Origin of the sequence: Acidovorax sp., from assembly GCF_047607405.1 — a bacterium.
Lineage (GTDB): Bacteria > Pseudomonadota > Gammaproteobacteria > Burkholderiales > Burkholderiaceae_C > Acidovorax.
Genome location: NZ_JASGDA010000005.1, coordinates 1 through 43,361, shown reverse-complemented (window position 1 = coordinate 43,361; position 43,361 = coordinate 1). Strand labels below are relative to the sequence as shown.

The 43,361-nt window shown below is 68.6% G+C and carries 40 protein-coding genes and 1 pseudogene; 20 read left to right on the top strand and 21 right to left on the bottom strand.

The window, feature by feature from the left end:
• Positions 1 to 200: 200 nt before the first annotated feature.
• Positions 201 to 1,112 (bottom strand): LysR family transcriptional regulator, encoded by a 912-nt coding sequence (locus QM569_RS01150; RefSeq protein WP_414985379.1) that lies wholly within the window; start codon positions 1,110 to 1,112, stop codon positions 201 to 203.
• A gap of 189 nt (positions 1,113 to 1,301) precedes the next feature.
• On the opposite strand from QM569_RS01150, the gene QM569_RS01145 reads away from it, so the two are divergent.
• Genes QM569_RS01145 through QM569_RS01135 form a run of 3 tightly spaced genes read left to right on the top strand, consistent with a single transcriptional unit; the run spans position 1,302 to position 3,611 of the window.
• Positions 1,302 to 1,853 carry a cupin domain-containing protein gene (locus tag QM569_RS01145; protein ID WP_414985378.1) on the top strand — a complete coding sequence of 184 codons (552 nt, stop codon included), beginning with the start codon at positions 1,302 to 1,304 and terminating at the stop codon, positions 1,851 to 1,853.
• On the top strand, positions 1,850 to 2,851 hold the full coding sequence (locus QM569_RS01140) for a Bug family tripartite tricarboxylate transporter substrate binding protein (RefSeq protein ID WP_414985377.1): 1,002 nt from the start codon (positions 1,850 to 1,852) through the stop codon (positions 2,849 to 2,851). Before QM569_RS01145 ends, QM569_RS01140 begins: the two co-directional genes overlap by 4 nt.
• Before the next feature lie 34 nt (positions 2,852 to 2,885).
• Positions 2,886 to 3,611 (top strand): alpha/beta hydrolase, encoded by a 726-nt coding sequence (locus QM569_RS01135; protein ID WP_414985376.1) that lies wholly within the window; start codon positions 2,886 to 2,888, stop codon positions 3,609 to 3,611.
• A 331-nt stretch (positions 3,612 to 3,942) separates the two neighbouring features.
• On the opposite strand, the pseudogene QM569_RS01130 reads toward QM569_RS01135, so the two are convergent.
• The 3 genes and pseudogenes from QM569_RS01130 to QM569_RS01120 form a co-directional block, all read right to left on the bottom strand.
• A pseudogene (locus tag QM569_RS01130) lies at positions 3,943 to 4,581 on the bottom strand (GntG family PLP-dependent aldolase); the annotation flags it as partial.
• A gap of 17 nt (positions 4,582 to 4,598) precedes the next feature.
• A complete protein-coding gene (locus QM569_RS01125) occupies positions 4,599 to 5,855 on the bottom strand; it encodes a branched-chain amino acid ABC transporter substrate-binding protein (RefSeq protein ID WP_414985375.1) in 1,257 nt (418 codons plus the stop codon).
• On the bottom strand, positions 5,852 to 6,526 hold the full coding sequence (locus QM569_RS01120; protein ID WP_414985374.1) for a TetR/AcrR family transcriptional regulator: 675 nt from the start codon (positions 6,524 to 6,526) through the stop codon (positions 5,852 to 5,854). Before QM569_RS01120 ends, QM569_RS01125 begins: the two co-directional genes overlap by 4 nt.
• A 99-nt stretch (positions 6,527 to 6,625) precedes the next feature.
• Here QM569_RS01120 and QM569_RS01115 point away from each other — a divergent pair, with 99 nt between their 5' ends.
• The 3 genes from QM569_RS01115 to QM569_RS01105 are packed head-to-tail and all read left to right on the top strand — an operon-like array spanning position 6,626 to position 12,168.
• Entirely contained in the window at positions 6,626 to 8,248 is a 1,623-nt protein-coding gene (locus tag QM569_RS01115; RefSeq protein ID WP_414985373.1) for an AMP-binding protein, read from the top strand.
• Positions 8,249 to 8,250: 2 nt separating this feature from the next.
• Entirely contained in the window at positions 8,251 to 11,523 is a 3,273-nt protein-coding gene (locus QM569_RS01110; RefSeq protein ID WP_414985372.1) for a carboxyl transferase domain-containing protein, read from the top strand.
• A gap of 9 nt (positions 11,524 to 11,532) precedes the next feature.
• The gene (locus QM569_RS01105) at positions 11,533 to 12,168 is read left to right on the top strand and encodes a hypothetical protein (protein ID WP_414985371.1); all 636 of its coding nucleotides are present in this window, start codon (positions 11,533 to 11,535) and stop codon (positions 12,166 to 12,168) included.
• On the opposite strand, the gene QM569_RS01100 is transcribed toward QM569_RS01105, so the two are convergent.
• Together QM569_RS01100 and QM569_RS01095 are read right to left on the bottom strand one after the other, a co-directional pair.
• Positions 12,165 to 12,776 carry a LysE family translocator gene (locus QM569_RS01100; RefSeq protein WP_414985370.1) on the bottom strand — a complete coding sequence of 204 codons (612 nt, stop codon included), beginning with the start codon at positions 12,774 to 12,776 and terminating at the stop codon, positions 12,165 to 12,167. The genes QM569_RS01105 and QM569_RS01100 overlap by 4 nt on opposite strands.
• Positions 12,777 to 12,797: 21 nt before the next feature.
• On the bottom strand, positions 12,798 to 13,619 hold the full coding sequence (locus QM569_RS01095) for an AraC family transcriptional regulator (protein ID WP_414985369.1): 822 nt from the start codon (positions 13,617 to 13,619) through the stop codon (positions 12,798 to 12,800).
• A 59-nt stretch (positions 13,620 to 13,678) separates the two neighbouring features.
• Between QM569_RS01095 and QM569_RS01090 the strand changes: the two genes are divergently transcribed.
• Entirely contained in the window at positions 13,679 to 14,818 is a 1,140-nt protein-coding gene (locus tag QM569_RS01090) for an aminotransferase class V-fold PLP-dependent enzyme (RefSeq protein ID WP_414985368.1), read from the top strand.
• The gene (locus QM569_RS01085; protein WP_414985367.1) at positions 14,815 to 15,633 is read left to right on the top strand and encodes a BglII/BstYI family type II restriction endonuclease; all 819 of its coding nucleotides are present in this window, start codon (positions 14,815 to 14,817) and stop codon (positions 15,631 to 15,633) included. Before QM569_RS01090 ends, QM569_RS01085 begins: the two co-directional genes overlap by 4 nt.
• Here the strand turns inward: QM569_RS01085 and QM569_RS01080 are convergent.
• Both QM569_RS01080 and QM569_RS01075 read right to left on the bottom strand, forming a co-directional pair.
• The gene (locus QM569_RS01080) at positions 15,630 to 16,283 is read right to left on the bottom strand and encodes an MT-A70 family methyltransferase (protein ID WP_414985366.1); all 654 of its coding nucleotides are present in this window, start codon (positions 16,281 to 16,283) and stop codon (positions 15,630 to 15,632) included. The genes QM569_RS01085 and QM569_RS01080 overlap by 4 nt on opposite strands.
• Positions 16,284 to 16,472: 189 nt before the next feature.
• Positions 16,473 to 16,898: an XRE family transcriptional regulator gene (locus QM569_RS01075; protein WP_414985365.1), complete on the bottom strand. Its 426-nt coding sequence runs from the start codon at positions 16,896 to 16,898 to the stop codon at positions 16,473 to 16,475.
• A gap of 117 nt (positions 16,899 to 17,015) precedes the next feature.
• Here QM569_RS01075 and QM569_RS01070 point away from each other — a divergent pair, with 117 nt between their 5' ends.
• Positions 17,016 to 17,174 (top strand): hypothetical protein, encoded by a 159-nt coding sequence (locus QM569_RS01070; protein WP_414985364.1) that lies wholly within the window; start codon positions 17,016 to 17,018, stop codon positions 17,172 to 17,174.
• A gap of 1 nt (position 17,175) precedes the next feature.
• Here QM569_RS01070 and QM569_RS01065 read toward each other — a convergent pair whose 3' ends face one another.
• Both QM569_RS01065 and purU read right to left on the bottom strand, forming a co-directional pair.
• Positions 17,176 to 18,651, bottom strand: a complete 1,476-nt coding sequence (locus QM569_RS01065; protein WP_414985363.1) for an FAD-linked oxidase C-terminal domain-containing protein — start codon at positions 18,649 to 18,651, stop codon at positions 17,176 to 17,178.
• Between the two features lie 56 nt (positions 18,652 to 18,707).
• Entirely contained in the window at positions 18,708 to 19,559 is an 852-nt protein-coding gene (gene purU / locus QM569_RS01060) for a formyltetrahydrofolate deformylase (protein WP_414985362.1), read from the bottom strand.
• Positions 19,560 to 19,715: 156 nt separating this feature from the next.
• Here purU and QM569_RS01055 point away from each other — a divergent pair, with 156 nt between their 5' ends.
• The 4 genes from QM569_RS01055 to QM569_RS01040 are packed head-to-tail and all read left to right on the top strand — an operon-like array spanning position 19,716 to position 24,728.
• A complete protein-coding gene (locus tag QM569_RS01055) occupies positions 19,716 to 21,281 on the top strand; it encodes an acyl-CoA synthetase (protein ID WP_414985361.1) in 1,566 nt (521 codons plus the stop codon).
• A gap of 52 nt (positions 21,282 to 21,333) precedes the next feature.
• The gene (locus QM569_RS01050; protein ID WP_414985360.1) at positions 21,334 to 22,473 is read left to right on the top strand and encodes a MaoC family dehydratase N-terminal domain-containing protein; all 1,140 of its coding nucleotides are present in this window, start codon (positions 21,334 to 21,336) and stop codon (positions 22,471 to 22,473) included.
• Between the two features lie 5 nt (positions 22,474 to 22,478).
• A complete protein-coding gene (locus QM569_RS01045) occupies positions 22,479 to 23,684 on the top strand; it encodes a CaiB/BaiF CoA transferase family protein (RefSeq protein WP_414985359.1) in 1,206 nt (401 codons plus the stop codon).
• A gap of 60 nt (positions 23,685 to 23,744) precedes the next feature.
• Positions 23,745 to 24,728: a Bug family tripartite tricarboxylate transporter substrate binding protein gene (locus QM569_RS01040; protein ID WP_414985358.1), complete on the top strand. Its 984-nt coding sequence runs from the start codon at positions 23,745 to 23,747 to the stop codon at positions 24,726 to 24,728.
• 65 nt (positions 24,729 to 24,793) lie between these two features.
• Here QM569_RS01040 and QM569_RS01035 read toward each other — a convergent pair whose 3' ends face one another.
• The 5 genes from QM569_RS01035 to QM569_RS01015 form a co-directional block, all read right to left on the bottom strand.
• Positions 24,794 to 25,666, bottom strand: coding sequence for an IclR family transcriptional regulator (locus QM569_RS01035; protein ID WP_414985382.1), 873 nt, complete (start codon positions 25,664 to 25,666; stop codon positions 24,794 to 24,796).
• 106 nt (positions 25,667 to 25,772) lie between these two features.
• Positions 25,773 to 26,210, bottom strand: a complete 438-nt coding sequence (locus QM569_RS01030) for a PaaI family thioesterase (RefSeq protein WP_414985357.1) — start codon at positions 26,208 to 26,210, stop codon at positions 25,773 to 25,775.
• Positions 26,211 to 26,401: 191 nt separating this feature from the next.
• Entirely contained in the window at positions 26,402 to 27,643 is a 1,242-nt protein-coding gene (locus tag QM569_RS01025; RefSeq protein WP_414985381.1) for an MFS transporter, read from the bottom strand.
• Positions 27,631 to 28,380: a sulfite exporter TauE/SafE family protein gene (locus QM569_RS01020; protein ID WP_414985356.1), complete on the bottom strand. Its 750-nt coding sequence runs from the start codon at positions 28,378 to 28,380 to the stop codon at positions 27,631 to 27,633. Before QM569_RS01020 ends, QM569_RS01025 begins: the two co-directional genes overlap by 13 nt.
• The gene (locus QM569_RS01015; RefSeq protein WP_414985355.1) at positions 28,381 to 28,773 is read right to left on the bottom strand and encodes a MerR family transcriptional regulator; all 393 of its coding nucleotides are present in this window, start codon (positions 28,771 to 28,773) and stop codon (positions 28,381 to 28,383) included.
• Between the two features lie 72 nt (positions 28,774 to 28,845).
• Here QM569_RS01015 and QM569_RS01010 point away from each other — a divergent pair, with 72 nt between their 5' ends.
• On the top strand, positions 28,846 to 29,319 hold the full coding sequence (locus QM569_RS01010) for a DUF3237 domain-containing protein (RefSeq protein ID WP_414985354.1): 474 nt from the start codon (positions 28,846 to 28,848) through the stop codon (positions 29,317 to 29,319).
• A 14-nt stretch (positions 29,320 to 29,333) separates the two neighbouring features.
• Here the strand turns inward: QM569_RS01010 and ybeY are convergent, their stop codons facing one another.
• Together ybeY and QM569_RS01000 are read right to left on the bottom strand one after the other, a co-directional pair.
• Positions 29,334 to 29,786: an rRNA maturation RNase YbeY gene (gene ybeY, locus QM569_RS01005; RefSeq protein WP_414985353.1), complete on the bottom strand. Its 453-nt coding sequence runs from the start codon at positions 29,784 to 29,786 to the stop codon at positions 29,334 to 29,336.
• 44 nt (positions 29,787 to 29,830) lie between these two features.
• The gene (locus QM569_RS01000) at positions 29,831 to 30,778 is read right to left on the bottom strand and encodes a PhoH family protein (RefSeq protein WP_414985380.1); all 948 of its coding nucleotides are present in this window, start codon (positions 30,776 to 30,778) and stop codon (positions 29,831 to 29,833) included.
• A 38-nt stretch (positions 30,779 to 30,816) separates the two neighbouring features.
• On the opposite strand from QM569_RS01000, the gene ruvA reads away from it, so the two are divergent.
• The 4 genes from ruvA to ruvB all read left to right on the top strand — a co-directional run bounded on the left by ruvA (position 30,817) and on the right by ruvB (position 35,133).
• A complete protein-coding gene (gene ruvA / locus QM569_RS00995; protein ID WP_414985352.1) occupies positions 30,817 to 31,389 on the top strand; it encodes a Holliday junction branch migration protein RuvA in 573 nt (190 codons plus the stop codon).
• A gap of 14 nt (positions 31,390 to 31,403) precedes the next feature.
• Entirely contained in the window at positions 31,404 to 32,924 is a 1,521-nt protein-coding gene (locus QM569_RS00990) for a trypsin-like serine peptidase (RefSeq protein ID WP_414985351.1), read from the top strand.
• Positions 32,925 to 33,063: 139 nt separating this feature from the next.
• Positions 33,064 to 34,038, top strand: a complete 975-nt coding sequence (locus tag QM569_RS00985) for a 3-hydroxyacyl-CoA dehydrogenase NAD-binding domain-containing protein (RefSeq protein WP_414985350.1) — start codon at positions 33,064 to 33,066, stop codon at positions 34,036 to 34,038.
• Positions 34,039 to 34,071: 33 nt separating this feature from the next.
• A complete protein-coding gene (ruvB, locus tag QM569_RS00980; RefSeq protein WP_414985349.1) occupies positions 34,072 to 35,133 on the top strand; it encodes a Holliday junction branch migration DNA helicase RuvB in 1,062 nt (353 codons plus the stop codon).
• Here the strand turns inward: ruvB and QM569_RS00975 are convergent.
• From QM569_RS00975 to QM569_RS00960, 4 genes are all read right to left on the bottom strand, one after another.
• On the bottom strand, positions 35,090 to 36,889 hold the full coding sequence (locus QM569_RS00975) for a lysoplasmalogenase family protein (protein WP_414985348.1): 1,800 nt from the start codon (positions 36,887 to 36,889) through the stop codon (positions 35,090 to 35,092). The two genes, ruvB and QM569_RS00975, sit on opposite strands and share 44 nt — an antisense overlap.
• 85 nt (positions 36,890 to 36,974) lie before the next feature.
• On the bottom strand, positions 36,975 to 39,152 hold the full coding sequence (gene priA / locus QM569_RS00970) for a primosomal protein N' (RefSeq protein ID WP_414985347.1): 2,178 nt from the start codon (positions 39,150 to 39,152) through the stop codon (positions 36,975 to 36,977).
• A 512-nt stretch (positions 39,153 to 39,664) separates the two neighbouring features.
• The gene (gene hemE / locus QM569_RS00965; protein ID WP_414985346.1) at positions 39,665 to 40,783 is read right to left on the bottom strand and encodes a uroporphyrinogen decarboxylase; all 1,119 of its coding nucleotides are present in this window, start codon (positions 40,781 to 40,783) and stop codon (positions 39,665 to 39,667) included.
• 19 nt (positions 40,784 to 40,802) lie between these two features.
• The gene (locus QM569_RS00960; RefSeq protein ID WP_414985345.1) at positions 40,803 to 42,398 is read right to left on the bottom strand and encodes an MFS transporter; all 1,596 of its coding nucleotides are present in this window, start codon (positions 42,396 to 42,398) and stop codon (positions 40,803 to 40,805) included.
• Positions 42,399 to 42,568: 170 nt separating this feature from the next.
• Here QM569_RS00960 and QM569_RS00955 point away from each other — a divergent pair, with 170 nt between their 5' ends.
• Positions 42,569 to 43,096 (top strand): sigma-70 family RNA polymerase sigma factor, encoded by a 528-nt coding sequence (locus QM569_RS00955; protein ID WP_414985344.1) that lies wholly within the window; start codon positions 42,569 to 42,571, stop codon positions 43,094 to 43,096.
• A partial coding sequence (locus tag QM569_RS00950) for a DUF4880 domain-containing protein (protein WP_414985343.1) occupies positions 43,093 to 43,361 on the top strand: 269 nt, incomplete at its 3' end. The genes QM569_RS00955 and QM569_RS00950, both read left to right, overlap by 4 nt.

Below are 43,361 nucleotides of genomic sequence, written 5' to 3'. Positions count from 1 at the left end.
GCCGCCCCAGGATGACCCTGGGTTGGCGCAAGCCCATTGAGGTCTATGCCGAGCACTTGGCTCGATTGAGCCAGCAGCCAGACCCTGTGCATTGAATATTTGTTGCGCTTGGACTTGAAACCGCCCCCTTCCAGTAATCCCTGGCAGCTATCAAAGTAGGAGTTATTCAGTCCCCCGGCAAGGCAAAACCAACTCCATCGTCACAGGTGCTGATGCACGCAATCGAAGATCAGTTCCCTGAACCACTTGTGCGGCGGGGAATTCTGCGTGCGGGGGTGCCAGAGCATGCACACGTCGAAGCGCGGCAGCTCGATGGGAACGTCGAACGCCTTCACGGCCGCCATGCGCTCCATGCGCCGGGCCAGGCGCGCGGGCACGCAGGTGACGAGGTCGGACGTTTCCAGCACGAAGGGAACCGACAGGAACGTGGGCTTGACCATCTGGATGCGCCGACGGCAGTTGAAGGGCTCCAGCGCGGTGTCGATCTGGACGTTGTAGATCTGCGTGCCCTGCGGCTCGATGGTGATGTGCGGCAGCGCGCAGAACTCCCGCGCGTCCAGCGGCTTTTCATGCACCGGATTCGTCTGCGCGGCCAGCCCGAGGAACCGGTCGGAAAACAGCCGTCGGCTGAGCAGGTAGTTCGGTGGGTCGGGGTAGTAGGACAGGGTCAGGTCCAACTCCCCGGCCGACATCATCTCGCCGAAGTGATGGGGGTTGGTCTGCAGCACGTGCAGCGCGATATCGGGTGCGTGTTCGCGCAGCCGCTTCATGATGATCGGGATCAGGATCATGTCGATGTAGTCGATCGCGATCACCCGGAACGTGAAGCTCGCCGTTTTTGGATCGAAGTCGGTGGGCTCATTGACGCGGTCCAGCGCCTCGATGGCGGCCTGCACGCGCGGCCAGATCGACAGCGCGACCTCGGTGGCGCTCCACGTGGTTCCGCTGCGCACGAGCAACTCGTCGTCGAACGCCGCGCGCAGCTTGGCCAGCAGTGCGCTCATCGATGGCTGGCTCAGCTCCAGCAGGTCGGCCGCGCGGGTGACGTGGCGCTCGCGCATCAGGGCGTCGAACGCGCGCAGCATCTGTTCATCGATCGCGTTTTTCTTCATGGTCTGGCTCACTGGCGGCAATCGGTGCCGCACCCGTCTCAATAGCACAACAAGGGCCGTTTGCGTCAGAGGAAATTCCCAAGCCCATCGGACGCTCCAATGGCATGCATCAGGTACGCCGATTGCGGCCTGCCGGGGTGCCTCCTAAGCTCCCGCTCCTCATTACACAGCAGCCAGGAGACCTTCCCCATGCCACTTCCCACCCTTCACCTCACCCGCGAGCAGATGCGCAAGCGCGTCGCTTTCTTCAAGGACATCAAGGGCTTCGACGGCGGACTGCCCGACGCCCACTACCCGGGCTGCGAGCGCCTGCTCTACAACGCCATCGGCTTCCAGCCGCCCAAGGGCAAGGGCGGGGCGGACGTCCTGTCGCCTGTGGGCGCGGAAGCGGCCGCGAATTCCGCTATTCCCATCAGCGAAGGCTTCAACCTGGGCTTTTGCGAAGCCAAGCCCGGCAACGGGCCGCTGATGCACAACCACGACACCAACGAGACCTTCATTCCCCTGACTGGCACCTGGCGCTGCTCGTGGGAAGTGGACGGCCGGGTGGAGTACTTCGATTGCGGCCCCTGGGACGTCTGCTCGTTCCCGCCCGGCGTGAACCGCCGCTTCGAGAACGTCACCTTCAGCGAACCGGACAAGAGCCATTTCATCATGTTCGTCATCGGCGGCGACGCGCCCGAGGCGGACTTCTCCGACGAGGCGAAGACCGCCCTGCGCAAGGAAGGGATGATGAAATGAACCCCGCGCATCGCAGCATGACCCCGCTGAGCCGCCGCCAGCTCGTGGCCCGCATGGCCGCAGCCGCGCTCCTGCCGGTCGCGAGCCTGCCCGGCCGCGCCCAGTCCGTCTGGCCGTCGCGCCCCATCCGCATCGTGGTGCCCTTCGCTGCCGGCTCTTCGGTCGACATCGTGGCCCGCGTGGTGAGCGATCCCCTGGCCCGTGTCCTGGGCCAGCCGGTCATAGTGGACAACCGCGCGGGTGCCTCCGGCATCATCGGCGCCGACTCGGCCGCCAAGAGCCCTGCGGACGGCTACACCCTGCTGCTGTCCGTCAACTCCATCATGTGCATCAACCCGCACGTCTATCAGAAGCTCCCTTACGACGCCTTCAAGGACTTCTCTGCGGTGACCCAGGCCGTGCGCGTGCCCTACGTGCTGATCGCTGGCCCGCAGCAGCCCTTCCGCACGGTCTCCGATCTGTTGGAGCAGGCGCGCAGGAAGCCGGGCGCGGTGGACTATGCGTCGCTGGGCGTTGGTACTGCGGCGCATGTCGTGATGGAGATGATGTGCAACATGGCCAATGTGCGGATGAACAACGTCCCCTACAAGGGCAGCCCGCTGACCGACCTGATTGCCGGGCAGGTTGCCGTCACGCTGGAGCCAGTGACCACGGCGATCCCTATGGTCAAGTCGGGCAAGGTCCGCGCGCTGGCCGTCACCAGCAAGGCGCGCCTGCCCAGCCTGCCCGACGTGCCCACCACCGCGGAAACGCTGCCAGGCTTCGATGGCGATGGCTGGCAAGGCTTCTATCTGCCCGCTGCCACGCCCAAGGACATCACGAAGCGCTTGAATGAAGAAATCGTGAAGGCGCTGAGGCTGCCCGAGGCAAGCACCCGCCTGGGCGAACTGGGCCTGCAGCCGGTAGGCGACTCCGTTGACGAGTTCGCGCGCGTGACGCGCAGCGACTACGACAAGTGGGGCCGCATCGTCAAGGCGAACAACATCCGCATCGAGTGATGCCTGCCCGCCAGGAAGCGCCGTGATTCGATGGATGCATGAATCACTCGCCGCCCCCGGGGTGCGGCAGCGGACGTTCCGACCCGCCGCGGATCCGCTGCTGGACGCGGCGGCGTTCTACGATGGTGGGGACGGCACCGATCCGACCTCGCCCATCGTCTGCATGCAGCACGGCGGCAGCAGTTCCAAGAGCGGTGCCGACGTGCTGGACGCTGCACGTGTGTTCGTCGCGCGGGGCTGCCGCGTGCTGGCGCTGGACGGCCCTGTCCACGGTGCCCGGGGCCAGGATGGGGAAACGGACCTGGTCACACGCGAACGCTTCCTGAACCTGTGGCGACAAGCGCCCGGGCACATCGAAAGCCACGTCAATCGGTGGATCGACCTGCTCCGCGAGACCCACGAGGCATGGCCGGACGCCCACCTCCTGTGGTACGGCGTTTCCATGGGCACCGCCTACGGCCTGCCCGTGCTGGCGCAGGCGCCCCGCATCCGGCGCGCGGCCCTCGGCATGTGGGGCGCGTGCTTCCCCCAATCGCAGCGACTGCTCGGCGACGCGGGCCGCGTGGGCTGCCCTGTGCTGTTCCAGCAAAAATGGGACGACGAGCTCTTCACCCGCCAGGGTCAACTGGATCTTTTCGACGCGCTGGGCACGCGCGACAAGCGCTTGGTCATCTACCCCGGCACGCACACCCGCGTGGTCGGCGAGCAGTTGGACGATCTCGTGCGCTTCCTGTGCAACGAACCCGGGCCAGGCGGATGAATTCAGGGCAATCGCATCTAAACCATGAACCCCAATAGGCGCCAAGCAAGAGCGTGTTCATGATCTTTTCACGGAGCCCGCAAAGTCGCCCACAAGCGCAATTGCCAGGACCGATTGCAGATCGTGGCGGTGCGTGCGCTCAATACGGGAATCGGGGATGCTTTGCAGGCGAGTCGGCAGATTCATTGGAACAGCGACTGGGAAGGACTCAAGCGCTTAGTTTGCAGACTCAGATGTGATTGCCCTGAGCACCAGGGAAGGCCCGCACGCACGCCAGTGCCGCCGTCACGTCGTCCGCACCCACGTCCAGGTGCGTCACCCAGCGCAGCCGCGTGCCCACGGGCGCGCCCAGGCCTTTGCTCAGGCACAGCGACACCGAATCGAAATGGCCGCACAGCGCCCGCGCCTCGTCATACACATCGGTGCCGTGGCGCGCCGCGTTGGCGGTGGCGGCATTGAACAGCCGCGCGCCGTCCAGGTGCAGCGCTAGGCCGCGCCGCTGTGCCAGTTGCGCCACCTCGGCCACGTAGGCGGGTGGCAGCACCTGGCCGCCGGTGGTGTTCTCCAGCACGATGAGGCGGGTGCGCGCGAAGTGCGGGTCGTCGGGCTTGATGGCGGCGGCGATGTCCGCCAGCCGCAGCGTGCCGTCGGGCTGCGTTTCCACCGGCTGGGGCTGGATGGAGCCCAGCACGGCCATGCCGCCCGCCTCCCAGCGGTAGGTGTGCCAGCTCTGGCCCACGATGGCCTCGTCGCCGCGCTGGCAGTGGCCCCACAGCGCGATCAGGTTGGTCTGCGTGCCCGAGGGTGCGAACAGCGCGGCCTCGAAGCCCAGCAGTTGCGCCGCGTGGTCCTGCAGCGCGTTCACCGAGGGGTCGTCGGCGAACACGTCGTCGCCCAGCGGGGCTTGGAACATGGCCTCGCGCATGGCGGGCGTGGGCTGGGTGACGGTGTCGCTGCGGAAGTCGGGCATGCGGCAATAAGAGGGTTTCAGGGGCGCGCCATCTTGCACTCCGTGCCCTGGGCCAGTTCGTTGCCCGAGTAGGACGCATCGGTGCGGAAGCCGTAGTTCGTGCCTTCCCAGCCCGTCTTCACCGCCTTGCCGTCCACCGGCGCGATGGTGTTGACCACCTGGGGCAGCAGCAACTGGTGGTCCTCGCCGCGCATGCGCACGGGGCCGACCACCGTGTCCAGCGTCAGGTCTTCCAGCGCGCGGGCCACCTTTACCGTGTCGGTGGACTGGGCCTTCTGGATGGCGGCGGCCAGAAAGCGCGGCGTGAACTCGATGCGCGGGCCCAGGAAGTCCTTGCCCGTCTTGGCCTTGTAGGCTTTGGCGAGCGCGTCCACCTTGGGCCGGTCGGCCTGGCCCGGGTGCCATTCGGCCACCCAGGTGAGCTGGCCGCGCTTGGCCTGCGACACCGCCAGCACCGTGCCGGGCACCGAGCCCGCGCTGTGGTTGAAGTAGCGCAGGTCGTAGCCCGCATCGCCCGCGGACTTGAGCAGCAGCGCCATGTCCTGGCCCCAGTTGCCGGTGATGACCGAATCGGCCTCGCTGCTCTTGATCTTGGCGAGGTAGGGCGCGAAGTCCTTCACGCGGCCGATGGGGTGCAGCGCCTCGCCCACGAACTGGATGTCGGGCCGCGCCAGGCCCACCAACTCGCGGCCATAGTGCGCCCACTGCTTGCCGTGCGCGTAGTCCTGGTTGAGCAGGTACACCTTCTTGATGCCGGGCTGCGTCTTGATGTAGTTGGCGATGGCCTTCATCTTCATCGCCGTGTTCGCGTCGAACTGGAAGTGCCAGAAGTTGCACGCCTTGCCCGTCAGCTCGGGGTCGATGGACGAGTGGTTGAGCACCATCACTTCCTTGCCCGGGTTGCGCTGGTTGTGGCGCGCCGCCGACTGCACCAGCGCCGTGACCACCGACGAGCCCGAGCCGCCGGTGATGATGGCGCGCGCGCCCTGGTCGATGGCCGCCTGCAGCGCGCTCTGGCTCTCCTGCGCCGACAGCTTGCTGTCGAACTGCAGCAGCTGCAGCTTGGTGCCCTTGAGCACGCCGCCCTTGGCGTTGATGTCCTCGATGGCGTACTGGATGTGCGTGAGCATGAGCTCGCCCACGTTGGCGAAGGGGCCCGACAGCGGGTCGATGTAGGCGACCTTGAAGGTCTCCTGCGCATGGGCGGCGCCCGCGCCCAGCGCGAGGGCCAGGGCGGTGAGCGTGGCGGGGTGCGGCGTCTTCGTTGTCTTCATGGCGTGTCTCCGGTCGTTGTGGTGGTGGATGGGGGGCATGCGCGCAGGCCCAGCACGCGGCAGGCCAGCGCAGTCAGCTCGCGGGCCACCGCGTCGGGCGGCAGGCGGCCGCCGGGGCGGTACCAGTTGTAGAGAAAGCCCGGCAGGCTGCAGGCGGCCAGCGCGGTGATCTTGGTGTCGCCGAACTCGAACATGCCGTCCGCCCGGCCTTCATCGAGCAGGGTACACAGCCGGTCGTAGAAGTGGTTCGCCAGCTTCTTCTGCGCGGCCAGGTACTCGGGGCGAAACACCTGCGGCTCGCGGTACGGGAAGAACGCCGCCGGGTGGTGCGCGAGCGTGGCGCGCACCAGCCGGGCGATGCCGTCGGCCACCTTCTCGTGCGCGGGGCGCGCGTCGTCCTCGGCGAAATCCATGGCGGTGAAGCACGCCACGGCGGGCGTCCAGCACAGCGTCTCGAAGATCTCCTGCTTGTTGCGGAAGTAGTAATAGACGAAGGGCTTGGTCACGCCCAGCGCCTGCACCATCTGCTCGATGGTGGTGTTGGCGTAGCCCTGCGCGTCGAACAGCGCCTCGGCGGCGGCCAGGATGCGCTCGCGCTTCTCGTCCGACCTCGCCGTGGCGGCCTTTTGCCGACCGGTTGGCGACAGTGAGTTTCTACCCATGGGTAGCATTTTTCTACCCGGCGGCATATATTGGCAAGACGCTGGCGGGCCGCAGTGCCTATCGCAAACCCTGAAGACCAGCGATTCCAGGCACCTTGGAGACACGCCATGCCGCAAACCCATCCCCCGCAGCAACCCTTGCACGAACACCTGCGCCGCCACGCGCGCGAAACGCCGGGCCGCGCCGCCTACGTCTGGTACGGCCAGCCCCTCACCTGGGCCGAGCTGGACGCCGCCAGCGACGCCTTCGCCGCGCGGCTGCAGGCGCTGGGCGTGCAAAAGGGCGAGCCCGTGGCGCTGTTCATGAACAACTGCCCGCAGTACGTGATGGCGCACTACGGCATCCAGAAGATCGGCGCCATCGTCTGCCCCTGCGGCCCGCTGAACAAGGCGCACGAGCTGGGCTACCAACTGGGCGACCTGGGCGCGCGCGTCATCGTCGCGGCCGACGTGCTGCTGCCCGTGGTGGCGCAGGTGCGGGGCGATACCAGGCTGGAGCACGTCTTCACCGTGCGCTACGCCGACCTGCTGGGCGGCGACAGCCCCATCGACGTGCCCGCCGAACTGACCGCCATGCGCGCCCAGCCCGCGCCCGTGCCCGATGCGCTGGCCGCGTGCTGCGAGGACTTCCTGGCCGCCACGCGCTCGGGCGCGAAACCGCGCCCCGTGGAGATCGGCCTGGACGACGTGGCGCTGATGACCTACACCTCGGGCAGCACCGGCCTGCCCAAGGGCGCCATGCTCAGTTACGGCAACGCGCTGTTCAAGACCGACGCGTCGGCGCAGAGCAGCAGCCTGGGCGCGCAGGACGTGCTGCTCGCCATCGCGCCGCTGTACCACATCGCGGGCATGCTCATGGGCGTGAACGTGCCCGTGTACACGGGCGCCACCTGCGTGCTGATGTACCGCTTCGACGCGGCGGCCACGGCCCAGGCGCTGGCGCGCCACCGCGTGACCTGGTGGTACAGCATCGCGCCCATGAACGTGGCCGTGATGCAGGTGCCAGGCGCGCGCGACATGGACTTCAGCGCGCTGCGGCACAACGCCGTCACCAGCTTCGGCATCACGTTCACCGAGGCGCTGGCGAACCAGTGGAAGGAGTTTGCGCCCAACGCCGTGGCGAGCGAAGCGGCCTACGGCCTGTCGGAAACGCACACCTGCGACACCGCCATGCCCGTGGACGCCGTGCGCTGGGGCACGCAGGGCAAGCCCGTGGCGGGCAACCGCATCCGCATCATCGACCCCGACACGGGCGAGGACATGCCCGTGGGCGCGCAGGGCGAAATCATCATCCACGGCCCCGGCAACTTCCGTGGCTACTGGAACAAGCCCGAGGCCACGGCCAAGACGCTCAAGGACGGCTGGGTACACACCGGCGACATGGGCAGGCTGGACGCCGACGGCTACCTCACCTTCCTGGGCCGGTTCAAGGAGATGATCAAGGTCTCGGGCTACAGCGTGTTCCCCGAAGAGGTGGAGACCATCCTCATCAAGCACCCCGCCATCGCCCAGGCCGCCGTGCTGGGCGTGCCTGATGCGCAAAAGGGCGAGGTGGTGCGCGCCTTCATCGTGCAGAAGCCCGGCGCCGCGCTTGACGCCGACGCGCTCGTCGCCTGGTGCCGCGAGAACATGGCCGCGTACAAGGTGCCGCGCGAGGTGCGCTTCATCGACGCGCTGCCTGCCACCGGCGCGGGCAAGGTGCTGCGCCGTTTATTGAGAGACATCGAGTGAATATGTTCCAGAAGGTTTTGATCGCCAATCGCGGCGAAATCGCCCTGCGCACCGTGCGCGCCCTGCACGACCTGGGCATCGCCAGCCTCGCCGTGCATGCCGACGACGATGCCGCCAGCCCGCACGTGCAGGCAGCCGACAGCGCCGTCGCGCTGAACGCCACCGGCCCCGCCGCCTACCTCGACGGCGCGCGCCTCATCGCCATCGCCCGCGGGCATGGCTGCGACGCCGTCCACCCCGGCTACGGCTTCTTGAGCGAGCGCGCCGACTTCGCGCAGGCTTGCGCCGATGCGGGCCTGCGCTTCATCGGCCCCACGTCCGAGCAGCTTGCGCTGTTCGGCGACAAGGCCCGGGCGCGCGCGCTGGCGCAGCAGCAGGGCGTGCCGCTGATGCCCGGCACGCAGGCGGCTGTGACGCTCGAAGAAGCGCAAACTTTTTTCGCGCAGCAGAACGGCGCGGGCATCGTCATCAAGGCCATCGGCGGCGGCGGCGGGCGCGGCATGCGCGCCGTGCAGTCTGCTGCCGATGTGCCCGCCGCCTACGCGCGCTGCCGCAGCGAGGCCCAGGCCGCGTTCGGTGTCGATGGCGTGTACGTGGAACGCCTCATGCCCAACGCCCGCCACATCGAGGTGCAGGTGCTGGGCGACGGGCGCGAGGCCATCGCCCTGGGCGAGCGCGAATGCACGCTGCAGCGGCGCTTTCAAAAGCTGGTGGAGATCGCGCCCAGCCCCAGCCTGCCGCAAGCGCTGCGCGAACGCATCACCGCCGCAGCCCTCGCCATGGCGCGCGCCGTGGCCTACGAGGGCCTGGGCACCTTCGAGTTTTTGGTGGACCTGGCGTGCGCCGAGCTGCCCTTCGTCTTCATCGAATGCAACCCGCGCCTGCAGGTGGAGCACACGATCACCGAGGAGGTGACGGGCGTGGACATCGTGCAGGCGCAGATCGCGCTGGCCGCGGGCCGCAGCCTGCGCGACATCGGCCTGGACCCCGCCGCGCCGCCCGCGCCGCGCGGCCATGCCGTGCAGTGGCGCATCAACGCCGAGACGCTGGATGCGCAAGGCGGCGCCGTGCCCGGCAGCGGCACGCTCACGCGCTTCGACCTGCCCGCGGGCCCCGGCGTGCGCGTGGACACGCACGGCGTGGCGGGTGGCACGCCCTCGCCGCACTACGACACGCTGCTGGCCAAGCTCATCGTGTACAGCCCCAGCCCGCGCTTTGCCGACGCGCTGCGCCGCTCGCAGCGCGCGCTGGCCGAATGCCGCATCGACGGCGTGGCGACCAACCTCGCGCTGCTGCGCGCGCTGGCTGAGCGGCCCGAGATGGAGACCCAGCAGGTCCACACGCGCTGGTTTGAATCGGTGCTGCCTGCCTTGCTGGATGCTTCTAAAACAATAGCTACAAGTGCATATCCCATAAGCACTGGAGGCCAAAAAGACAATAAACCCCTGGAGGAAGGTGCGATAGCCGCCCCCATGCCCGCGCGGCTGGTGCAGCTCAGCGTGGCCGAGGGCGACGTGGTGGCCGCCGGGGCCGAGCTGGCCGTGCTCGAAGCCATGAAGATGGAACACGTGCTGCTGGCCCCGCACGCGGGCCGCGTGCGCGCGCTGCTGGCCGCGCCGGGCGCGTACCTGGCGCAGGGCCAGGCCCTGCTCGCGCTCGACGCCGCGCCCGACGACGCCACGGCCCAGGGCGCGCAGGCCAGCGCGCTCGACCCCGCCGCCATCCGCCCCGACCTGCAGCGCGTGCTGGACCGGCACGCCGTCACCCTCGACGCCGCCCGCTCCGAGGCCGTCGCCAAGCGCCACGCCCAGGGCGGCCGCACCGCGCGCGAGAACATCGCCGACCTGTGCGACGAGGGCAGCTTCATCGAATACGGCCAGCTTGCCATCGCCGCGCAGACGCGCCGCCGCAGCGTGGAAGACCTCATCGCCAACACGCCCGCCGACGGCATGGTGACGGGCATCGGCGGCATCAACGGCGCGCTGTTCGGCACCGAGGCATCGCGCGCGGTGGTCATGGCCTACGACGCCACCGTGCTCGCGGGCACGCAGGGCGCGCGCAACCACGCCAAGACCGACCGCATGCTGGGCATCGCCCTGGCGCAGAAGCTGCCCGTGGTGCTGTTCGCCGAAGGCGGCGGCGGGCGGCCCGGCGATACCGACATGCCCGTGGTCGCCGGCCTGCACATCACCACCTTCGCCGCCTACGCCGCGCTGTCGGGCCAGGTGCCCGTGGTCGGCGTGGTGCACGGCCGCTGCTTTGCGGGCAACGCGGCGCTGCTGGGCTGCAGCGACGTGATCATCGCCACGCGCGCCAGCAACATCGGCATGGGCGGCCCCGCCATGATCGAAGGCGGCGGGCTGGGCGTGTTCAAGCCCGAGCAGGTCGGCCCCAGCGGCGTGCAGCACGCCAACGGCGTGATCGACGTGCTGGTTCATGATGAGGCCCAGGCCGTGCGCGCCGCGCGCCAGTACCTGGGCTACTTCCAGGGCCGCACGGCAGACTGGAGCGCGCCCGACCAGCGCCTGCTGCGCGCCGTGGTGCCCGAGAACCGCCTGCGCGTCTATGACACCCGGGCCGCCATGGCGGGCCTGGTGGACGAAGGCAGCCTGCTGCCGCTGCGCACCGGCTTCGGCGCGGGCATCCACACCGCGCTGGCGCGCATCGAGGGCCGCCCCGTGGGCCTGCTCGCCAACAACCCGCAGCACCTGGGCGGCGCCATCGACGCGGCTGCCGCCGACAAGGCCGCGCGCTTCATGCAGCTGTGCAACGCGCACGGCCTGCCCATCGTCAGCCTGGTGGACACGCCGGGCTTCATGGTCGGCCCCGAGGTGGAGCAGACCGCACAGGTGCGCCACGTCAGCCGCATGTTCGTCACCGCCGCCGCCCTGCGCGTGCCCTTCTTCGCCGTGGTGCTGCGCAAGGGCTACGGCCTGGGGGCCATGGGCATGGCGGCAGGGGGCTTCCATGCGCCCGCGTTCACGGTCGCCTGGCCCACGGGCGAGTTCGGCGCCATGGGGCTCGAAGGCTCGGTGCGCCTGGGTTTCCGCAAGGAGCTGCAAGCCCTGCCCGAAGGGCCTGAGCGCGACGCGCTGTACCAGAAGCTCGTCGCCAAGGCATACGCCAACGGCGAGGCCATGCACATGGCGGCCACGCTGGAGATCGACGCGGTGATCGACCCGGCCGAGACGCGCGCCTGGCTGGCGCGGGGGCTGGCGGGCGCGGCGCGTGGCGGCGCGGCGGCGCGTCACAAAAGCTTCATCGACACCTGGTAGGTTGGCCGCATGGCCGACACCTACCGCCGACCCCCGCTGCCCGCCACGGCGCGCTCGTCGGTAGGGTGGTTCGCGCTGTGCTGGTTCTTGCTCATCTTCAGCCCCTTCGTCGGCTTTGCGCTGCATGGCAAGGTGGATGAGCGGGGGCTGGAGATGGGCTTGGCCTTCGCCCTCATCCCCCTGGCAGGCCTGACCGCGCTGGCCGCGCGGCGCTGGCGTAATTGGCGCGCCGTGCCGCCCGCACTGCGCGCGCAGTGGGACGCGGGCTGGGTCGTTCCCGCCGAAGGCGCGCCCGCCGTGGCAGCGCCCGTGCGTTTCACGCAAGGCAAGCGCTGGATCGAGATGCGCCCAGACGGTGTGGTCTTTGCGCGCAACAGCCTGCTCGGCATGCAGGGCGTGCCCCGGCTGATCGAGGCGACCTGGGTGGCAGAACAAGCAGGCCAGTGGTTCGTGCCCTGGGCCGACATCACCGAATGGGTGGTCGAAACGGATAGCGACGGGCCGGACAACTACCGTCTGCTGCTGCGCCAGGGCCAGATGCGCTTGCAACGCCTGACGCCCGATGCGGGTCACGAATGCGACGTGCTCGACGCCGTGCGCGCCGTGGGCCGCTGCCCCGTGCGGCTGCGCTGTGACGTGGGTTAGCGCTGCATCAGCCCCAGCTTCACCCCCAGCCCCACGAAAGCCGCCGCAAACCCGCGCCGCAGCCAGTCCTGCACGCTGGGCCGCTCCAGCACCTGCTGGCGAAACCGCGCGGCAAAGGCCCCGTACAGCGCGAACACCGCAAACGTCATGCCCATGAACACCAGCGAAAGCTGGGCCATGCGCCACGCGGGCTGCGGCTCGCCGGGCGCGATGAACTGCGGCAGGAAGGTCAGGAAGAACAGCGACAGCTTGGGGTTGAGCAGGTTGACCAGCACCGCTTCGCCAATGCGCGCCCCGGCCGTGCGCGGGGGCGCGTCGGCTGGTACGGCCAGGGCGGCGGGCGAGCGCCACGTCGCCCAGCCCATGTAGATGAGGTAGGCCGCCCCGGCGTAGCGCACCACCTCGAAGGCGGTGGCGCTGGCGCCCAGCAGCGCGGCCAGCCCGGTGATGGCCGCCAGCAGGTGCGGCACGATGCCCAGCGTGCAGCCCAGCGCTGTGATGGCCGCCGCCCGCGCGCCGCCCGAGAGGCCGGCAGCCACGGTCAGCAAGGTGCCAGGCCCTGGCGAGACGACGATGATGAGAGAGGTGATGAGGAATTCGATGCCCATGTCCCGCAGCATCGGCCCAGGCTACGCGCGGGTCTTGAACGAAATTGCAGCCCGTTGTGCGTACGCGCCGGGCGTGACGCCGAAGCTGCGCGTAAACACCCGCGTCAGATGGCTCTGGTCGGCAAAGCCGCTGGCTGCTGCCGCCTCGGCCAGCGGCGTGCCTGCCGTGATGAGCCGCCGCGCCTGTTGCAGCCGCCGTTGCAGCAGGTAGGCGTGGGGCGTCAGGCCCGTGGCGCGGGCGAACTGGCGCACGAGCTGGTAGCGGCTCAGGCCCGTTTCGGCGGCCAGCTCCGCCAGGCTCCAGGGCGCGGCGGGGTCGTCGTCCATCATCGTGCGGGCCGGGGCAATGGCGGCGGGCAGTTCGCGCCCGCCGGGCCGCAGCAGCGTGCCCAGAATGCCCAGCAGGCATTCCTGCACGCGCAGGTCGGCAGAGGGCGCAGCAGGGGCGGTGGCGGCGGCAAACAGCGCCCGCACCTGGGCGGCCAATTGCGCATCGCGCAGCGCGGGGGCATGGAATTCAAACGCGGTGGATGCGCCGGGCAGCACGTCCGCCGCGAGGCCCGCCACCAGGGCAGGCTCTAGGTAGAGCATGCGCCAGGCCCTGCCGCCATCGCCCAAGGGTGCGCCGTCATGCACCTCGCCGGGGTTGACGGTGATGGTGTCGCCCGCACCCGCTTCCACCATCCCCCGCCCGCTGGCCGAGCGCTGCGCGCCGCGCTCGATCACGCCCAGGCCGAACTGCGTGTGGACGTGCTTGCCGAAAGCCATGGCGGAGTCCGCCTGCATCGCGTCCATGCCCGGATGCACGCAGGCAAGAAGCTGGAAACGTGGGGGTTGGGCCATGTGCGGCCCATGATAAGCTGGCCCGTTCCTTTCAGACTGACCCACGCGGAGACACCCCCATGCCCGGCCTTTTGCCCGAAATCGACCCCGACGGCCTGCTTGAATTCTCGGTCGTCTATACCGACCGCGCGCTCAACCACATGTCCAAGCGCTTCAGCGGCGTGGTGCAGGACATCCTCTCTACCTTGAAGCAGGTCTATGGCGCCCACACCGCCGTGCTCGTACCCGGCAGCGGCACTTTCGGCATGGAGGCCGTGGCGCGCCAGTTCGCCAACCAGCAGAAGGTGCTGATCGTGCGCAACGGCTGGTTCAGCTACCGCTGGACGCAGATCTTCGACGCCGACAAGGGTCTGGGCGGCGGCTCTGTGGTGTGCAAGGCGCGCCAGCAGGGCAGCGGCCCGCAGGCACCCTGGGCACCGTGTCCGGCGGACGAGGTGGCGGCTGCCATCCGCGCTGAAAAACCCAAGGTGGTGTTCGCGCCCCACGTGGAGACGGCCAGCGGCATCATCCTGAGCGACGGGTACATCCGCGCCGTGGCCGACGCCGCGCACGAGGTCGGCGCGCTGCTTGTGCTGGACTGTGTGGCCTCGGGCGCGATGTGGGTGGACATGCGCAAGACCGGCGTGGACGTGCTCATCAGCGCCCCGCAAAAGGGCTGGAGCAGCTCGCCCTGCTGCGCGATGGTCATGCTGTCCGAGCGCGCCCGCCAGGCCATCGAGGGCACGCAGAGCAGCAGCTTCTCGTGCGATTTGAAGAAGTGGATGCAGATCGCCGAGGGCTACGAAAAGGGCCAGCACGCCTACCACACCACCATGCCCACCGACGCCCTGGTGCGCCTGCGCGACGTGATGCTGGAGACGCGGGACTATGGCTTCGACAAGGTGCGCGCCGAGCAGATCGACCTGGGCGCCAAGGTGCGCGCGCTGCTCGAATCGCGCGGCTTCGCCAGCGTGGCGGCAGACGGTTGGAAGGCCCCCGGCGTGGTGGTGAGCTACACGACCGACCCCGGCATCCAGAACGCGAGCAAGTTCGCCGCCGTGGGCCTGCAGACCGCCGCGGGCGTGCCGCTGCAATGCGACGAGGGGCCGGACTTCAAGACCTTCCGAATCGGCCTGTTCGGGCTGGAGAAGTGGCACAACGTGGACCGCACGGTGGGGCACCTGGCGGCCGCGCTGGACAAGATCGCGTTGGCTGGATGATGATGGTCCACCCGCCATTCGAGACATTGCGGAAAAAGGGGTTCGACATCCTCTTTCTCTCGCATGCGAGGTCCATCCTGGACGGTGAGTTTTCCGACGCGCTGCATGAGTTGGAACATGTCCTCAGCGCCATAGAACTGCCGATTTCCGAGATCATCGGATCGGGCGGCGGTGAAACCCAGTTCACCCAGCGTTTGCGCAGGGCGCTTGCGCACCTCGGCTGGAAGAAGCACATCTTTGAAATCGGCAAGACCATCGACGGTGTGCCGCGCGAATCCAGTTCGCACGAGGTCGATCACGTCAAGCGCTATGACGGCGTGGGCGTTCTGGCCCTGGAAATTGAGTGGAACAACAAGGATCCGTTCTACGACCGCGATTTGGAAAACTTCAAGCGTCTGCACGCCGAAGGCGCCATCAGCGTGGGCATCATCATCACGCGGGGGCGTTCATTGCAAGAAAGCCTCTGGAATGCAGTGCATCGCTTTGCCATGGAGCGCAGTATCGACACCATGGAGCGGCTTGCGGAGACTGGCGTCACGCCCACACCCAAGCAGCGGGCCAACATTCTCAAACGTGTTCAGCGCGCCAAAGACCCCGTGCCCCTTACCATTGCTTGGACGGACAACTTCGTTTCCAACAAATTCGGCCAGGCCACCACGCATTGGGACAAGCTGATGCACCGGGTCGATCGGGGTGTGGGCAACCCATGCCCACTGTTGCTGATTGGGCTTCCTGCTTCGATCGTCGTTTTCGATGCCGCCAAGGTTGAGCCGTTGTCCGAAGAGGACGCGGCGGATGGCAGCGAAGCGGTTTAGGCCAGAGCCAGTGGCAAGCTGGTGTCTGCCTGCGAGTGATTGGTGTAGGTCGGCCAACTCGGCGTATAGCTTTCGTCGGCCTGATTGCCCCAGATGGCCCAGCCTTCGCGCTTGCCCCGGGCGAACATCTCCAGGTAAGGGCCGGGGCTGCATGAAGTAATCAGCGGGTATTGCTCGTCGGGCTTGCGCGAATGCTCGCGTTTGCGGGTACTGATGATGTTGACCTGGGTGCGCCCCGGCTGCAGCGTGCGGGCGTTCTTGCCGCGCGTGCCGAACAGCAGGATCTCGGTGACGTTGCGAAAGTAGAAACCGACGCCGCGTCCATCCGGCCCGCCGTCTTTGCGAATCTTCTGCCAGATGATGTTTGATTTGTATTGAAATCCCCACGCCTGCATGACTGCCAGCCCTTCGGGGAGCAAAGCGTTGGGCACCCACAGGTAAAGGTGGGCGGTATCCGCGACAGAGGCGGCTACGGGCAGCGCCTTGATGTCGTCCAGCGTCAGGGTGCCATAGCGGTTGAGCCGCTTGTGCTCGGGCGCGACCTTGCCGGTGCGGTTCTGAAACTGCCAAGGGGGGTCGGCAAGAATGGTCTTGAACTTGCGCCCCGCGACAAAGTTGGAAAAATTCTGGGCGGCGGTTTCAGCGGTCATGGCAAGGGGTGTTTGGGTGCGTCCGGTGAAATTACTGTATGTATATCCATGTGTCAACATACGTTTGTGGTGTGGCTGGGAACATACCACTCTCTTGACAGCCGAAAGCGTTCTGTATGCCCGAGGGGATGGGTGGCCTCAATTCCGAAGTGCAACACGACAATTGTGGCCACAGTGTGCTGGGGCGATTTATCTATCGCCCCGTTCCGCCTCCTCGGCAGCATGGGCGCGGGCGATGGCCAGGATCACGTCGCGCGCCAGGCGGCGCTTGGGCACGGGCAGGCGCAGGTAGATCTCGAACAGTTCCCGGTCCTGGTAGCCCAGGCCCGCGTTCCAGGCGGGTGCGGTGCGCTCGCGCGCCATGTGCGGCTGCGACATTTCGCCATAGCCGAGCTGCTGCACGGGCACTTGCAGCCATTCGGCCAGGGTGGTGAGCTTGCGGTAGTCGGGCAGCGTCTCGCCGCGCAGCCAGCGGCGCACGCCGTGCAAGGTCATCGGCTTGCCCCAGTGGCGGGTGTTGAACTCGCGCTCCAGCACGGCGGGGCGGGGTTCGTAGCCCGCCGCCACCATCGCGTCGCGTAACCGGGCCGCAAACTGTTCTCTTGCGCTTTGCATGCCGGCGAGGCTAGAGAGGGCGCGGTCAGTCAGGGTAATTAGCCGTTATAGTTACTTTTTTTGATGGACTGACAGTTACGTGACTGAACCCCCCCGACCGCGATGCAAGGAGCAGGGATGCCCCAGGACAAGCTGCAACAGCCGGAACTGCCTGCGCTGACGCGGGCGCAGCGCGAGAGCATGGAGGCCAACGTGCAGCGGCTGCGCGCCTTGCGCGAGGCGGAAAAGCAGCGGCTGCTGCAAGAGCAGCAGCGGCAGCAGCGCAGCAACGGCTGAATCAGAACCGGGGCAGCTTCGGGTGGCTGGTGCGCCCGCCGCGCACCAGCATCTTTCCGTACTCCGCGCAGCGGTTCAAAGCGGGGATCACCTTGCCGGGGTTGAGCAGCCCCGCAGGGTCGAAGGCGGCCTTCAGGCCCAGCATCTGGGCGTTTTCCTCGGCGGTGAACTGCACGCACATGCTGTTCAACTTTTCCACTCCCACGCCGTGCTCGCCGGTCACGGTGCCGCCCATCTGCACGCTGGTTTCCAGGATGTCGGCGCCGAAGAGTTCGCAGCGGTGCAGTTGGTCGGCGTCGTTCGCGTCGAACAGGATCAGCGGGTGCAGGTTGCCGTCGCCCGCGTGGAACACGTTGGCGCAGCGCAGTTGGTACTTCTTTTCCATTGCCTGGATGGCGAGCAGGATGTCGGCCAGGCGCTTGCGCGGGATGGTGGAGTCCATGCACATGTAGTCGGGGCTGATGCGGCCGCTGGCGGGGAAGGCGTTCTTGCGACCACTCCAAAAGCGCAGGCGCTCGGCCTCGTCGCGGCTCACGCTCAAGGCGGTGGCACCCGCCGCGCGCAGTACCTCGCTCATGCGGGCGATTTCTTCTTGCACCTCCTCGGGCGTGCCGTCGCTTTCGCACAGCAGGATAGCCTCTGCCGTGAGGTCGTAGCCCGCGTGGACGAAGTCCTCGACGGCGGCGGTCATGGGCTTGTCCATCATTTCCAGCCCGGCAGGGATGATGCCCGCCGCGATGACGGCGGCCACGGCGTCGCCCGCGCGGCGCACGTCGTCGAAGCTGGCCATGATGCAGCGCGCGAGCTGTGGCTTGGGGATGAGCCGCACGGTGACTTCGGTCGCCACAGCCAGCATGCCTTCGCTGCCGATCACGGCGGCCAGCAGGTCGTAGCCCGGCGTATCGAGCGCCTCGCTGCCGAACTCCACCGGCTCGCCCTCGGCGGTGAAGCCTTTCACTTGGAGGACGTTGTGTACCGTCAGGCCGTATTTCAGGCAATGCACGCCGCCGGAGTTCTCGGCCACGTTGCCGCCGATGGTGCAGGCGATCTGGCTGCTGGGGTCGGGCGCGTAGTACAGGCCGTGGGGCGCGGCGGCCTCGCTGATGGCAAGGTTGCGCACGCCGCACTGCACGCGGGCGGTGCGGGCCACCGGGTCCAGGTCGAGGATGCGGTTGAACTTGGCCAGCGACAGCGTCACGCCCAGTGCATGCGGCATGGCCCCGCCCGACAGCCCCGTGCCCGCGCCGCGCGCCACCACGGGGGCTTGCAGGCGGTGGCAGGTTTGCAGCACGGCTTGAACCTGGTCGTAGGTTTCGGGCAGGCACACGGCCAGCGGGCGCTGGCGGTAGGCGGTGAGGCCGTCGCACTCATAAGGGCTGGTGTCCTCGGCATGCCACAGCAGCGCATGCGCGGGCAGCACGCGGGCCAGGGCCTGGACGATCTCGGCCTGGCGGGCCTGGCGTTCGGCGGTGGTCATGCTGCTATTAATATGATAGCTGCTCGTGCTTTATGGATAAGCGCTAGAGGCCATTTTTACCTAAACACCACCGTCCTGTGCCCATTGAGCAGCACCCGGTGCTCGCTGTGCCATTTGACGGCGCGGGCCAGCACCAGGCTTTCGGTGTCGCGGCCCCGGGCGGTCAGGTCTTCCACCGTGTCGGTGTGGTCGGCGCGGGCCACGTCCTGCTCGATGATGGGGCCTTCGTCCAGGTCGGCGGTCACGTAGTGCGCCGTGGCGCCGATGAGCTTCACGCCCCGGTCGTGCGCCTGGTAATACGGTTTGGCGCCCTTGAAGCTGGGCAGGAAGCTGTGGTGGATGTTGATGGCCCTCCCGGCCAGTTTCTGGCACAGGTCCACTGAAAGTATCTGCATGTAGCGCGCCAGCACCACCAGTTCGGCCCCCTCGGCCTCGATGATCTCCAACTGCCTTGCCTCGGCTTGCGCCTTGGTGGCGGCGGTGACCGGGATGTGGTGGAAGGGCACGTTGTAGCTCGCCGCCAGTTGGTAGAAGTCGCGGTGGTTGCTGACGATGGCGCGGATGTCGATGGGCAGCAGGCCCGACTTCCAGCGGAACAGCAGGTCGTTCAGGCAGTGGCCCTCCTTGCTGACCAGCAGCACGGTCTTCATGGGCTCGGCCGTGGCGTGCAGGCTCCAGCGCATGGCGTAGGGTTCGGCGAAGGCCGCCAGGCGCGATTTGAGCGTGGCGTGGTCGTGCTGGCTGCACTCGAACTGCACGCGCATGAAGAACAGGCCCGTGTCGTGGTCGTTGTACTGCGCGGCTTCTTCGATGTTGCCGCTGTGCTCCAGCAGGAAGCCCGATACGGCATGCACCAGCCCCAGGCGGTCGGGGCAGGACAGGGTCAGGATGTAGGCGTTGGTGGTCATAGCCGGGCGATTGTCGCAGCACGGCCCGGCATCCGGACGATCTTCCAGGCCCGTCATGCGCCTGGTTTTAATTGTCTATGGACAATTAAAAGTTGTATTTGACAATAAATGGCCAAATTCCGAAACTGGACGCACACCAACGGAGACACGCACCCCATGCCCCGACTCACCGATTACCAGAGTTATGCAGACGCCCAGGCGCATTTCTCTGCCGAGAAGCTCTGGGAGCTTTTCGACGGCGACCGCGAGCGCCTGAACATCGCTCACGAATGTGTGGATCGGCACGCCTCCAGTGGCCGTGACGCGTTGATCGTCGTCCACGCGGACGGCACGGATGAGGTCATCACCTACCGCGAGCTGGCCGAGGACTCGTCGCGCTTCGCGCACTGGCTGGAGCAGCGAGGCGTTCAGCCGGGGCAGCGCGTGGCGATCATGCTCGACCCTTCGCGGGCCTTCTACACGGCGATGTTCGGCGTCATCAAGCGCGGCGCCATTGCCGTGCCGATGTTCACGCTGTTCGGCCCGGACGGCATCCGCCTGCGCGTGGACGACTGCCAGCCAGCGCTGATCGTCACCAACCCCGAGAAGCAGTCCACCGCCGCTGCCGTGACCCAGGTGCCGGTGCTGGTGTACGACCACGAATTCCACGCCAGCCTGCAGGCGCTGCCGCACCCATACGCGGTGCAAACGCGCGCGGACGACCTGGCGGTGTTCCAGTACACCTCGGGCACCACGCGCGAACTGCCGGACGCCGTCAAGCACACGCACCGGGCATTGGTCACGCTCACGGTGGCGGCGCTGTACGGCACGGGGCTGCGGCCCGGCGACCGGTTCTTCTGCCCCTCGTCACCCGCGTGGGGACACGGCCTGTGGCATGGCACGCTGGCGCCCTTGGGGCTGGGGCTCACGGTGGGCGCCTACAGCGGGCGCTTCAACCCCGAGCGGCTGCTGCAGGCGCTGGCCGCGCACCGCTTCACCAACATGTCGGCTGCGGCGACCCATTACCGCATGATGAAGAACTGCGGCAAGGCGGGCGAGCATCGCTATGGTTTCGACAAGCTCTCGTTCACGGGCGAGCCCATCGACGACGACACCGCCGACTTCGTGCGCAGGACCTTCGGCCTGGAGGTGTGCAGCATGTACGGCACCACCGAGATCGGCGTCGTGCTGGTCAGCTACCCCGGCGCGCCCGACTTTCCCGTCAAGCGCGGCTCGCTGGGCAAGCCCGTGCCGGGTACGCGCGTCGAGGTACACGACGCCGACGGTCGGCAATGCCCGCCGGGCGCCACGGGCCAGCTCATGGTGCTGCGCAAGGGCGGCTGGATACCCACCAAGGATCTGGGCCGCATCGATGCCGACGGCTACTACTACCACGCGGGCAGGGCCGACGACGTGATCATCTCCGCCGGTTGGACCATGAGCGCGGTGGAGATCGAAAACGCCATCCTGCTGCACCCCGACGTGCAGGAGGCCGCCGCCATCGGCGTACCCGACGAAGTGCGCGGCCAGGTGGTCAAAGCCTTCGTGGTCACGAACCGCGCGCCTGGTGACGCCTTCGTGCAGGAAATCCAGAACCTGGTGCGCACCAAGCTCAGCCAGCACGAGTACCCCCGCCACGTGGCCTTCGTGCCCGAGCTGCCCAAGACCCCGGCCGGCAAGGTCCACCGCAAGGTGCTGCGCGAGCGCGAGGCCGCTGCGGCAGCCGCTGCGATTGCGCACTGAGCGGTTTCTTTTTTCTTCCCGTTTTCAACCACCCACACCACAGGAGACAACCATGTCCACCACCACCACGCGCAGCTTCCCCAAGATCACGGAAAGCGGCCTCGACGAACTGCGCGAGCGCATCGGCCAGAAGATCGGCAACACCGTCGAACCCTGGTGCTACGAGGCGACCCGCGACAACATCCGCCACTACGCCCACGGCATTGGCGACGACAACCCGCTGTGGTGCGACCCCGACTACGCTGCCAAGACGCACTACGGCGGCATCGTGGCGCTGCCCAGTTTCCTGTTTGCCACCAGCCGCATCGTCTCGGGCTACGTGGGCGGCCTGCCGGGCGTACACGCCATGTGGTCGGGCGCGGACTGGACCTGGCACAAGGCCGTGCGCCGCAACGACGCCATCCACACCGAGGCGCACCTGAAAGACCTGATCGAACACCAGACCCGGTTCGCCGGTCGCGCCGTGCAGCAGATCTACCACGTGGACTTCTTCAACCAGACGGGCGACAAGGTGGCCGAGGCCGACAGCTGGTGCTTTCGCACCGAGCGCGACCATGCCCGCGAGGTCGGCACCAAGTACAAGGAGGTGCGTGCCCGCGAGCCGCGCCGCTACACCGACGAGGAATTGGGCGAGGCGTACAAGCTCTACCGCAACGAAGAAATCCGCGGCGCCACGCCGCGCTACTGGGAGGACGTGAAGGAGGGCGAGGAGCTGCCCACCATGTTCAAGGGCCCGATGACCGTGACCGGCTTCATCGCCTACGCCCAGGGCTGGGGTGGGCTCTACATCCGCGCCAACAAGCTGGCCTGGAAGCTCATCGACCAGCACCCCGGCGTGGGCATCAAGAACCGCTTCGGCATCCCGGACTGCCCCGAGCGCGTGCATTGGGAGGAAGACTTCGCGCTCGAAGTGGGCGCGCCCGGCGCCTACGACTACGGCCCCGAGCGCACATCGTGGCTCACCCACCACCTCACCAACTGGATGGGCGACACCGGCTTCCTGCACAAGGCGAGCTGCAAGATCCGCCGCCACAACCCCGAGGGCGACATGCTGTTCATCAAGGGCCGGGTCAAGCGCAAGTTCGTCGAGAACGGTCAGCACATGGTCGAGATCGAGCAGGAGGCCCGCAACCAGGACGACGAACTCTCGGTACTGGGCGGCGGCGTGGTCATCCTGCCGTCCAAAGGCTGACACCCATGGACGCCAACCGCCCCGGCGCGCTGCACGGCCTGAAGGTGGTGGACCTGACCCGCGTGCTCGCGGGCCCGCTGTGTACCCAGATGCTGGCCGACCAGGGCGCGCAGGTCGTCAAGGTGGAGCCGCCCGGCGGCGACGAGACGCGCAAGCTCGGACCGCCGTTCGATGCGGCGGGCCATGCGGCGTACTTCTCGGCACTCAACCGGGGCAAGCGCTCGATCAGCCTGGACCTGTCCACACCGGGAGGCCGCGAAGTGCTGCACCGGCTGCTGGCGGATGCCGACGTGCTGGTCGAGAACTTCCTGCCCGGCACGATGGAGCGCTGGGGCTTGGGCTACGAGCAGTCGCTCGCGGCGCAATACCCCCGGCTGGTGTACTGCAGCATCACCGGCTTCGGTGCGGACGGCCCGCTGGGCGGCCTGCCCGGCTACGACGCCGTGCTGCAGGCCCTGTGCGGGGTGATGAGCATCAACGGCGACGCCGCGACCGGCGCGACCCGCGTGGGCATTCCCGTGGTGGACCATCTCACGGGCTACGTGGCGCTGGCGGCCATCCTGATGGCGCTGCTGGCCCGCAGCACCAGCGGGCGGGGTCAGCGCGTGGAAGCCACCTTGTACGACACGGCGCTCAGCCTGCTGCTGCCGCATGCGTCCAACTGGTTCGCCTCGCAGCAAAGCCCGGCACTGCTGGGCAGCGCGCACCCCAACATCGCGCCCTATGACAAGTTCCGCGCCCGTGACGGAGAGCTGTTCATCGGCATCCTCAACGACGGGCAGTTCAAGCGCTTTTGCGGCCACGTGGGCTTGCAGGACTTGTCGGCCGACCCGCGTTTTGCGTCCAACACCGCGCGGCTGGCGAACCGTGAGGCGCTGCGCGAGGCCATTGAGTCGGCCATCGCCGGGCGGGACAGCGGCCCGTTGTGCGATGCCCTCATGCGCGTCGGCGTGCCCGCAGGGCCCGTGCTGTCGGTGCCGCAGGCGCTGCAGCATCCGCATTGCGCGCACCGGGCCATGGTCGTGCGCGCGGAGGGCTACACCGGCCTGCGCGCGCCCCTGCGGCTGGAGGGCACGCCAGGAATGCCGGGCGGCCCGCCGCCGACGTTCGCCCAACACCGGGACGAAGTGCTGGCCGAACTGGGCCTCACCCCGCAAGAACGCAAGGCCCTGCAGGCCAGCGGAGCGGCCCCCGCACCCCTGGCGGTGTAGGGCCGCACTGAGGCGGCAATCCGCCATTTGATTCAAGATAACTACCCAGGAGACAACACCATGCGCAAGTTCGCAGCCTTGTTTGCAGCCGCCTGCTTCCTCGCGGGCGCGCCCACGGTCCATGCCCAAGGCCCCCAGGCCGCAGCGTCACACTATCCCGACAAGCCCATTCGCGTGGTCGTCGCCTACGCGGCAGGGCAGGGGACGGACATCGTCGCCCGCTACATCACCGACCTGATGGCCAAGGACCTGGGCCAGCCCTTCGTCATCGACAACCGCCCGGGCGCTGGCGGCAACCTGGGCACGGAGGCGGCGGCGCGCGCGCCGGCCGACGGGTACACGCTCACCATGGGCACCAACGCCACGCACGTGCTCAACCAGTTCCTCTACGCCAAGATGCCGTTCGATACGGCGACCGATTTCGAGCCCGTCGGCCTGGTGGGCACCTTCCCCATGGTCGTGGCGGTGAACGGCAGCGTGCCTTTCGCCTCCGTTGCCGACCTGCTGGACGCCACCCGGCGCAAAACGGGAGCGACCGACATCGCCATGCCCAGCACCACGGCACGCCTGGTCGTGGAACTGCTCAAGGCCCACACCGGCGTGCCGCTTTTCGGCGTGCCCTACAAGGGCTCGGGCAACGCCATGACCGACGTGATCGGGGGGCAGTTGCCCGTGATCGTGGACACGCCCACCGCCCTGCGCCCGCACATCGCATCGGGCAAGGTCAAGGCGATCGGCGTCACCTCGGTCAAGCCCAGCGGATTGGTGCCCGGTGTCAAGCCCGTGGCGGAGCAGGGAGTCCAGGGCTTCGAGGTCATCGCCTGGAACGCGCTGTATGCGCCCAAGGGCACGCCGCCCGCCGTTGTGGCGGCCCTGAGCGCCTCGCTCAACAAGGCCCTTTCGCGGCCCGAGGTGCGCCAGAAGCTGCTGGATTTGGGGTTCGATCCCGCCGGTGGCACGCCGGAGCAGCTCGCCGAATTCGCGCGCGCCGAGCGCAAGAAGTGGGGGCCGCTGATTCAGGCGGCCGGCATACGCGCGGAATGATCTCCCGGGGGCGCGCCGAGCATCGGCGCCCCCGGTCCTGGCACACAGGCGCTGGTGCGCGGCGGTCAGGCCCCTTCCACCAGCAGATGCGAAATCTCCTTGGCCTCGCGCATCATTTCCTGGGCCAGCAGGTCGGTGGCCACGGACGTGAGCTGGCTGCTGAGCCCGACGACGACCACCGTGTAGGCCAGACGCCCGCTGGATGCGAAGACCGGCACCGCGACCACCGTCAGGCCGGCCATGAAATGGTCGCGATCCACGCTGAAGCCCTGCAGCCGGGCCTGCTCCACTTCTTTCTTCCAGGCGTCGAAGCGCGGTGCCTTGTCCCACTTGATCTTGGAGAACTTTTTGCGCAGGTCCGTCCAGCTTTCGCCGCTGTGCGCAGCCACCAGCCGCCCCGTGGCGCTGACCAGTGTGTCGAAGCGGCTGCCCACGTCCGTGTGGACGCGAAACGGCTGGTTGGAATGCGAGAGCGCCAGCACCACGACCGCGCCCTTCGTCACCTCCACGCCCATGGCCGTCACGCCGAAGCGTCCGGCCAGGCGGTCCAGCACGGGCTGGATGAGCTGGGGGAACCCGCTGCGGTCCAGCACGCTGCGCGCCAGGCTGATCATCCCGTTGCCCAGCGCGTAGCGCTTGGTGGCCGGGTCCCAGGTCACCAGTTCTTCGGCGACCAGCACACGCAGGATGTGCAGGCAGGTGCTGGGCACCAGCGCCAGCTCGTCTGAAATGGCCTTCACTCCCAGGGGCTGGCCCACCTGGCCCAGCAGCCGCAGGATGGCGATGGAGCGGCTGACGGCGGGTACGGGGCGCACGCGCATCGTGCGCGCAGGCGTGGGTGTCTTGTTCGAGGGCTTTGGTTGACTGGCGGGCATGTCGGTTCTGGGCGGTTGGGGGCGTCCCAAGGGCCCCAGCCAGCTTGCCGCCCTGCCCGTCATGGCATGGGTTCCCATGCATGGATGACGGCGTGCGCCGCTGCGGAGCGCAGGGACACCGCCGATGTTAGTGGACACCTGTACATGGCCATGCAAGGACTGCCTGCGTTCAGGCCCCGGCGTCTTGCGCGTTCTGCGGCGCGCGGATGACCTTCAGGAGCGCCTGCGCGGTCAGGACGACGCCCGCCCCCGTCGAAACTTCGCCCTGCATGAAGAACAGCGCGCCGGTGCGCCGAACCACCCGCGCGCGGGCCTGCGCCAGCTCGCCGACGTGTACGGGGCCGACGAAATGCGTGTCGAGCTGCAGCGTCACACAGGGGAGCCGCCCGCACGCCTCCCATGCCACGCTGCTGATCGCGTGGTCCGCCAGGGTGGCCAGGGCGCCGCCGTGCATGACGCCCGCGGGGTTCATGTGCGCCGCCTGCGCCAGCACGGCGTAGGCCCACGCCTCGCCTTCGCGCCGCGTCCACAGCGGCCCGGCCAGGCCCATGAAGCCAGGCAGCTCGCGGCGCTTCCAGTGGTGCAGGGCAAGCTCTTCGGGTGTCATCCCGGTATTTTATTGAAAGTGTCTTAGAAAAAGTTTTTTGTATAGATACAAAAGTTTGCAAGCGCCCCACCGGATGCAATGGTTGTGCAACGGCGTTCGACGCTGCGGTGCTGCCGACTCGCGCGGTCGATAACTCCTGTATTGATAGCTGCTTGCCTATGCTGCGTAAGTGCTGGAGCCGTTTTTGGCACTTATTTTTCACCCGCCACCAACGGCGACACCGGCAGCACCCGGAACGCCGTGGACGCCAGCGCCAGCCACGCGCCAATCGCCAGCATGACCGCCATGTGCGCGTCCACGCCCCGCAGCTGCGCCCAGGTGGCGACGATGCCGGTACACCACTGCATCAGCGCTACGCCCAGGAACATCGCCATGGTGTAGGCCGACAGCGCGCGGCCCGTGAGCTGCGGCGGGTACGAGGCGCGCACGTCGGCGTACTGCAGCACGCCGTAGCCCGTCAGCAGGCCCATCAGCAATATCAGCGCCACGCTGGCCGCCGCATGCTGGCGCAGCAGGGCCAGCGCCACGAACAGCGCGGCCATCAGCAGCGAGGCGTTGGCGATCCAGGCGCGCCGACGGGCGGTGCCGGGGTCCAGCCGCCCCGCTGCGGCGGGCGCAAACAGCGCGATGAGCGACAGGGCCAGCGCGACGTGGCCGCTGTCCACCAGCGAGAAGTGGAAACGCTCCATCAGCAGCGGCGCCAGCCACAGGCCGCGCAGCGACAGAAAGGCGGCGTAGCCCGACATGCCCAGCAGCAGGATGCCCCAGGTGTGCGGCACGGCCAGCAGCGCGGCAAAGCCGCGCAGGGCCTGGCCCCAGGACTCGCGCCCGGCGTTCTGCGGCTGCGGCTGGGGCAGCGGCGGCTCGTGTACGCGCAGCCAGATCAGCAGCCACGACAGCGCGCTCAAGCCCGCCAGCACCGCGTAGCCCGTGCGCCAGCCGCCGCCGTGCTGCACCAGCCACGCCAGCGGCGTGCCGGTGAACAGCAGGCCCAGCCCGCCCACGCCCATGGCCACGCCCGACAGGTACGCAAAGCGCTCCGCCGGAAAGTGCCGCGCGATGAACAGCGTGCAGGCCAGGAACGCGGGCGAGCAGCCCACGCCGATGAGCAACTGGCCCGCCATCAGCCACGCATAGCCTGGCGCCAGGGCCGAGAGCGCAGCCCCGGCGATGGCGAGCGGAAACGCGGTGAGCACGGTGCGGCGCAGGCCGTACAAATCCAGCCCCACGCCCATCAGCAACTGCGCCACGCCGAAGGACAGGCCGAACAGTCCGGCAAAGGCGCCGAGCGACTGCGGCGACAGGCCGAAGTCCGCCGTCAGCCCTTGGGCCAGGATGGCGGTGGTGGTGCGGAACGCCTGGCTGAGCGCGAAGCCGCTGAGCAGCGTCAGCAGCATGGGCCAGAGGGTTTTTTCTTGTTTCACTGCCGCCAGAAGAACACGCCAGCCATCACCAGCCCCGTGGCGACGATGCCCCAGCGCAGTACGTTGGCAGGCAGCTTGCGCGCCACGCGCGCGCCGCCGTAGCCGCCTGCGGTGGCGGCCACCATCATCATCAGCGCCTGGGGCCACTGCACGATGCCGCCCGCCGCGTAGATGGCGACGGCAATGGCGGTGAGCAGGGCGGAGACGAGGTTCTTCATGCCGTTCATGGCGTTGAGCTGCGTCTGCCCCAGCAGGCCGAACAGCGCCAGCAGCAGGATGCCCAGCCCGCCGTTGAAGTAGCCGCCGTAGCCCGCCACGGCCAGCATGCCCAGGGCCGCTTTCCAGGGTGACGTGGTGCCGTAGCTGGACGCGCCCGCCCACTCGCGCAGCCTGGGGCCGAAGGCGAACAGGGTCGTGGCGGCGAGCAGCAGCCAGGGCACGATCTTCTTGAACGTGGCGTCGGGCGTGACCAGCAGCAGCGCGGCGCCGATTGAGCCGCCGATGAGCGACAGCAGCACCACGGCGCGCATTGACAGGCCGGGCGGCGGCGCCATGTCCTCGCGGAAGCCCCAGGCGCCCGCCATGTAGCCGGGCAGCAGCGCGACGGTGCCGGTGGCGTTGGCGGCCACGGGCGGCACGCCGGTGAAGACGAGCGCGGGCAGGGTGAGGAAGCTGCCGCCCCCGGCGACGGAGTTGAGCGCGCCCGCGACGAAGGCGGCGGCAAGGAGCAGGGTGGTGTCGAACATTTAGCGGAGCACCCCCAAGCGCTGGCACGCTGTTTCTGGCTGCGCGTTCACGCCTTCGTTCAACACCAACCGCAGTTCGCGCTCCGCCGTCTGGAGTTTCTGGAGTTGTGAGCGGATGGCGTCGAGACGCCGCTCGACGATTTCACGGCAAGGCCCATGTGGTGCGCCTGAACGGGCCAGCGTGCCAAACGAGACAATGTCCCGCAGCGTGAAACCCAAGGTCCGGCAGCGGCGAATGAACCGTAACCGCGACACATCCTGCTGGCTGTAGAGGCGCTGATCGCTGGCCGCTCGGGCGGGTACCGGAAGCAGGCCCATGGACTCGTAGTAGCGGATAGTCGCCGAACTGCATCCTGTTGCGCGGGCCAACTCGCTGATTTTCAATGATTTCATGGCGGAGCTATTGCCCTTCAAGCTGCTTCAAGGAATACGCTGCGGTTTCGTCTTCTTTTCTGGCTCACCGCAATGCACGATATTTCTCCACCTGTCCTGCGTCATCTCTTCACCCTACATGCTACTTTGGCTGCGCCGCTCGATGCGGGCGATGGCCCGCTGGGCCGCAGAACGTTGAATAGTGTCTCCGAGGGGCAATTTTCCGGTGCGCGGCTCAAAGGCCATGTCAACCCTGGGACTGGCGACTGGATGCTGACCCGTAGCGGGATCCGCGTCGTGGACGCGAGAATAGTGCTCGTCACCGACGATGGTGCGTTGATCCACATGCGCTATGGCGGGCGGATTCGCTTCGACGACGCAGATTTGTCGGCTCTGGCAAGTGGCCGCACGCGGCACTTGGTCGATCCATCTCGCTACTACTTCCGCACGACGCCGGTGTTTGAGACGGGTGCTCCCAACTACCTTTGGCTGAACGGCATCGTCGCCGTTGGTACAGGTCGGCTCATTGAAGGGGGTGTTTCCTATGAGGTGTTTGAAGTGACCTGAACCTGTTGGCAGGACTACTTTTCATAAGGGTTCGAGAAACCGAGTTCTTGCATGATTTCGGTTTCGTAGGCTTCCATCTCATCGGCGTCCTCGGCGCTGGTCTCATGGTCCCAGCCTTGGGCGTGCAGCGCGCCGTGAACCAGCAGGTGGGCGTAGTGTTCTTCCAGCGTCTTGTTCTGCTCCTTGGCCTCGCGCTCGACCACGGGGGCGCAGAGCACCAGGTCGGCCACGGCCACGGGGTCCTGCTGGTAGTCGAAGGTGAGCACGTTGGTGGCGTAGTCCTTGCGGCGGAACTCGCGGTTCAGGCGCTGGCCTTCTTCGGTGCCGACGATGCGGACGGTGATCTCGGCATCCACCGCGAGGGCGTGGCGTATCCAGCGGGCCACCTTGTGGCGCGGCAGCACGGCGCGGTGCGCCGTGGCGTCGCGGGCGAATTGCAGGGAGAGGGTCAGAGAATTCAGAGCCATTTTGGCCTCCAGCGCTTATGTGGCAAGCGCCAGCAGCTATCAAATCAGGAGTTTCCGGTGCGCTTGCCCTGCGCCTCGTAGGCGTCCACGATGCGCGCCACCAGCGGGTGGCGCACCACGTCGGCGCTGGTGAAGCGGGTGACGGCTATGCCCTTGACGCGCTTGAGCACACGCTCGGCATCGATCAGGCCGCTCATCGCGCCCTTGGGCAGGTCGATCTGGCTCACGTCGCCCGTCACCACGCACTTGCTGCCGAAGCCGATGCGCGTGAGGAACATTTTCATCTGCTCGGGCGTGGTGTTCTGCGCCTCGTCCAGGATCACGAAGGCGTTGTTCAGCGTGCGCCCGCGCATGAAGGCCAGCGGGGCGATCTCCAGCGCGTTGCGCTCGAAAGCCTTTTGCACCTTGTCGTAGCCCATCAGCTCGTACAGCGCGTCGTACAGCGGGCGCAGGTACGGGTCCACCTTCTGCGCCAGGTCGCCGGGCAGAAAGCCCAGGCGCTCGCCCGCCTCCACCGCCGGGCGGGTCAGCACGATGCGCTGCACGCTGCTGCGCTCCAGCGCGTCCACGGCGCTGGCGACGGCCAGGTAGGTCTTGCCCGTGCCTGCGGGGCCGATGCCGAAGGTGATGTCGTGCGCGGCGATGTTTTCCAGGTACAGGTTTTGCGTGGGCGTGCGCCCACGCAGGTCGGCGCGGCGGGTGTTGAGCACGATGGCGCCCTCGGGCGCGTCCACCAGCGCCGTGTCGCCTGCCAGCATCAGTTGCAGGTAGTCGGCGGTGATGGGGTCGTCGGCGCGCTCGTACAGCGCTTGCAGCAGTTCCATCGCTTGCGTGGCCCGGGCCTTGGGGCCGTCCACCTTGAACTGCTCGTGCCGGTGCGCGATGCTGACCTGCAGCGCCGTCTCGATGGTGCGCAGGTGTACGTCGGCGGGGCCGCACAGGTGCGACAGGCGCGTGTTGTTGTGGGGGGTGAAGGTGTGGCGCAGGATCACGCGGATAATTTCCAGCAAGAAGGAAGGATGGTTCTCCGATGATAGGCAAATTGACCGGCACCCTGCTGGAGAAGAACCCGCCCGAGGTGCTGCTGGACTGCCACGGCGTGGGCTACGAGGTGCAGGTGCCCATGAGCACCTTCTACAACCTGCCCGCCGTGGGCGAGCGCGTGAGCCTGCTCACGCAGTTCATCGTGCGCGAGGACGCGCAGCTGCTCTACGGCTTTGGCTCCGCGCAAGAGCGCCAGGCGTTCCGCGAGCTCATCAAGATCAGCGGCGTGGGGCCGCGCACGGCGCTGGCGATTCTGTCGGGCCTGGGCGTGGGCGACCTGGCGCAGGCCGTGTCGCTGCAAGAGGCGGGGCGGCTGGTGAAGGTGCCGGGTATCGGCAAGAAGACGGCCGAGCGGCTGCTGCTGGAACTGAAAGGCAAGCTGGGCGCGGACATGGGCGCGCGCGCCCACGCCGTGAGCGACGCGCAGGCCGACATCCTGCAGGCGCTGCTGGCGCTGGGCTACAACGACAAGGAAGCGGCGGCGGCGCTCAAGGCGCTGCCCGCCGACGTGGGCGTGAGCGAGGGGATCAAGCTGGCGCTGAAGGCATTGGCGAAGTAGCAAAGGGGCGTGAGATGCTGAATTTTTCATGCAGATGGACGGCGGGCCTCGGCGTCGTGCTGGCGCTGGGCGCCTGTGGCGGCGGGGGTGGTGGCGACACGGCGGCTGAAACGTCCGCCGATGACACGGCGACCACCACGACGGTGAGCTATGCCGGCACGGACCGCATCGAGCCGCTGGACACGGCGCTGTCCGATACGACCAAGTCCGTGGCCGAGGCGCAGGCAAGCGGGGGGCGCACGCTGCTGGCGCCGTCGTCCGTGCGGCTGGGGCCGGTCGGTGACGTGTCGCGGCTGCTGGGCGTGAAGGCGCAGTCCAAGAATCTGCAGCGCGGCCCCCGGCAGATCGGCGTGGCGCGCGACCTGGCGGCCACGGCCACGCGGCAGAACCTGCTGGCGCGGCTGCAATGGACCGCCGTGGAGGGCGGCGGGCGGCGCGCGGCGATCAGCTTCACGTCCGACGGCGCGCGCGGCGTGCGCGTGGGCGTGCTGGTGCGCAGCCTGCCTGCGGGCACGGTGCTGCGGTTCCACGCGCAGGCGGGCACGCAGGGCGGCGACGTGTTCACGGTCACGGCCGAGCAGGTGCTGCAGACCCTGCAGCGCAACCTGGCGGCGGGCGACACCGGCGACGCGGCGCGCACCTACTGGGGGCCGGACTTCGGCGGTGCCGAAACCACGCTGGAGCTGGAGCTTGCCCCGGGCGCGCAGCTGGCCAAGCTGGACATCGCCGTGCCCACGCTGTCGCACTTCTTCGTCGCGCCGAGCGACGCGGCAGAGGCCAAGATCACCAAGGTGGGCGAGGCGGGCACCTGCAACATCGACGTGTCGTGCCGCCCCGAACTGGCCGCCGAAAGCCGCTCGGTGGCCCGCATGGTGTTCGTGGACGGCGGCGCCAGCTACCTGTGTACGGGCACGCTGGTCAACGATGCGACAGGCAGCACCACGCCGTACTTCCTGAGCGCGCACCACTGCATCTCCAAGCAGACGGTCGCATCCACGCTGACCACCGACTGGTTCTACCACTCCACGGCCTGCAACAGCGGCAGCGCCAACCCCTCGGCGCAGCGCGTGGCCGGCGGCGCGCAGCTGCTGTATGCCAGCGCGTCCACCGACACCTCGTTCATGCGCCTGAACGCGTCCGCGCCGCAGGGCGCCCTGTTCGCAGGCAGCTATTTCGGCAGCCCTGCGCAGACCGCCGCCGCCGTCGTCGGCATCCACCACCCCATGGGCGACCTGCAGAAGACCAGCAGCGGCGCGGTCGCGCAGTACAGCAACTGCGCCAACGAGGTGTGCGTGACCAGCACGGCAGAATCGGGCCGATTTCTCACCGTGGGCTGGAGCGAGGGCGTCACCGAAGGCGGCAGCAGCGGCTCGGGCCTGTTCTATCCGCTGGACGGCAAGCGTTACCTGGTGGGGCAGCTGTACGGCGGATATTCGAGCTGCGCCGACCCTGCCGGGCAGGACCAGTACGGGCGCTTCGACACGGCGTTTCGCGCGTCCCTCAAGAACTGGCTGATGCCGGACTACACGCCCTGACCGGAATTTGGCCAGGCGCCCCATGTCCCCGATTCACCGACTGCCGACCTGAACTGACCTTTCCCAGGCCGACCCTGTTCGGCGACGATGGCAGACCGCGCCCGCGCGGCGATCATTCCAACACCAAGGAGACAACACCATGCCCGCCAACTGTCCTGACAACACCCCCATCCTGGCCCGCTACCGCAACACCTGCGTCATCGGCGCGGGCGTCATCGGCGCGTCCTGGGCCGCGCTGTTCCTGGCGCACGGCCTGAACGTGGTCATCAACGACCCGGCGCCCGACATCGAAGGCACGGTGCTGGGCATGCTGCGCAAGGCCGCCCCGGCGCTGAAGGCGCTGGGCCTGCCGCACGAGGGGCTGGAGGCCCGCCTGCGCTTCGAGCCCGACCTGGAAAAAGCCGTGGCGGGCGCCGACCTGGTGCAGGAGAACGGCCCCGAGCGCACCGAGTGGAAGCAGCAGCTGTGGGCACGCATCGAAAAGGCCGTGCCCGCGCACGCGCTGCTGCTGTCGTCCAGCTCGGCGCGCCCGGCCACGCTGCAGGGCCAGGCCATGCAGAACGCCAGCCGCCTGCTGGTGGGCCACCCCTTCAACCCGCCGCACCTGATCCCGCTGGTGGAGGTGGTGCCCGGCGAGAAGACCGACCCCCAGGCCACCGCCGACGCCGTGGCCTTCTACACCGCGCTGGGCAAGGTCGCGCCCGTGCTGCGCAAGGAGATTGCGGGCTTCGTCGTCAACCGCCTGCAGCGCGCCATCTTCCGTGAAGCCTGCTATCTGGTGAAGGAAGGCGTGGTCACCATCGACGAGCTGGACGACTGCGTCACCAACTCCGTGGGGCTGCGCTGGGCGGTGAACGGGCCGTTCAGTTCGTTCTACATGGGCGGCGGGCCGACGGGCTTTCATGGCTACTTCAAGCAGTTCGGCCCCGGCATGAAGATCAGCTGGGCCAACCATTCGCCCATCGAGTACAGCGACGAACTCGCCCAGCTCATCATCGACCAGGGCGCCAAGGCGTATGCCGACACGCCCATGGAGCAGATGGAGCGCCTGCGCGACCAGACCCAGGTGGCGCTGCTGCACGCCAAGGCAGCGGTGCGCAACCAGGCCGGCTGAAGCGGCGGGGCGAAGCGCGGACAATCCGCATCCATGACCATCCAGACCGACGACTTCGCCCCAGCTTCGCCCCAGCGCGTGGTGTCCGCCGCCCCCGCATCCGCCCAGGAGGAGGCCATCGAACGCGCCCTGCGCCCCAAGCTCCTGCAGGAGTACGTGGGCCAGGCCAAGGCGCGAGAGCAGCTGGAGATCTTCATCGGCGCGGCCAGGAAGCGCGGCGAGGCGCTGGACCACGTGCTGCTGTTCGGCCCGCCCGGCCTGGGCAAGACCACGCTCAGCCACATCATCGCCGCCGAGCTGGGCGTGAACCTGCGCCAGACCAGCGGCCCCGTGCTCGAAAAGCCCAAGGACCTGGCCGCGCTGCTGACCAACCTGGAGAAGAACGACGTTCTCTTCATCGACGAGATCCACCGCCTCTCGCCCGTGGTCGAGGAAATTTTGTACCCCGCGCTGGAGGACTACCAGATCGACATCATGATCGGCGAGGGCCCTGCCGCGCGCAGCATCAAGCTCGATTTGCAGCCCTTCACCCTGGTGGGCGCCACCACGCGTGCGGGCATGCTCACCAACCCGCTGCGCGACCGCTTCGGCATCGTGGCGCGGCTGGAGTTCTACACGCCCGAGGAGCTGGCGCGCATCGTCACGCGCAGCGCGGGCCTGCTGAACGCGCCCATGGACGCGGACGGCGGCTTCGAGATCGCCCGCCGCTCGCGCGGCACGCCCCGCATTGCCAACCGCCTGCTGCGCCGCGTGCGCGACTACGCCGAGGTCAAGGGCGACGGCCGCATCACCAAGCCCATAGCCGACCGCGCCCTGGCGATGCTCGACGTGGACCCGCAGGGCTTCGACGTGATGGACCGCAAGCTGCTCGAAGCCGTGGTACACCGCTTCGACGGCGGGCCCGTGGGGCTGGACAACATCGCGGCCAGCATTGGCGAGGAGGCGGGCACCATCGAGGACGTGATCGAGCCCTACCTGATCCAGCAGGGCTTCCTGCAGCGCACGCCGCGCGGGCGCGTGGCCACGCTGGCGGCCTTCCGGCACCTGGGCGTCACGCCGCCCAAGGCGAGTGGGCAGGACCTGTTTGGGGTGTGACGGGCGCAGGCTGCGGCTGTTGCCCCCGCAGCACCCCCGCCACGATCAACGCCTGCGCCGCGTAGTACGTCGCCAGCACCCACACCTGCGCCATGGGCAGCGGCTGCACGAAGCGGTTGGTGGACAGCAGCGCATCGCTCAACATGAAGAAGCCCGTGCCGACTGCCACCAGCACCGACGGGGCGTCGCGCAGCACCGTCGCCCGCCCGATGGCCTGGGCCGCCATCAGCGCGATCACCAGCACGTAGGCCGCGACGGGCGCGCGCAGCGCGGCGGGCAGGCCGCCCGTCCACAAAAAGGCGTACATCGCCACGCCAGTGCCCAGGGTGGCTGCCAGCGCGCCCCGGTGCGGGAACCAGCGCTGGCCGTGCTTGAACAGCGCCAGGTAGCACAGGTGCGCCACCAGAAAACCCAGCAGGCCGGGGATGAAGAAGCCGTTGAACATCAGGAACACGTCGCCGACCAGCGAGCCCGCCAGCGCCGCCGCCAGCAGTGCGAGAGATTTCAAGCAAAATCGGCCTCTAGCGCTTATTGGATAAGTACTGGTAGCTACCAAAACAAGAGCAATCACCATCGTCAGCGGCTTGAACAGCCAGTGCCACTCGACAAACCCCAGCGCGCTGGTCGCCGTGGCCAGCGCGGCGCTTTGCAGCATCAGCGCCATCAGCATGCCGATGCGCCCCTGCATCACGGCGCCCAGCGACCATTGCATGGTCAGCAACGCGGCAAACCAGACGGCGTTGTGTACCAGCGGGGCGCCGTCGGCCTGCCACAGAAAAGCCGCCACGCCCCCGAGCAACAGCACGAACTGCAGCAGCGCGAAGCACTGCACGGCGCGCCCCATGGGCGGGTCGAACAGCACCATCTGCGCCATGCTGAACGCGGGCTTGGGAAACCGCTCGGCCACGTCCGCCGGGCGCCAGCCCGGGGGCTTGACCCACACGCGCAGCTTGTCCACCCAGTTGCGCGCATGCCAGCTGTCGCGCGCCAGGCCTGCATAGACCTGGGCGTTGGCCCACAGCGGGTCCCAGCTGTTGAGCAGGCCGCGCGTGCCATAGACGCATTTCTCGCGCTCGTCCTCGTCCTTGAAGGTGCCGAAGATGCGGTCCCACACGATCAGGATGCCGCCGTAGTTCTTGTCCAGGTAGGCGTCGTTCACCGCGTGGTGAACGCGGTGGTTGCTGGGGCTGCAGAACCAGCGGTCGAACCAGGCCAGGCGCCCCTGAAATTTGGGAATGTGCTCGGTGTGTACCCAGAACTGGTAGAGCAGGTCGATCAGCGCCACGATGCCGAACACCAGCGGCGGCACGCCCGCCAGCGCCATGGGCACGTAGAACACCCAGCCCAGCAGCGCGCCCGAGCTGGTCTGGCGCAGCGCGGTGCTCAGGTTGTAGTCCTGGCTCTGGTGGTGTACCGCGTGCGCGGCCCACAGCACGGCCACCTCGTGCCCCATGCGGTGCAGCCAGTAGTAGCACAGGTCGTAGAACAGCAGCGCCAGCAGCCAGCCGGGCAGGCTGGTCCAGAAGGCGTCGTTGCGCCACAAAGCCGCGTGCTCGAACAGCGCGGTGTAGATGCCCACGCGCAGCAGCCGCGTGAACACGGCGCTGGTCTGGCTGAGGGCCCCCACGCTGATGCTGCTGACGGCGTCGGCCAGCCGGTACGGGCTGCGCCGGCGGCGCCAGGCCACGGCGAATTCGATGGCGATGAGCGCGAAGAAGACGGGGGTGGCGAGGACGATGATCTGGCTGGGGGACATGGCAGCCTGGATTATGTTGGTTGATCTTTTGACCCATCGGGTTCGTCAACCGGCGGGAGCATGAAAACCCGGGCTGGAGAAATACCTATATGGACAACGGATCCACATCCACCAGCCAGCGCACCAGCCCCTTGTGCTGCCCCCGCCCGGCGTGCAGCAGGGGCTGCCAGGCGGCCAGGAAGCGCTGCAGCGCGGCGCGGCTCGGGCTCTCCAGCAGCATCTGGGCGCGCTCCACGTTGGCCACGCGCTGGATGGCGAGCGGCACGGGCGGGAACAGCACGACCGTGCCGTCCGCCAGGCCCGGCAGCCCTGCGGCGTGCGCGGCGGCGGTGGCGGCGGCCAGAAAGCCCTGGGCGGCTTCCTGCGTGCGCGCGTCGGCGCGCACCAGCGCCTGGTAGGCGAAGGGCGGCATGGCGGCTTCCTGGCGCTCCTGCAGCTGGCGGGCGGCGAAGGCGGGGTAGTCGTGCGCGCGCAGCGCCTCGAACACGGCGTGGCGGGGGTGAAAGCTCTGCACCCACATCTCGCACGGCGTGCCATGAACCAACGCTTGTGCGGCCATGTAGGCGGCGTCGCGACCGGCGCGGCCCGCCGCCTGCATCAGCAGCGCGAACAGGCGCTCGGGCGCGCGGAAGTCGCTGCTGAACAGCGCGCCGTCGGGCTGCACGGCGGCCACCAGGGTGATACGGCGGAAGTCGTGGCCCTTGGCGATCATCTGCGTGCCCACCAGCACGTCCACCTCGCCCGCGTGGACCTGGGCCAGCTGTGCCTGCAGCGCGCCCTTGGCGCGGGTGGTGTCGGCGTCGATGCGGGCGATGCGCGCCGGGGTGCGGTCGGGGCGCAGCACCTCGGACAGCAGGGCGGCGAGCTGTTCTTCGAGCTGCTCGGTGCCCCGGCCCAGCGCGTGGATGTCCGGGCTGCCGCAGGTCGGGCAGGCGCGGGGTACGCGCACGGTGTAGCCGCAGTGGTGGCAGCGCAGCGTGCGGTCGGCCTTGTGGAAGACCTGGTGGGCGCTGCAGTGCGGGCAGTCGCTCTTCCAGCCGCAGTCGGCGCAGTGCAGCACGGGGGCGTAGCCGCGGCGGTTGAGCAGCACCATGCTCTGCTCGCCGCGCTGCACGCGCTCGGTGATGGCGGCCAGCAGCGGGGCGCTGAACACGGTGCGCCGGGGCTGCTGGTTCATGTCCACCCGGCGCACGCGCGGCAGGGCGCCCGCGCCGATGCGGCTGGGCATCTCCAGCCGCGCGTAGCGGCCCACGGCGGGGTCGCTGGCGTGCCAGCTCTCCAGCGACGGCGTGGCGCTGCCCAATATGACCTTGGCGCCCTGCTCGCGCCCGCGCCACACGGCCAGGTCGCGGGCCGAGTAGCGGGCGCCTTCCTGCTGCTTGTAGCTGGGGTCGTGCTCCTCGTCCACCACGATGATGCGCAGGCCCGGCAGGCTGGCGAACACCGCCATGCGCGTGCCCAGCACGATGCGCGCCGCGCCGCCGTGCGCGGCCAGCCAGCTCTTGAGGCGCTGGGGGTGGGTCATGCCGCTGTGCAGCGCCACCACGGCCTGGGCGCCGAAGCGGGCGGTGAAGCGCTCTTCGAGCTGGGGCGTGAGGTTGATCTCGGGCACCATGACCAGGGCCTGGGCCGTGGGGTCCTGGTCCAGCACCTCTTGCACGCAGCGCAGGTACACCTCGGTCTTGCCGCTGCCGGTGCTGCCGAACAGCAGGAAGGGGCCGGGTTCCGAGGCAATTCGGGCTCTGGCGCTTTCCTGTTCTGGGGTTAGTGCTATTGTTTTTGTAGTGTTTTCGGCGTTTTCAGCCACCCGGGCCGGGCGGCGCAGGCGCCGCGCCAGTTGCTCGGGCCGCAGGTCGCGCAACTGCGGCGGCAGGGCGGCCAGGGCCATCTCGCCCAAGCCGCGCTGGTAGTAGCGCGCGGCGAAGGCCACCAGGCGGCGCCAGGGCGTATCCAGCGGCGCCAGCCCTTGCAGCACGCCCGCCACGGGGCGCAGGGCGGCACCGTCGGGCAGCTCGCCCGGGGCGCCATCGGCATCCCACACCACGCCCAGCACCTCGCGCTGGCCCAGGGGCACACGCACCAGGGTGCCGGGCGCGAGCGGCAGGTCGCTGGCGTAGCTCAGCAGGTCGCCCACGCCGCTGTGCGCGGGGGTCTGGACGGCGACGTGGACGGTGAAGGACGGCAAGGCGGCGCGAAGGACAAGGGCAAGTCCGCGATTGTCGTCGCTAGGGACAGCGCGTTCTGTGGATAACTTTGTTGACATTGGCGCCCGGAAAACCGCGCGAGGCGCATGGATGCTGGCGCGACGTGGAATCCTGCGAAAACCAGCGCTGGCAAAAAAACCTTATGAATCAATGATCTAAGGCTTTTGCAACGTCCCGGGCGCGTGGGTGCCTGGCTGGGTAGGTATGTTGCGCCGCATCAAGATGGGTGTGCATAAGTCATGCACCTTGTGTTCGTCAAGCCCCCGTCCAGGGCCGGCAGAGGACGCGAAAGCTCGGAATTTTCTGCAGTTTCCCTTGCAAGTGCTTGATTTGACTGGCGATTTGGGAGAAATCCAGGTTTTCTGTGGATAACTTTGTTGATATCCCTTGGGTTGGGCCCGCAAGTCCTTGAATGGCCGTGCTTTGGCTGCGTTGCCCGCAAAAAAAGCAGGGGGTGCAAGCCCTTTGAAATCAATGACTTGCGTACACGTTGAGAATATTCAGCCACCCGTGCGGCGGGCGGATTCCGGGGCGTGCCGCGCCAGCGGGGCGCCCCAGTTTTGTGCATAAGTCAGCGCGCCGGGGCGGTCTTCCGGCCCTGGCGCAGCGCCCGCGAATGGCCATGCACCGCTTCCACCAGCGCCGCCACGTGCTCGGGCGGCGTGAACTGGCTGATGCCGTGGCCCAGATTGAAGATGTGCGTGGGGCCCGTCGTGGCGCGGTCGGTGTGCGGCGCGCCGAAGCTGTCCAGCACGGCGCGGGCCTGCTCGGCAATGCGCTCGGGCGGCGCGAACAGCACGTTGGGGTCGATGTTGCCCTGGAGGGCGTGGGTGGCGCCCACGGTGGCGCGGGCGTGGCCCAGGTTCGCCGTCCAGTCCAGGCCCAGCACTTCGCAGTCCAGGTCCTTCATGTCGGGCAGCCAGATGCCGCCGCCCTTGGTGAAGACGATGCGCGGCACGTCCGTTCCATCCGCACCGGTGCGCTGGATCTGCGCCAGCACGCGCTTCGTGTAGGCCAGGCTGAATTGCTGGAACGCACCGTCGGCCAGCACGCCGCCCCAGCTGTCGAACACCATCACGGCCTGCGCGCCCGCGGCTATCTGCGCGTTCAGGTAGGCGGCCACGGCGTCGGCGTTCACGGCCAGGATGCGGTGCATCAGGTCGGGGCGGGCGTACATCAGGCTCTTGACCAGGCGGTAGTCGTCGCTGCCCTTGCCCTCGACCATGTAGCACGCCAGCGTCCACGGGCTGCCCGAGAAGCCGATCAGCGGCACGCGGCCGTTGAGCGCGCGGCGGATGCTGGTGACGGCGTCGAACACGTAGCGCAGCTTGCCCAGGTCGGGCACGGCCAGTTCGGCCACGGCGGCCTCGTCGCGCACTTGCCTTGCGAAGCGCGGGCCCTCGCCCTCGGCGAACGACAAGCCCAGGCCCATGGCGTCGGGCACGGTGAGGATGTCGCTGAACAGGATGGCCGCGTCGAGCGGGAAGCGGTCGAGCGGCTGCAGCGTGACCTCGGTGGCGTAATCCACATTGGTTGCCAGCCCCATGAAGCTGCCCGCCCTGGCGCGCGTGGCCTTGTATTCGGGCAGGTAGCGCCCGGCCTGGCGCATGAGCCACAGGGGCGTGTAGTCGGTGGCCTGGCGGCGGCAGGCGCGCAGGAAGGTGTCGTTCTGCAAGGGGGCGAAAGTCATGCCCCGATTGTCGCAGGCGCTATCTTTCGGCGATGTAGTGCGCCATATGTACGGCCTCGCCCGGCGCCAGGAAGGCGCGTACCTCCGCTTCCAGCGCCTGGTCGGCCATGGTCGCGCGGGCGCGCTGGTGCAGGTAGTCGGCCCAGGACGCGACGATGAAGCGCTCCACGTAGCGCGAGGGCTCGCCCAGGTCCTTATAGACGCGCCAGAAGGAGGCGCCGTCGCGGCGGCGCGGCGCCTTCAGGCGGCCGATGGCGTCCAGGAAGGCGGCGTCCGCGCCGGGGGCGATGCGGTAGCCCAGCTCGACGGCCACGGGCCCTGCCTCGGGCGGCGGTTCGGGCTCGACGAAAAGCTCGTCCCAGGGCGTGGCGACCTGCGTTACCTCGTGCAGCGCGCCCATGCGCAGCGGCAGGGGCCGCGCCAGCAGCAGGCCCGCCACCATCAGCGCCGCCGCCACGCAAAGCGTGGGCGTGAGGCCCACCACGTCCGACGCCGCGCCCCAGAAGGCCGAGCCCAGGGCGAACGCGCCCAGCGCCGCCACCATGTGCATGGCGACCGCGCGCGAGCGCACCCACTGCGGCGCGCTGGCCTGCGTGGCGGTGTTGAAGGTGGACATGGCCGACATCCACGCCGCGCCCGCGAACAGCAGCGCGGCATAGACCAGCCACGCCATCGGTGCCAGCGCGGCGGCCAGCATGGCGGCGCCAAACACGACGCCGCCCGCGCCCACGATGGCTTCCAGCCCGAAGCGCGCGCGCAGCCGCCCCAGCACCAGGCCGACGGCCACGGCGCCCGTGCCCAGGCAGCCCATCAGCAGCCCGAAGCCCTGCGCGCCCGTGCCCAGGCGCTGGGCGATGACGGGCAGCAGCGCCCACAGGGCCGAGCCCGCCGCGCTGAAGGCCATCACGCGCACCAGTTGCGCCAGGATCATGTGCGAATGCCAGGCGAAGCGCAGGCCGCTCAGGGTGCCGCCCCACAGCCGCTCGGCGGGCAGGTGTGAGGGCGGGTGCGGGCGCGGCGGCCAGCGGCGGATGGATTCCCACATCACCAGCGTGGTCGCCACCGTCACGGCGAACACCCAGCCCGCCCCCAGGTGCGCGAACACCAGCCCGGCCAGCGTGGGCCCCACGGCGCGCGCGGCGTTGTAGGCAATGCTGACGGCAGTGATGGCCTGGGGCCATTCGTCGCGCGGCACGGGGTCGATGACGGAGGAGTTCCACGCGGGCGTCAGCGCCGCCGTGCAGCAGCCGCCCACGAAGACGAGCAGCAGCACCGACACCGGCCCGCCCCAGCCGGCGAGCACCAGCACGGTCAGCAGCGCGGTGGCCGCGCACTGGCCCAGCAGCGCGCCCGAGATGAAGCGCCGCCGGTCGGTGGTGTCGGCCAGCACCCCCGCAGGCAGGGCCAGCAGGAACATCGGCAGGAACACGGCGGTCTGCACCAGCGCCGCAAGAAAGGACGAGCCCGTCAGCTCCACCATCAGCCAGGCGGCCGCCATGGTCTGCATGCCGTTGCCCACGAAGAAGATGCCGCCGCAGGCCCACAGGCCCCGGAAGGCGGGCTGGCGCAGGGGGCTCCACAGGGAAGCGCTGGCGGTTGAGTTTTTAGTGGTCAAATTGGCCTCTGGCGCTTATGCAGAAAGCACAAGCAGCTATTAATATAGGAGCATTCGGGAGCGCGTGGCAGCGTGCAAGAAGGTTGCGCAGCGGCAGTGTAGGGGCCTGGCCAAAAGCGCGCTGGGCAGGGGGTTTACCGCATAATGCGAATCGTTCGCGATAACTGCCCATGCCCACCGCCAAGCCCGCCCCCCACAGCGCCATCACGTCGCTCTATGCCGACCACCACGTGTGGCTGCAAGGCTGGCTGCGCCGCCGCCTGGGCAACGGCTGGGACGCGGCCGACCTCGCGCAGGACACCTTCGTGCGCCTGCTGCGCGCGCCCGACGGCACGCCCGAGAAGCAGCGCGGCTGGCAGCTCGACGAGCCCCGGGCCTACCTCACGCTGGTCGCCAAGCGCCTGCTGGCCAACCTGCACCGCCGACGCGCGCTGGAGCTGGCCTACCTGGAGACGCTGGCCCAGTTGCCCGAGCCGTTCGCCCCCTCGCCCGAGCAGCGCGCCCTGCTGCTGGAGGCGCTGCAGCAGATCGACGCCGCGCTCGACGGCCTGCCCGCGCCCGTGCGCACGGCCTTCCTGCTGGCCCAGCTCGACGGCCTGGGCTACGCCGCCATCGCCGAGCGCCTGTCCGTCAGCGAGCGCACCATCAAGCGCTACATGGTCCAGGCCATGGCCCGCTGCATCCTGCACATGCCATGAACGCCGCGCCGCTGGACGCACTGGACGAGGCCGTCGCGCTGCGCGCGGCCGAATGGTTCTTCCTGCTGCAATCGGGCGACGCCACCGAGGCCGACCGCCAGCGCTGCGCCCGCTGGCGCGCCGCGCACCCCAGCCATGCGCAGGCCTGGGAGCGCGCCCAGCGCGTGGGCCAAGCCTTCGCGCAGCTGCCGCCCGGCATCGCCCTGCCGGTGCTGGGCCGCGCGCGCCGCCGCGCGGCCGTGCGCGCGCTGGCGCTGCTGCTCGT

Coding starts and splice junctions, on each gene's coding strand:
- QM569_RS00990 (WP_414985351.1), top strand. CDS start 31,404: ATGCTGAATTTTTCATGCAGATGGACGGCGGGCCTCGGCGTCGTGCTG.
- priA (WP_414985347.1), bottom strand. CDS start 39,152: ATGTCAACAAAGTTATCCACAGAACGCGCTGTCCCTAGCGACGACAAT.
- QM569_RS01110 (WP_414985372.1), top strand. CDS start 8,251: ATGTTCCAGAAGGTTTTGATCGCCAATCGCGGCGAAATCGCCCTGCGC.
- QM569_RS01150 (WP_414985379.1), bottom strand. CDS start 1,112: ATGAAGAAAAACGCGATCGATGAACAGATGCTGCGCGCGTTCGACGCC.
- QM569_RS00955 (WP_414985344.1), top strand. CDS start 42,569: ATGCCCACCGCCAAGCCCGCCCCCCACAGCGCCATCACGTCGCTCTAT.
- QM569_RS01055 (WP_414985361.1), top strand. CDS start 19,716: ATGCCCCGACTCACCGATTACCAGAGTTATGCAGACGCCCAGGCGCAT.
- QM569_RS00975 (WP_414985348.1), bottom strand. CDS start 36,889: ATGTCCCCCAGCCAGATCATCGTCCTCGCCACCCCCGTCTTCTTCGCG.
- QM569_RS01105 (WP_414985371.1), top strand. CDS start 11,533: ATGGCCGACACCTACCGCCGACCCCCGCTGCCCGCCACGGCGCGCTCG.
- QM569_RS01095 (WP_414985369.1), bottom strand. CDS start 13,619: ATGGCCCAACCCCCACGTTTCCAGCTTCTTGCCTGCGTGCATCCGGGC.
- ybeY (WP_414985353.1), bottom strand. CDS start 29,786: ATGGCTCTGAATTCTCTGACCCTCTCCCTGCAATTCGCCCGCGACGCC.
- QM569_RS01115 (WP_414985373.1), top strand. CDS start 6,626: ATGCCGCAAACCCATCCCCCGCAGCAACCCTTGCACGAACACCTGCGC.
- hemE (WP_414985346.1), bottom strand. CDS start 40,783: ATGACTTTCGCCCCCTTGCAGAACGACACCTTCCTGCGCGCCTGCCGC.
- QM569_RS01075 (WP_414985365.1), bottom strand. CDS start 16,898: ATGCAAAGCGCAAGAGAACAGTTTGCGGCCCGGTTACGCGACGCGATG.
- ruvA (WP_414985352.1), top strand. CDS start 30,817: ATGATAGGCAAATTGACCGGCACCCTGCTGGAGAAGAACCCGCCCGAG.
- ruvB (WP_414985349.1), top strand. CDS start 34,072: ATGACCATCCAGACCGACGACTTCGCCCCAGCTTCGCCCCAGCGCGTG.
- QM569_RS01040 (WP_414985358.1), top strand. CDS start 23,745: ATGCGCAAGTTCGCAGCCTTGTTTGCAGCCGCCTGCTTCCTCGCGGGC.
- QM569_RS01125 (WP_414985375.1), bottom strand. CDS start 5,855: ATGAAGACAACGAAGACGCCGCACCCCGCCACGCTCACCGCCCTGGCC.
- QM569_RS01140 (WP_414985377.1), top strand. CDS start 1,850: ATGAACCCCGCGCATCGCAGCATGACCCCGCTGAGCCGCCGCCAGCTC.
- QM569_RS01120 (WP_414985374.1), bottom strand. CDS start 6,526: ATGCTACCCATGGGTAGAAACTCACTGTCGCCAACCGGTCGGCAAAAG.
- QM569_RS01080 (WP_414985366.1), bottom strand. CDS start 16,283: ATGACCGCTGAAACCGCCGCCCAGAATTTTTCCAACTTTGTCGCGGGG.
- QM569_RS01045 (WP_414985359.1), top strand. CDS start 22,479: ATGGACGCCAACCGCCCCGGCGCGCTGCACGGCCTGAAGGTGGTGGAC.
- QM569_RS01070 (WP_414985364.1), top strand. CDS start 17,016: ATGCCCCAGGACAAGCTGCAACAGCCGGAACTGCCTGCGCTGACGCGG.
- QM569_RS00985 (WP_414985350.1), top strand. CDS start 33,064: ATGCCCGCCAACTGTCCTGACAACACCCCCATCCTGGCCCGCTACCGC.
- QM569_RS01015 (WP_414985355.1), bottom strand. CDS start 28,773: ATGAAATCATTGAAAATCAGCGAGTTGGCCCGCGCAACAGGATGCAGT.
- QM569_RS01035 (WP_414985382.1), bottom strand. CDS start 25,666: ATGACGGGCAGGGCGGCAAGCTGGCTGGGGCCCTTGGGACGCCCCCAA.
- QM569_RS01135 (WP_414985376.1), top strand. CDS start 2,886: ATGCATGAATCACTCGCCGCCCCCGGGGTGCGGCAGCGGACGTTCCGA.
- QM569_RS01100 (WP_414985370.1), bottom strand. CDS start 12,776: ATGGGCATCGAATTCCTCATCACCTCTCTCATCATCGTCGTCTCGCCA.
- QM569_RS01010 (WP_414985354.1), top strand. CDS start 28,846: ATGCACGATATTTCTCCACCTGTCCTGCGTCATCTCTTCACCCTACAT.
- QM569_RS01145 (WP_414985378.1), top strand. CDS start 1,302: ATGCCACTTCCCACCCTTCACCTCACCCGCGAGCAGATGCGCAAGCGC.
- QM569_RS01050 (WP_414985360.1), top strand. CDS start 21,334: ATGTCCACCACCACCACGCGCAGCTTCCCCAAGATCACGGAAAGCGGC.
- QM569_RS01065 (WP_414985363.1), bottom strand. CDS start 18,651: ATGACCACCGCCGAACGCCAGGCCCGCCAGGCCGAGATCGTCCAGGCC.
- purU (WP_414985362.1), bottom strand. CDS start 19,559: ATGACCACCAACGCCTACATCCTGACCCTGTCCTGCCCCGACCGCCTG.
- QM569_RS01090 (WP_414985368.1), top strand. CDS start 13,679: ATGCCCGGCCTTTTGCCCGAAATCGACCCCGACGGCCTGCTTGAATTC.
- QM569_RS01085 (WP_414985367.1), top strand. CDS start 14,815: ATGATGATGGTCCACCCGCCATTCGAGACATTGCGGAAAAAGGGGTTC.
- QM569_RS01030 (WP_414985357.1), bottom strand. CDS start 26,210: ATGACACCCGAAGAGCTTGCCCTGCACCACTGGAAGCGCCGCGAGCTG.
- QM569_RS01020 (WP_414985356.1), bottom strand. CDS start 28,380: ATGTTCGACACCACCCTGCTCCTTGCCGCCGCCTTCGTCGCGGGCGCG.